The organism is Chryseomicrobium aureum, assembly GCF_016909155.1.
In the GTDB taxonomy this organism is placed as follows: Bacteria; Bacillota; Bacilli; order Bacillales_A; family Planococcaceae; genus Chryseomicrobium; species Chryseomicrobium aureum.
Genome location: NZ_JAFBFG010000012.1, coordinates 1 through 57,671 on the forward strand (window position 1 = coordinate 1; position 57,671 = coordinate 57,671).

Sequence of the window (57,671 nt, forward strand, 5' to 3'; positions counted from 1 at the left end):
CCGCATATTTGAAATTACCCATAAAAAATGGTCATCACTCAATCGCGATGACCATTTTTTATATTATCGGCCGAGTTTTGTCCCAGCCTCTTTTTTATTTATATTTATCATCGGTTATATAACTGAATGCCTTTTTGTATTGGCCTTTGTTTTTGTAATAGCGGACGAGCATGTCGGAGAATAACAAATGCACAGTCTTCTCTGTGGGTGTTGCAGATGTATAAGGAAGTAAGACATTTTCTAAATACTTCATGCTTTCCTCTATCTGCCCATCTAATTCTAATAGATAGTAATTCGCATAGATTCTGAAGTTTTCAAATCCAAATCTCTCTGAAACTTCTAGAAGTCTTGTAAATGTAGCTTTAGCATCATCCTTCTTCTTCAACTCTAACTCCGTTAATCCTAAGTTAAACAGGCAATTTCCAAATTGAAGATCTTCTTTTCCATAATGATTCACTGCCATATTAAAGTAAGCTAATGCCATCGAATAATTGCCCATCTTATAATATAAATCCCCCATATTGTGATAAATATGTGGAATCAGCTCTTGCTGGTTAAGCAATTGCGCATTACGGAGTAGATGTTCATAATACTCTGCTGCATCTTCATAAATCTTTGCATGTGCACAATTAATAGCTAAAGACATCTGAGCATGAAGAATCCTTTTGTAATTGTACTGCTGACTTAAATAGTCCAAAGCCTTTTTCCCATAATAAATAGCTCTACTTGGCTCTTCTAAATAGGTTTTCACAATACTTAAATGATAGTAGACCTCCCCCTCAAAACCAAACAATGTTGGTGTACTCTGAATTACATGGTCTAGTCTATCATTTGCCGAAGCTAGTTCCCCTTTTAACATCTCATGCAGACCCAACAAGTACTCATATAGAAGTTCTTCTAGTGGTGTAAACTCTTTACGTTTTTTCTTTAATGCTTTATGAATTTGCGGAATCTTATCGTATTCATACTTTGCAATGTGGAAACGGTTTTTAAGTAATAAAGCCATTACGTGATGTGGCGTATAGGAAATAAAATCTGCGTAAGCCGTTATTTCCGAATATACAAATTCGGCTTTATCATAATCTGTGTATATCAAGTGTTTAGTTAATAGATTTAGAAGGTTTTTTATGTGATTTAACTTTTGGTTAATCATTTGTTTAGAATAACCAATTCGTTTTAATAATGTATCTAACTCTTTATCTGATAAGTCTTCATCACTTGTTAATTTTGAATATAAGGAGGAAGCGGGATCATAGTAAAGAGACTGTTCTTCCAGTTGATCAGTTATAAATAATTTATAGTTCATGTCTATGCCTACTTTACCTTTTTGTCTAATGATAGTAGAAAATAGTCATCTACACAAAGGAATATTTTCCAATTAGATATTCAATTAGACGAAAAACAATAAAAAAAAGAGGCCTAGGCCTCTTTAGAATCAATCAATTGGTGGCAAAATTGGGATAGTCGGTGCTCTGCCTGCCCCGAGAGGTGAAGCAAAATCTGGTGCTGCCAATACAGTAATTTCTGTACTTACACTGAAGAAAAGTGCAAATGCTAAGATGGCGGTAAAAACAAGACGTCTTTTCATATGAATCCCCCTAATTTTTAATCTAATAATTGAACTGCTTTGTCATATTGACCTTTTTCCTTAAAATAATCTGCTAATAGTTGTGAAAAATAATAGTGCGATTCGTGAAGATCAGGTTGCTTTTTAGTGTAAGGTAAGACTTTATTTTCAAGGTATAACATTGCCTGATCCGTCTGCTCTTGAATAAAGAGAGAATAGAAATTAGAAAACAGATGATAATGTGTTATTTTTGAAGCCAGAGCGATATCATTTAATTTTTGAAAACTCATGTGACTCTCTTCTAATTTACCCGCCTCATATTCGGATATTGCTTTATTGTAAAGGCAAAGCATATACAACTCTGACTCTTCTGGTAATAGCCTCATTGCTTGATTAAAATAATCCACAGACTCATCATACTTTACTTCAGTATGATACAAATCGCCCATATTATGATATATCTGTGGCAACAAGTGGTTCATGCGCAAAACACGAGTATTCCGTATTAAATGACGATATATTTCTTCTGCTTCATTAAACATCTTCGCCCTTGAATAATTTACTGCTAATAGCATTTGAGTATTTACAATTCTTACAAAATTAAAATCCTCTTTAAATTGTTGTAAAGCATTTTTACCATAGAATATAGAAGGACTATATTGATTCAAACCCGACTTTATTAAAGAATAGCTGTAATTAATTTCACCAATATATTCTGGAGTTAAAACTGCTTGTTCAATTAGCTGAGCAAATTGTATGTCTGCTTCTTCCACTTTCCCCCTTAATAATAAAGCTAATGCACTAATATAAGAATGTAAATAGCGCTCTTGTTGGGAAAAGTTTTGCTTGTGTGAATGTAACCATTTTAACTGTTTATCTGTGGAATCCGGATCATTCATAAATATAAAATAGCGGGTTTTGTATAATTCATACAAATAAAGATGCTCAGTAAATGGAATCAAATCTTCTTTATTTTTAAGAGTAGCATAGGATTTAGCTGCCTCTTCTCGCTCTACATAATACATCTGATCTGTAAACTGCTTCAACAGCTCTTTAATCTCCACTTCCAACTTCTCAACATCCTGCAAGTCTATACTTAGGCGCTCTAAGAGTAAGCGAATTGTCTCTTCGTTGGCTTCTTTGCTGTTGTTCTCAATCTTACTCAAATGAGGAACGGAACAAATCCCATCTGCAAGGGTTTGTTGCGTAAGACCTTGCTTTGTACGATGGAACTTAATTAAGGATCCTATCTTCATTTTTCCTCGACCTCCCCTCGGCTCTCCTTTATTTTAGAACAAATTTTCGGAATTAACAAAACAAATAATGGAATGTATAGACAGGGAAATAGTAGAAAATGTTGGGAAAAGAGAACAAATATTCGCTCTAAAGTTTTCCCAATAAACAAAATATTCTGCCCATGCTATAGTCATATCAGCACCACACCCAGCTCTTTGCAAAGAAGATCGGGAACAGCTTGTGCGAAATCGTGAAGTAGAATGCTTAGCGCTATCATTCCACTGAATCGCTCGCACGAAACCTTTTGAACGTATCCCTTGGTACTGAGTCTACTAATGAAGGGAGTGAGTGGTTGGACACTCGCTCGTTAAAAGTAGCCAACATGCAGAATCAAAGCGATACCAAAAAAGGGAGTCCTACATAATGAGGACGAAAAAATTAGACAATGGTGGAGGAGAAGAGACGTATGAAGATGAACAAAGCAAAAGCAATCGTGATGAGTGGATTACTGGCATTATCCATGGCTGGCTCGATGACGAGTGTAGCAGCAGCTGAAGTAAACGTGAATGCAAACGGTGGCGAAAAGATTCGTGTTCTTATTGAAGCATCAGCTTCTAGTGGCGGCGTATCAACAATGAGTCAATCGAAAGCACAATTGAATTCCGCTAAAGCAACTTACGGGAAACGTTGGGAGTTTGCTAATGGCAACTCATTCTCTACTGAGATGACGGAAAAACAATTTGCTGCATTGCAAAAGAACAAGAACCTTAAAGTGACGAAAGTTGATCAAGTGACTGTAGCAGCTGACATGCGCGCAGCGAAAAAGCCAGGTACTGTTCAGGCAACAGCGCAAACACCTACACAACAAGTCCCTTGGGGAATCAAGTCAATCTACAATAACAACAACTTAGCCTCTACAAGCGGTGGCGGTGGTATTAACATCGCAGTTCTCGATACAGGTGTAAATGTTAACCACATCGACCTTGTGAACACTGTGGAGCAATGTAAAGATTTCACGACGGCTGCTGGTTTAACGAATGGTCAATGTAACGATGCTAATGGACACGGTACGCACGTTGCAGGTTCTGCATTAGCAGACGGCGGTAGTGACAAACTTGGACTTTACGGAGTTGCTCCAGATTCAGACCTGTGGGCATACAAAGTATTAGGTGATAATGGTTCAGGGTACTCAGATGACATCGCAGCAGCGATTCGCCATGCAGCGGATCAAGCAACAGCTACTCGTACAAAAACTGTTATCAACATGTCTTTAGGTTCTTCTGCTAACAACAGCTTAATCTCTAGCGCTGTTGACTATGCATATGGAAAAGGTGTTCTAGTAGTTGCAGCAGCTGGGAACTCTGGTCCTGCAGCAGGTTCAATCGGTTATCCTGGAGCTCTTCGCAACGCAATCGCTGTTGCAGCTCTTGAAAACCGTGTAGAAAACGGAACGCTTCGCGTAGCAGACTTCTCTTCTCGTGGGTTCACAGCAACAGATGGGGACTATGTAATTGGTGTTGGTGATGTTGAAATCTCTGCTCCAGGTGCAGCAATCTACTCTACTTGGAACAATGGTGGCTACAACACTATCAGTGGTACATCTATGGCGTCTCCTCACGTGGCAGGTCTTGCAGCAAAAGTTTGGGCACAAAACCCAACTTGGACGGCAGCTACATTACGTACAAACTTACAAAACCGTGCAAGAGCAAATGATATCTTAGGTGGCCGTGGTGCTGCAGTCGGCGATGACTATGCATCAGGTTTCGGGTACGCTCGCGTTCAATAATAATCTACATGTAAAAACCCCGTCTTCAGACGGGGTTTTTAGTATGTATGAAGTGTATAAAAGCCAACAACACTGAAATTTCGACTCCTCTGTTTCTCTAACATGGCTACTGAAGCTTTAACGCAGATTTTTTCTCCATTTAGAAACTCCACTTGAGTTTTCGATTCCGTTAGTTTTGTGAAGGTCATGAAGTGATTGAATAACCATACACAATCCAGATGATTCGGAGAGCACGTTGGGAATGCCGCCACACCTGGTGTTGCTATTAAAACCGGTACTTTCTTCGTATAACGCCGATTACTTAAAGCGCGCGTCGCTTCTTCCCTTCCTTTGTAAGACGCTCCATTGCGAATACATAATTCTTCTAACACTTGAAATGCTGTTAATTCTGAATAGTGCACACCGTCTTTGGTGAAAATAATTGATTTGAAAGGGTGTATATACCATCCTGCCACAGCATAGATCGATCGACTATCCACTCCAGATAATCTCCACTGTTCACCTATCTTCATTTACTTCTCCTTCTTAAGTCCGACTAATTTCAGTATAGCGTTCCATTTTTAGCCAGTAAATACTTTTATCTGAATTTTCCTCATTTTATGAAAGTTTCGTTTTGCAAATTTGTAGTTTTGTGGTGTAAACGACTACGTTTGCTATCCCAAACGTTCACTTGCTCTGTTCGCACGTACGAGAGGAACTCTGTAAAGTAAGACTCACCTAGGAAAACCCTACTTGTACAAGTACTAAAGGACAAAAAACATGCCCTCTTTTGAAGAAATTGCTGAAGCCTACCAACCGATGATTAGTTCGATCTTACGTAAAACGTTCATCTATAAAGATCATGAAACCTTTCGTCAAGTCGCTATGATTGCACTTTGGAAAGCATCAATGAACTATGAAGAGTCAAAAGGATCGTTTGCAGGGTACGCTTATCGCTGCATGTATGGAAGTGTGCTCGATGAGTTAAAAAAATCATTTAAGGATGTTCCAATGGAAGACTCTTACTTTATTTCTATAGAGGCAGAAGCGGTTTCGGAACAGATAAAATTAGTAATCAATAGTTTACCACTCCCTTATCAACAAGTGCTCTACTTAAGTTATTTTCACGGTTTGACAGCCGAAGAAATAGCAACTGCAATCGGTTTATCTACTGCTGGCGTAAAAAAGAGAAAGAAAAAGGCTTTGTCTCAATTACGGGAATTGTATTTCAATCACTCTTAGACTCTAATCGAGACGATAAAAAATCACAGTCACCTTTATTGTAGGAGACTGTGATTTGGGGGTCTTATTTAAATTGGAGGACCATGATACCACGACGTAGTAGAACATAGCCTTCTTTTTCAAGCTGCTTCAAAATTTGAGAAGCGAAGTAGAGAGTCAAACCCGCACGTTCTGCAATTTCACTTTTTGATGCTTCAACCACGCGTTCTTGATTCATCAATTCAAAAACGGCTTGAACGACTGCGTGGACTCGGTTTGGTGCATGGCTTGAAAAAACCATAGATTCTTCCTTTAATGTTTCGAGAAAACGTTTTTTTAGTCCAGATACATATGACTGATCCATCGGTCGTGTTGCAAGAATACTTGTACTGTTCATGATGCATTCCTCCTCAGCTCTATTCTTCTATAACTAAGTATAGCAACCGAGTTTTTAAATAGATAGGACTTGGGGGTTGGGAAAGTTTACGAATTTAATTTCATTTCCATCCAACTATTGACCCAAGAAGCTACTTCATTCAGTCTAGTAGTTGCTTCTTCTATTGTCGATTTGTGTACGCCAATGTAGTACTTTATCTTTGGTTCCGTACCACTAGGGCGTAAACAAACCCAAGTTCCATCAGATAAAACAAATTTTAGGACATTAGCTTTTGGTAGACTTAATTGTTTTAGACCTATACGGGACTTTTGAACTTGGGAAAGATAATCTTCTATATAGAGAACTTCGCTATTTACTAGCTCAAAAGGTTCTTCCTGACGTACGGTTTCAAGTGCTTTACTAATTTTTTCAGCACCTGTTGCCCCTTTCACTGTCACTGAAATCAATTTTTCTTTAAATACGCCATAGGTTTCATATAACTCTTCCAAGCCATCTAAAAGTGTCATTCCACGTTCTAAGTAGGAACTTGCCATTTCCGTTAAGATAAATACTAATTGGATAGCATCTTTGTCCCGTGCAAATGTTTTTGCAAGATAGCCATAGCTTTCTTCATATCCAAATACAAACTGATAGGATGGATCGTGTTCATTTTCTCGAACTTTCTCCCCAATAAACTTGAATCCAGTAAGAACATCTTCTACAGTCATGCCAAAACTCTCACCGATGGCACGTCCCATTTCCGAAGTTACAATTGTTTTGTAGATATAACCATGTTCGGGTAGAGTCCCGGCTTTTTGGTGTTGGGAAAGAATGAAGTGTAGTGCCAGTGCTCCGGTCTCATTTCCATTCAATAATTTATAGGATCCTTGATGCCAAACTGCAAGTCCTACTCGGTCACCATCTGGATCGACAGCGATTAGAAGGTCAGATTGGTGGTGCTTTCCGTATTGAATCGCAAGTTCAAATGCACTTTCATCTTCTGGATTTGCGGATGTTAACGTAGGGAATTCTCCGTCCGGCTTCATCTGCTCCTCTACATAGGCAAAGTTGGATACCTGTAGGTTGTCTACAATTTTTCGTACAGTAGATCCTGAAGCCCCGTGAAGAGGTGTAAATAGTGTGCGCAATGAAGTTGACTGAAGCTTTTCTTTATTGAATAGCACGGTTTCAACTTTTGAACAATACCGTGTATCTAGCTCGTCGCCAATCTTCGTTACATTCTTATTTGCATAAGTAGGGGCATCCAAACTTTCTGGTGCACCAATTTGCTGTATAGATGCTACAACTTTTTCTGCATCTTCAAGATTTAACTGTGCCCCGTCTGGCCCGTAGATCTTCAAACCATTATATTCAGGTGGGTTGTGACTTGCTGTAATCATCATTCCCATCGAGCACCCTAATTCACGTACAGAGAAAGACAGTTGAGGCGTTGTTCTCGGCTCAGCGTACAAATAGACTTCAATCTTACAGTCACTTAGTACAGCCGCAACCTCTGCTGCAAATTCAGGAGATTTTCTTCGATTGTCATAGGCAATCACAAATCCTTTTTCGCTCTCTTCTGGAGCAAGCGACTGAATATAAGCAGCGATTCCGTGAGCAACACGGCGAACGGTTAAGATATTCAACCGATTCGTCCCTGCACCAATCACTCCCCGCATCCCTCCTGTTCCAAATTCTAATTCTTGATAAAATGCATCGAATTTTTGTTCGTCGGACATTCCGAGTAGTTCTAAGCGTAACTCCTCATCTAATGCCTCCGACTCAAGCCAGCGATTATATAGTTCGTTCATTGGTAGTCCTCCTAGTTTTCTGTAGCTACTTGTAGACATATGCGGATAGAAGATACTAGGTCGTCATGAGACCAACTCGGCACTCTTCCATGCTCAATTGCCAATTCGTGTGAAGCTGGAATGTGGATAAATCCAGATTGCATTGTGGGTGCTTGCTGCTCTGCGTAACGACGTCCTGCATACATGATGTTGTTGCACAAATAGGTACCTGCAGTATTTGAAATCTCTGCTGGGTATCCAGCTGCCGTTAGGGCTTGAATCATTTGACGAATGGGAAGTGTTGAGAAGAATGCTTCTTGTCCGTTCGGGTCAATAGGTTCGTCTTGGGGCGCGTGCCCTTCGTTGTCGGCATCTCCATCTTTACTATTGATGGCAATGCGCTCTGGAGTTATTTTCGTTCGGCCTCCCGCAAGTCCTAAAGAGATATGTATATCTGGTTTCAATTCATTTAAAAGTTCAATCAGTACGTCTTCGGACCGATTGAAATCTACAGGAAGTATACGCCCACAAATTTTGTGGCCATTTATCTCCTCTCCTTGTAACTCTTCTACTATCTTCATCGTCGGATTAAGTGAGAAAGATAAGAATGGCTCGAAGCCTGTTAATAGTAGTGTTTTCACCTGTTTTCCCCCTCGTTTATGTCTTCTACAGTATACCTCAAAATAAGGTGATTTTTGATAGGCAAAAGTGAAAAAGTAGGAGTATACTTCAAGTAGGAGGTGGAGAAAATGCACGATTGGCAAAAGAAATTGTCGGAGTGGCAGCAGGCAGGAATACTGGATCAAACGGCTGTAAATGCAATTCTTCAGTACGAAGAAAAACAACCGGTCAAACGCAAGATCCCTTTATTACTTTCTATCGGTCTCATCTTTCTAACGCTTGCGGTCTTTAGCTTTATAGCAGCAAACTGGAGTGTGATTCCAGACATTTTAAAAACCGTTACAATTCTTCTCTTCATGTGGATTGCGTATGTACTTGCTTACTTTTCTGAAAAGAAGCAGATTGGTCAGCCTTTGATTTTCTATTTAACAGGGTACGCATTCTTTATTGCAGCCGTTTTAGTGACTCTTCAAACATTTCATTTATCTACTTCAAATTCCATTCTACCTTGGCTAGCCTATTTAGCAGCTTTAGCTCATCTCTATTTAGTGAAACATCCATTGTTTTCTGTCGCTAGTTTTATAGCGGGGACACTACTCTTATTCTCGTTCATGCCTGATGTAGGCTGGGTTGAATGGCTCGTATTCATTGCCATCACTGCAACGTATTTCTATGTGACGAATCGACCAGAAGCTATTGCGTTTAGTTATCTTCATTTGTTTGGGGCAGGTCTAGTTCTTTGGATACTCGTTGAGTATGAGAGTGCACTTTGGCCGCTTTGGACACTTTTTGTATTAGCTGCGCTAGTTTTTGTTCTACCAGACAAAAAACTAGTTATCCGTCCATTGATTCAAGTCATTGCAGCGATTACTGGAATTGGATATCTCATTGCGAGAGCTGAAACTGATTTTTCATTGGTCGATTTGAGTTGGTTAGAATCCGGTGCTCTAGCAGTAGTTGCCCTTCTATTTGGATTCTTCGCATGGCAGAAGGACCGACAAATTGTATGGGTAGCAGCACTTGGCGTGATTGGTTTACTTCTCTTTGATGAGACGGCAATCGGCTTAACGATTTTGGCCGAACTACTCGGTTTTGGCTATTTATTCTTCGCACAGCGCGAGGGCCGATCGTTAAAAAGCGGATTCTTGTTCTTTATTTTGATCCAATTTGTCATTTACTTCATTTATGCATGGCAACGACTTGATATGGCATTGTTCTTCTTACTGGGCGCGATTTTATTGTTTGTTCTTGCAGGAATCGGCTGGTGGTTGAACCGCCGGAAAGAAGGTGCTGCACAATGAAAAAGTTCAGTTTACCACTTATTCAAACACTTGCAGTAGGCGCTATTCTACTCAGCTATTATGCAACGACTTGGTTTGGTGATGAGTTTGTATTACGTGCTGAACCGTATGACCCTTGGGATCCGTTCTATGGAGAATATGTTCTTCTTCAATATCCGGACATTAATGATGCAGTTCGGGATGCAGGCTTTCAAGATGGAGATCGAGTTCACTTTTCATTGACTGAAGGAGAAGATGGGTATGCTACGATAGATCGAATAGAGGCAGAGAATTTCTTCGGAGCGCTTGATGGCACCTATTGGGGGAATAGGGTGTCCGTAGAGAATTTGGAACAGTTTTATGTAGAACAGGGACAAGGTCTGGTGCTAGAAGAGGCTGTTGATTTGAAAGCCACTATTTATGTCAGTCCGTGGGGAACTATTCGTCCGGTGGATTTAGAACCGCGGGAGGAGTAGCTTTAGATGTGAAACTGACTGATTGCAAACCAGAATGTACTTTAAATAGCCTGATTCATCTTCCGATGATTGCTTTCAAGAACAAATTAAGAACGAAAAGGACTGGGGCCGCTCAATTCGAGCGGCCCCAGCGCGATTCTTCTTAGTTTCCCCTTACACAATCTTCTCCAGCTGAATCCGTCTAATTGAAGTGCTTTCTTGCAGGAAGTTGTTCCTTCCATATTTGGCTGAGTCGGCTCCGCCTCTAGCTGTTTACAAAACTAGACTATCTTGCTCTTACTAACTTAGTATCAAACGAGCTGTGCTAATGCAAGGCTCGATTCAGCATCTTAACAAACATAGTTGAGGACAGCGAGTACTATGAAAACTATTTGAGTTTCGATAAAAGCTTTAAAATCAAACTGAGCATGTGTTCATTAGGCAACATTCTTGATGTGATTAAAGTTGGGTGGAGTGGAGGGGCTGACTCCGAAGGGATCAAAAGCGGAACGTGAGACCCCACAGGCGTGATCTTGGGCCGAGGAGGCTCACGACGCGCCCTCGGAAAGCAGTCCCGCAATGGAACTCAACTGCTTAAAACGCACATAAAAGTGACAAGTAATAGACAAAAAATACCACAAGCGCTAAGCTCATGGTATTGATTATGAAAAACAAATAAATTTTTAAAGCGATAGGTCTTGCGGCTTTTCGCCTTTTTTATTCATTAAACGTGCAGACTCAGGAGTAACCTTTAAAATCACGAGATTTGGATCATTCGGACCGTCAAACCAAGTTTTCATCCCGTCATTCCAAATTTTCTCTTTCAAACTATCATCTTCAGATATCGAAATGCGACCTAAAATCTCCAAATACGCATCTCCAAAACCTTCCCCATCATAACCGATTAAAATATGTGTATAAGGATTAGATTCAAGCTCATCTACTTTTTCAGAACCTTTACTTGTAGGTGTATACAATGTAAATTCTTCATTATAAAAAGTCATATAACGACTATGTGGCTTTCCTTCACTAACCGTTGCCATTGTTCCTAAGCGACTTTCCTCTAAAATTCGTAATGCCGTTTGTTTTGCCTCCATCATCCACCACTCCCTTTACTCGAATTAGTAAAAGTATTCCCTTCTCTAAAGGAAATAAACGCCCGGTTAGTAGGCGGTAAACATCTGCACCCAATAGGTTCCATAGTCTCCGCCGCCTTCTGTATATCCAAACCCGATATGAGTGAATAAAGGACTGACGATGTTTTCATAATGGCCTGGACTGTTCATCCATCCTTCATGTACTTCCTCTACTGAACGTTGCCCCGCCGCAATGTTTTCCCCAGACGCACGCCACTTAATTCCGAATTGGGTCAACATATCGCTAGGTCCGCCATAAGTGGGCGATACATGATCAAAATAATTCGAGGTAAGCAAATCCTGTGCTTTAAGCTGTGCCACTTTTGCTACACTCGGATCATAGAGTAGAGGCTCCACACCAACTTCTGCTCGTGCTGCGTTTACTTTATCAAGCAGCGATTGTTCGTACGTGGAAAGATCGACAGGCTCCACACTTGATGGGAGAACAATTTTCACCTTTTCTGTTTCGGACAAATCAAATTCAAGAGGAATTACGACACACCCTGCCAAAAAGAGAACTAGTATGGTATACAAGACACTACTTGCAAATGGTCTCATCTTCTTCCCCCTAACTTTTAAAAACTTACTTGACTCCAGCGTAAAATCTCAGTACTCTTAATATGTGTTAACCGAAATAAATAATAGGTTAACTCATTTTATATAAAGGTGGATGAGCAACATGAGAAATGAACAGTTAAAGATGATGATTGTTAGTGCATTATTTGCAGCAATCATTGCGGTATTCGCACAGATTTCAATTCCGCTTCCGTTCTCACCTGTCCCAATTACAGGCCAGACATTAGCAATTGGACTAGCAGCAACAATACTAGGAAGCCGCTACGGAACTTTATCCGTAGGAATCTATTTATTGCTTGGAGCAGTTGGTGCGCCAGTATTCGCAGGGATGAGTGGCGGCTTAGGTTCTCTTGTAGGTCCAACTGGTGGTTATTTAGTTGGATTTTTACCAACAGCATTTATAATTGGCTGGTATCTTGAGAAAACAAGTTTTTCCGTAAAACAAGCAATCATTGCCAACCTAATTGGGATGATTGTCACGTTAGCCTTCGGAACAGCATGGCTCAAGGTTGCTGCAGACTTAACTTGGACAGCAGCCATTGCAGGCGGAGTTACACCATTTATTCCACTAGGTATAGTAAAAGCAGTACTTGCAGCAATAGGAGGTATTGCTGTTCGTAAACGTTTAGAAAGCGCTCGATTGCTTTCGATTCAAACAAATTAATGCTTCATTCGGTCCGGAGATTTGAATTTCCGGACCAATTTATTTGCTGAATACAGCAGTAGCATAGCTGTAGCGGCTCCTAAGCTATCTATTGCTACGTCCTTCGCTTGTCCTCCTCGTCCATCTACAAATAGCTGATGAAACTCATCCGTTACTGCATAAAGAGTAGCAAATCCCCATGCGTACAAATATCTTTTTTTAGAACGATCAAGTGCTAGCCATAAAATAAGAGCGAGTCCAAAGTATGCTACAAAGTGTGTTGACTTTCGAAGCAGATAATTAATTGTTTCCATAGAATACGAATCTTGTCGTGTTAGACTTTGAATTGTTTCTATAATCATTTGTGTAATGCCCGTACTTAACTCATTTGATACATCAGCTGGTTGATGGGAAAAATAAAAAATACCACTCATATAAATTACTACGATAGACCACCAAAACTTTTTTGACACAATGTTCCTCATTTCTTCTGTTGCTTTTCCTTTACTTTCTTTTCTCTCTTCGCATCAAGGTATTTGATGAAATTTAGATAACTAAATAAAAAGGCTAAAAATACAGTTACGTTTCTTGCTGTTTCACCTGCCGACATTAAAACATCTAGTCGATCAAGTTCTTCATTACTCTTTCCATTGTATCCCATCTCAACAATCGTATACAAAACAATCGCACTTAGAAAAACACTGACGCCACCAGCAAGAACACTGATTAAAATAGACAACATGCCCTCTGGTAATTTAGGTAAGACTTTCTTCGTTGTAAAATAACCTACTGCCACGAGTGAGATTGGTACTGTGAAAAAAATAAATAAGAAAGGAATAGTCACGGAAACAGCTGCAAGTAATAAGAGAACTACTAGTAGAGAAATCTTGGTACGCTTAGAAATTTTCACAAAATCTATCCTATCTAATTAGTATTTTGAATCACTCTTATTATACTTATCAAAAAGTTACATTCCTAGTTTCTTTCTATGGCATAATAGACTTTAACTAGAGTCGGAGGTGAGGCAGTGCGAATCCATCGAATTTTCCATGAGCTTGAGTCTGATTTTTTATCGCTCATGACCCAAGCATTTGATCAAATAGATGACTTATTGTTTGTGATGCGGTTCACTGGCAAAGACTATGAATACATTTATGCAAATAGAGCGGCTAAAGATACAGTGAATTTGCCTGATTTGTCTAACCCGGTCTACTTACATGATGTTGTTTCTGAAAGTGCTTACAAACGCCTGTTTTCTTATTATGAAGAAGCAAGGATCACTCAAGAGAAAGTCCTTTTCACTGCACCTATCGAACATAGGGGACAACAAATCATTGGTGAGAGCTTGCTTACTCCTGTGTATATGAAAGAGCACAACCTTCACTTTATTCTTGCAATTGTACGTGACATCACAAGCCATGAGCAAGCATTGCAGAATTTAAAAATAGCCCAAAAAGAACTAGAAGAAGAAAGACTGCGATTGGAATCGTTGATCGAATACAATAATGAAGCGATCTTCCAAGTAGATGATAATGGAAAAATCGTGAAATGTAATCCTGAAGCAAAACGCTTTTTAAAGGGAACATCAGATGAAATACAATCCACTTACCTATCTGACTGGTTTACAACAAACTTTTTTTCAGAATGGTTCACTACTGATCCAAAACCTATGAAAAATTCACAACATGAGCTCTGGATTACACTACGGAATCAAATCGAGCGGCACTACATCAAAGTGAAATTTATACCTATTCTTATTGCAACCACTCGCCAAGGCTGGTATGTGTTAGTGCGTGACGCAACAGTTGAAACAACTATTCAAGATGAGTTGCAACGAATGGCGTTTATCGATCATCTTTCCGGCCTCCCGAATCGTCGCGCTTTTGATGACCGTCTTGACTATTTACTTGAACAAGCAGGCCAAACCGGAGACTATGTTGCCGTGTTCTTATTAGATGGATACAAATTCAAGCGCATCAATGATGAATTTGGCCATGACACGGGAGATGCTGTTATTCGTGAAACCGCACATCGACTGGAACAAGTTGTTCGAGATCAGGATATGGTAGCACGCTTCGGAGGCGACGAATTTGCGATTATTGTGCCTCATATAAAAGAGTTAGATATAATCAATAACTTGGCATCTCGTATTCTCTCTCAATTTGAACAGCCCTTTTATTATCGAGGAAAAGAAATTTCAATAAGAGTAGGAATTGGCTGCTCCCACTTTCCAGGGACCGCTAAAAATAAAAATCAACTTTTAAACGAAGCCGATTATGCACTTTATGAAATCAAAGAAGGTCCAGGGATTGGATTCAGGCTCTACAAGTAAGAATGAATAACGTATAAAACTTGGCTAAATGCCAAGTTTTTTAATTCTCTTATAAATTACATCTCCACCTTTTGAATCAAGATAAATAAAAAACTGTTTAATTTCGTTATACTTTCTTCGCAGGTGATTTTTTGTCAATAAGCTATCTGAATTAAGATTGAAAAATTTAATTTATTCTTAATATTTGTAACACTTATGTAACGATAAATTATAGTTAGTTTATGGTAAATTTTTAATTGTTACGCAATTCAAACTACTAACAGGGGGAAATTTAGTGAATCAGAAAAAAACTATCGTTATCGCTATGGCTACAGCATTAGCATTAAGCACAGCTTCATTCGGAGCTCCTTCTTCACAAGCTTCCACTGAACTATCTAAACACATTTCAAGCTTTTCTCAACAAAAGCCTCAATTGCCTACAAATTTGCTTCTTCAAGTACCACAAGATGAAAATGAAGTTGTTCGAGTAATTGTAGAAATGGAGGAAGCTCCTGGAATTGAAGAGGCCACTAAACTAGGTAAACGATACAAAGACCTGTCGGAAACTGAACAAACTGCCATAGAAACTAAAATTAAAGGTAAACAAAATAAAGTTAAAGAAAATGCTAAGAAGAAAGTAAAAGGAATTCAGTTTAAACAAGAATTTACAACCGCTTTCAATGGCTTCTCTGCTGAAGTTACAGCTAAAGAATTAGAAAACTTAGCAGATGTTGAAGGTGTCAAAGCAGTTTATGAAGCCCTTGAATATACACGTCCTGTTGAAACGCCGGAAATGACAAGTTCTAAAGAGCTCGTTCAAGCACAGCTGGCATGGGAACAGTACAACTTTAAAGGTGAAGGTATGGTCATTGGTGTTATTGACTCAGGAATTGACCCTTCACATAGAGACTTTGTTCTCTCAGAAGATACGAATGAAGAATTAGAATCTAAGGAGATTTCAAAGTTAGTTCGCCAGGGAAAAATTGAAGCTGGAAAATACTTCAGTGATAAAATTCCATTTGGCTATAACTATATGGATGATAATACAGAAGTTCGCGACCTAGGCCCTGGAGCAAGTATGCATGGACAACATGTTTCTGGAACAGTCGGAGCAAATGGTGATGAATCCAATGGAGGAATTAAAGGCGTTGCACCAGAATCCCAGATTCTCGCTTTAAAAGTATTTGGTAACGACCCTGAATTTCCTTCAACATTCGGTGATATTTATGTAAAAGCAATTGATGATGCAATAAAGTTAGGTGCAGATGTAATAAATATGTCACTTGGATCTACTGCTGGATACCAAAATGGCGATAGTCCAGAGCAACAGGCAGTTTCTCGTGCTCAAAAGAACGGAATGATTGTATCGATTTCTGCTGGAAATTCGGACATGTTTGGTTCAGGAACTTGGTATCCTTCTACTGAAAACCAAGATTATGGACTAACTGGATCTCCTTCCGTTTCGAAAGATTCGTTCGGAGTAGCTTCGTTTGAGAATTCAGTTCTAGCTGCTAAAGGTTTTAGTTATCAGGTGAATGGTGCGGATGCTGGAGAGGCACTTTATTTATTGGCAAACGATGTAGAACCTAAAGCAGATACTGAGTTTGAATTAGTTGATGCAGGTTTCGGTTTACCTGAGGATTTCAATGGAAAAGACCTCTCAGGCAAATATGCACTTGTATCACGTGGTCAAATTTCATTTGTTGAAAAAGGTTTGAATGCACTGAACGCCGGAGCAGCAGGTGTAATTGTTTACAATAATGCTGCCGGTACAATTAACATGGCGTCAGACCCTTCTATCACAATTCCGTATATGTCTGCTCTACAAACAGATGGATTGGCGATGAAAAATGAACTGACTGCTGGTAATAAAGTATCTGTAACTTTTGATGGTAGAATCGTTAACACTGCTAACCCAGAAGCAGGTAAAATGAGTTCATTTACATCATGGGGGCCTACACCAAACTTAGACTTTAAACCAGAAATCACTGCTCCTGGTGGAAATATTTATTCTACATTAAATAACGATACGTATGGTTTAATGTCAGGTACTTCTATGGCTGCTCCTCATGTAGCAGGTGGTTCGGCCTTAGTATTAGAGAGAGTTGATCGCGAATTTAAAGCAAAAGGTGCAAAACGATCATTACTTGCTAAAAACTTGTTGATGAACACAGCAAAGCCTATCGAATTGACTCCAGGTGAATACGTTTCGCCTCGTCGCCAAGGTGCTGGGATTATGCAACTAGCGAATGCTTTAGAAACAGATGTGCTAGTAACTAATAAAGAAACAGGTGAAGCAAAGGTTGCTTTAAAAGAAATTGAAAATGGCAAATTTGAATTCACTTTGAATGTTGAAAACTTTGGAAAAACTGAAAAAACATATAACGTGGGATTACAGCTGCAATCTGATGCACCAGTAAACGTTGGCGGCGGTAAATTTGTAACTATTTCAAATGACTCTAGATACGGCTCTTATGTATTTACAGAAGGAACTGAAAACTCTGAAGAAGATTCTTACGAGTATAAAGCAAACTTCGAAAATTCAATTACACTAAAAGGAAAAGAGTCGAAGGAACTGAAATTTGTTGTTGACGCTTCCTACTCCCAATGGTTAAAAGATTACTTCACAAATGGCTATTTTATTGATGGATTTGTAACACTTACAGATGCAACCCCAACTGAAGAAGATGAAGTCCTACAGCCTCTTGTAGTTCCATTCTTCGGATTTAACGGGTCATGGGATGATGCACCTATCTTCGATAATGATTTATGGGAAGAAGAAGACACGTTCTGGGGCTTCCAAGGCCTTTATACGCCAACTGCGAATGGTTTATCACCTTTATTAGGTAAGTCATCAGCTGAGGATAGTGTAGATCCTAACTCATTTGCTTTCTCTCCAAATGGGGATGGGCGACAAGATACAGTACAGCCGATTTTGTCGTTAATGAGAAATGCAAAGGAATTCCAAGTAAATGTGGTGGACGCTACGGGTCAAGTAGTAAGAACGCTACGTAACGATTATGATTTAAGAAAGAATTACATCGCGTCAAATCCTTATGTATTTAATTCGGGATACTCGTGGGATGGCAAACTGAATGGAACTATTGCACAAGATGGTCAATACAAAATTCAGTTGAAAGCAAAAGTTGATTTCAAGGATGCTCAGTGGCAAGTTAAAGAATATAGTCTTTACTTGGATACAACATCTCCAGAATTATACACAGATTATGACGGTGATACGCAATTAGTAAATCTCGATATTCGAGAAGAAGGTTCTGGCTTTGATCGACTGGAAGTAGTGGTTGATGGTAAGGTGGCAAAAACAATCTATTCTACTATTGAAACAATTGATTTGAATGAATTTGAAGGTTCATCAGTACAACTAGTGGTTTGGGATGTTGCTGGTAATTCAAGTTCAAGTCAAATTGTTGGAGAATCAGTAGACAACAGTGATTCTACAACTCCATCCACACCGGTAGAACCAGATTCAACGCAAGATGAGACATGGAAATCTAGTTATGATGCACCGGTTGTATCAATTAAATCACCTGGTTTCTTCTCCGTAAGCAGTCAAAAAAATGTTGTGGTAACAGGTCAAGTAACAGACAACTCTAAAGTAGTGTCCGTCAAGGTAAACGGTCAAATTGCGAGTTTTGATGGTCTGAATTATTCAGCGCCTCTATCGTTTAAAGACGGTGTACATGTTCTACGGGTAGAAGCTTTAGATGATGAAGGTAATGAAACTTCTGTTCAACGACAAATTTTCGTTGACACGACTCCTGCTACAATTTCTACAAAAACGAAGAAGTTTGTAGCTGCTTCTAATGCAACAAGTTTCGAGTTACCAGTAACGGTCAAAGACAATTTTGATGAAATTCGTTTATATCTCAATGATAGTGAGATTTATTACAATGCTCAATCAGAGCCTTATGGCATGACTCCTTTCTCTCGTACTACAACTTTATCCGTTCCATTAACAGGTGCATCTACAACTGCAACCATTAAAGCAGTTGATTTGGCTGGGAACGAAACTGAGTTTAAGGTCACTATTGATAAATCTTCTAAAGGTAAGAAATAAACTCAATAAAAAAAGCCGCCAGCGCTGGCGGCTTTTTCTAATTATTCTTTTCTTGTTAAAACTTCAAGCGCATAAATCACAGCAGTGATTGTATGGAATGCCCATCCAACGAATGGAATCCAAGCGATTACGCTCGTGACCATTCCAAATATCGCCCCAAGTTTTGCTCCATTGTTTTTAAGCGCTAAAACTAATACAACAGCGTGAATGACAAAGCCAAGTCCAAGAGCACTATACCCTGTTGAAACTACTATCGTTCCTCCAAGAATAGGAATCGCTAAAATCACTTGAAAAATCAATGCAATGATCTTTGCAACGCGTAAATTACTCATAATGTTCGCTCCTTTAAGTATGATGACTAACTATACGGTTGATAAATGAAATGGTTTCATTTAGTGTCCATCAATTTAACTAGTTCTTTAAACGTAGTTATCTTTTCATCATAGTCTTCAGGTGTTCCAAACCCGTAACTTGCAAAGATAAATGGAATTCCTGCGTGGCGAGCTGCGTCGAGATCACCTTGTGTATCTCCTACATAAACTGCTTGATCAATTGAATTCCGTTCCATTACGAGGAGTATATTTTCCCCTTTAGACAAGCCTGTTCGACCAGGATTTTCATAGTCTTTAAAATAAGATTCTAAGCCATGTGCTTCGTAAAATGCTTCAATGTAGCCGTCTTCACAGTTCGAGACAATATAGAGGTCATGTTGTTTGGCTAGTAGTTTTAAAGTTGCTTCTAAATGATCAAATAGCTTTCCACCCTTTTGGCGAATCAGTTTCTGATCAACTACCGCACAAGCATCCATTAACTGTTTGCGGCGTTCAAGTGTTTCATCTGGAAATAACTTCTCCGCAATGACGGGTATTTGCAAGCCCATTAAATTCCCGATGTCTTCTTTCGTAAATCCAGAATGGTCTGGGATATGGTGTTGGATGGCTTCCGTCCAGGCTTCTGCGATCGTCTGACGAGAATCCCACAGCGTACCGTCTAAATCAAAAATAATGCTTTTCATTGTGCACCTCCCTGCTGCTTCTCTTTTGCGAGTTTCCGATTCCGTTTCATTGACTTTGTAATATATCCGCCTTTAAAGTTACGAGGCTCATACGAGACGATAAATGCATTAGGTTCATACTCACTGACGATTCGAATAAATTCTTGCTCTCTGTCACGTCTAGCCGTACAGTCTAGGCGGTAACGTCGTGCTTCATTCATCCCCTCCACTTCAGATGTTGAAACACTAAACCCTTCACTGCGAAGTCGATCAATCATTTCTTCATTCTTGTTCATCACATTTACTTCCAATGAAACAAATCCTATTGCAAGTCGTTGCTCGAGGGTTTGGCCTAAATAAATCCCTATACCGAAACCTAGTGCATAAGAAACCATATTCATATAGTTTGAAAGATCACTAAATACGATTCCAAGAGCTACTACATAGATAATTCCTTCTAATATTCCAAAGCTAGCTGCTTTTGCTTTCATTCCCTTAACCATCATGATAGTTCGTAATGTAAGTATTGGAACATAGATCAGCTGTGCGATAAAGATAATCACAGCATCCACCATTTAACCACTTCCTTAATCGGTTTTGATTTGTCTAGTCTACCAGTACATCTTCACCCCATGCAAGAACTTAGGAATATACTCCCTATTTTTGGATTGCAAGTTTACGTATTGAGTAGCGGTGGAACTGTAGGAGTGGCAGCACATTTTCACATTCCTAAAAAACAAGGAGGCAATTCATTTATGGAAAATCGTTATTACAGAACGTTTGACAATGAGCAAGACCTTCAAAATGAAATGGATAGATTACGTGCAGAGGGATATACGGATGAAGACATGTATGTTATGTCAAAACGCGAGGACCGGATGAGTATTTATAGAGGTCACAATGACCATGAAGGCCATGAAAAAGAAGGTCTATGGGAGAAATTCAAAGAATTTGTTACCGGAGACGATGAGTCAAATGAACATTTTAATCGCATGAGTTTTGAGGAAAGTGAACGAAAACAATATTATGATGATGTTAACAATGGAAAGCATTTGCTTTATGCGGACCGGGAATACGGTAGACGCCCGCTCTAAAGCACTAAAAGCTGCCTTAACTAAATGCATACAAAAAGAGCGCTGGTTGGACAGCGCTCTTTTCTATGCCAGACAATGGTTGGCACTAAGTAGTACGTTTTAGAATTAAAATAGTTTCACAAGAATAGAAATTAATTTAATCCAAATACCATCTCTGCCCACTGTGGGTTATCGATGAACGGATTGCGATTTTCTTGTGCTTCAAATATACGATTGTTGCGTTCGATCTCAACAGCATCTACTGGATCAAGTTTGTGCCACTCAAGTAAAACAGAAAGCTTCCCATGGTATGGAGCTGAACCATTATTTACTTTTTCATTCAGCTCTAAATCCACACGATCTGTTTCATCATAGCGAGTCGCCATGTAGAATAACATACGCGCCACATCCCCTTTTACTCGTGTAGGTGGCTCGAATGAATCGCCATCTCGCTTACAATCTGGACAGTTAGTAACAGGAGTACCGCCCCAATCAAAGTCAAGATTTCCACGTGAACTGTTTACTTGAACATCAGTTGCACGTAAGTGATGGATATCTGTTCCAGGACCATTGCTAGTCCCAAAGTTACCATGAGACTTTGCCCAAACGTGTTCACGATTCCAGTCACCAACATTTCCTCCATTACGGTCTTTTGAACGTGAAACGCCAGAATAGAATAAAGAAACGTTGTTTGTGTTGTTTGGATCCTCGTCTGTATATTTTAAAGCTGTCCAGACTTGGGAATACGATAATACGATTTGCTCGTCAATAATGTCGTGAAGCGCGTCTTTCAGCGCTTCACCTGTTAGATTTGCAAGCCCCGTGTAATACCCATCAACCGAATCGTAGCTCACTGGATCGACTGGGTCAACTGGATCTGTTGGTTGTTCAGGTTCTTCTGGTTGAGCTGGCGTATTCATCGTATCAATAAAGGTGATGTTCTGTTCCGAAGCACCTTTAGTATATGAAATCTTTCCAACATTAAATGCATTTCTTAACTCAATTTTTTCTTTACCTGAAATCACGATTTCTTTAATAACGGTTCCTTCTAAATCATATTGAGCATTTGATTTGTTAGGATTCAATAGAACTGTACGATCCTCTAGCCCACTTCCTGTAATACCTGCAACCTGCGATTTGACTTCAATCCCGTTATTAATACGCACATTTTCTCCGATAGTCACATGTGTGTTCGGAGTAGCGACCACAAGCTTACCTGTCTTCGTATTTTCATAACGAAGGTAGCGATCATAAACTAGTGGTGGAACCGGTGGGATTACTTCCTTCGTAAAGTCTACTTGAATAAGAACTGGGTCATGGTCAGAAGCTCGTCCATGCTCTTCCATTTTATTTGCATTGATATGCAAAATATCAACGACTGTTTTTTCAAGTAAGTTTTTCGTTACTAGGATGTGATCAAGAACTTGATTGTTTCCTTGGTAGTAGTACGTGAAACGGTCTTCTACCGGTACTTGTTCAATCATGTTGACTAAAATATCACCTTTAAGTGCTGCAAGTGCTGGAGTGAATTCAAAGTCATTCATATCCCCTGCCACTACTACGTTTAGGTCAGGATTTTTGTCGAGCCCTTTTTGGATGAAGCTATTAATCATTTTGGCAAGTTCGATACGTTCAGGTTCAGAGCCCAATACCGGTGGTTGATTTTTACCAAACAAGCCTTGGTCCCCGCCCTTAGAGTTTAAGTGAGCTGTAATCACTACAACTTTCTCACCATTGAACATAAATTCAGCAGCAAGGGGTTTACGTGTGTTCGGTTGTGGAAGATCTAAAATACGACCTGGATTCAATGTTAAAGAGCCAGAATCTGTCCACTGCGTTGCCTGGGTTGAAGTTCCTTTCGTACCTGGAACTAGTTCTACACGATCTGCATTGTATAAGTATCCAACACGAATGTTTCCGCCCGGTTGCCCACCATCTTGATTGTGAACAGGTGCAATATCTGTATACGAATACTCTGGACCACCAGCAGCTTTAATCGCTGCAATTAAACGCTCATAGGACTGAGATGCATCTGGATTTCCTGAATCTACAGAACCATCGTTATCTTGTACTTCTACAAGTCCGATAATATCTGGAGATTTCATTTTGTCCACGAACGATTTCGCAATGCGTTCAACTTTTTCGTCCGATGTTTGAGAAGCGTTTGCTGAGAAGTTTTCTACATTATAAGTAGCAACTGTCAGTTTTTCATCCGCTACTTCAATGGAAGTTGTTTCATCTGGATGTGTACCTTCAATTAATTCTGGTAATTGCTCGACAGATGTAAAGACTTTATAGTTCCCAAATCCATAGCCCACAACACCAACAGGAGCTGTTGCAAAACGATCTCCTGATTTTGCAACATACGATTCATTGTCAATATCAAAGATGACACGTTCTGGATTGTAATCGTCTGCTGAAATAGTGATTCCACCAAGCAGGTTCAACTCGTTATTTGTCGCTTCAGTGTTCACGACAATTACTTCACCAAACTTCTGTGGTCCAACGATATGAGCGTTTGGAACAGATACGCGCATTCCCTCTAATGACTCCCAGAAATCAATCCCATCTTCATCTGGATCAAACGAAGTTAAGTTATCGTTATCAATAATTTTTGTAGGTGGCATACGATCAACGCCGATACGAATTGGTTCAGGTAGTTCTGCTGTTCCAATTTTTGATACTGTAGAATTCCCGATACGTGTAATTGGTAGGTCTGTCTGACGGTTATCGGAATACCCTTCATAGAAATTTTCTTGAACAGTTCCACTTACAGTGATTAGATCACCTACTTTGTAAGTAGAAGCTGCATTTGGTAAGTTGACCGCAATCCCCTCTGCAGTTGCAGGGTTATCGTCAGGGTCCACAGTTTGAATAAAGAAGTTCGCTGAGTTATAGAAGTGAGTGATAACGCCCGTCACTCCTGCCACACCAGCACCAGTGTATGGAGAATAGTGATCTTCTCCTTGAATTTCTTCAATTGTTACATTTTCAGTCTTTAAAACAGTAAATTTAAATGAGAATACTTCTGATGTTTCAGAAGATGTCACTGCAATCGCCTTGATTGTAGTAGTTTCTTCAAGAACGATAGGACCTTCATAAACTGTACTCTCTGTCGTTGGTGTAGAACCATCAAGAGTATAGTAAATTGTTGCATTTTCCCACTCTGTTAGAAGTTCAATGGCTTGACCCTCATTTACTGCACCCGGGAAAACATTTGTAAATACAGCAGGTTTTGTAGAAAGTTCAAAGCTTGATGCACCTGTTGTTTTCAATTGGAATGTCGTATTGAACGTACCTGCAATCCCGTAAATGTCCAAAATGTCTCCATTTGAATATTGACGAATAAAGTCTTCATATGTGTAGCCATTTCGGTTGTCATTGCGCACTACTACAGATGAACCATCTTCTGTAGTTGCTGTGAATTCGATTGTTCCAAATCCAGGATCACGTAAATTTGAGACAACAGCTTCTTCAAGAAGTAAACGTTCCCCTTGCGTAGAAGCATTTACACCTGAAGCTGGTACAACCTGCACTTCTGGTAATGGATTGTTTGTATCTAGCTTAGTAATCGTGGGGTTCGTGATTTGTAATTCATTTTGGAAAGCATCAAGAGTTCCTTGGATTTGAATACGGTCACCCTGCTTCACACCAGTATCAGTAGTTGTATAAACATAGATACCTGCAGTAGCATCTTGAATATAGAAGCCATTGTTACCGAACTTCGCAATGTCCGTTGTTACAATTCCTTCTGTAACTACAGAAGATTTTAAAGTCGCAGCTCGTACTTCTGCTACAGTCTGGCTTTGAATCAGAGTATAGCTATACGTTTGAATAGCACTAGTTTCCAAACCATCTTTTTTTGCAATAGCTTTAATTGTAGTTGCTCCATTGATTTCAATAGGCATTGTGTAGACTTGCGTTGCTTGATTTGAGTCAGAAGGGTCAGACCCATCTACTGTGTAATAAATCGTAGCATCTTTTGTAGTTGTGGCAAGCGTGACTTGTGTACCTGTAACCACAGCGCCAGCACCTGGAGTAGCCGTTACATTTGCCACTTTTGTTTCAGCCGGTGGCGGTGTACCCTCTCCACCTTCCATTACATGTGAACCTAAGAACGTAAATGTATCAATTGGATGACTATCCCACTCTACTGATGGATCAAACGCATTTGACGCATCTTTATCACCAGTCGTGATTGAAGATTTGCGGACCAATGTTTGATTGACAGTTGACACACCATTGACTGACCAACTTGTTGATGGTTGGAATCCAATTTGACCGAATGAATCAATTATTTCACCATTTTTCTTAAGAAGTACTGTATCATCTCCATTAAAATTAGTAGTTCCTGACACTTTATCTCCTAGAGCCTTTAATCCTTGAACTGCGCTAGTATGAAATAAAACATAAACATCTCCACTTCCTAAAGTCCCTGATAGATTTTCTACGCTTTGTGCAGATGCATTACCGTTCGAGTATAATTCCACAACGTAACCATCTAAATTAACATTTGCTCCAGTCCCATTATAAATTTCAAGAGCTTTATTATTACTGCTACCCTCAATGTATTCTGAGAAAAATAAGTCATCCGCTAATATCGAACCTTCTAATTTACTTTCAGCTTGAGCGTTAGGTATGTATGGTATTACTAATGAAACTACTAAAGCAAACGCCAAAATCAACTTACTGATTGCATGATTGAAAATCTTCAAAATTTTCATCCTTTCAAATTTTTGTTTACTTACTTTTTTAGCATATCTGAATATTGTAAAGAAAACGTTATTGTTTTGTAAACGCTTTCACTTTTTAACAAAAATAGGTCTGACGTATAGGTTAAATTAAATGCAATTTCAATTTCACATTTTCTCTCTTACAATTAATTAGTCCTAAAGTTTCATTTTAATGAAATAGCAATTAAGATATACACCTCTATTATTCGAAGGACAAAAGAGTTTAAAGGGGGCAAAAAATCCTACAACTAAATTTATCAGTTACAGGATTCATTTGCTATTCTTTTTTAGTAGGGTTATTATCCTTTAAAGCCTCTAAAGGGGTGCGCTTTTTCTTTCTCGCACGCAATTTCAAATAAATTGTAGGAGACTCATAGTCATCTGAGGCTTCAATGTCTCTATTAGATGCTCGCATGAACGACCATCCGAGTAAGAACATAATAAAAATCAGAGGGAATCCCCCTACTATACTGGCCGTTTGTAATGTATCAAGCCCACCAAGGAAGAGGAGTGAAAGTGGTAAGATGCACAATGTGAATGCCCAGAATAGTCGATTCCACAGTAAAGGCTCTCCATCAACAGATTTTTGAACGACAGAAGCAAGTATATACGACGAGGAGTCAAACGTTGTGGCTAAGAATATAATGGAGAGCACTGTAAATACTAACACCATTAAGTAAGAGAAAGGCAATTGTGACACTACTGCAATAATCGTAGCAGCAGGACCATTGGTTTCCATAAAGCTAATGACATCAAATTGACCCGTGAGTTGTAAATGCAGACCGTAGTTCCCAAAGATTCCAAAGAACAGGACACACCCAAGAGTTCCGTAGATCATTGTTCCAAAAATCATTGAACGAATTGTTCTTCCTCTAGAAATACGAGCAATAAATAATCCAACGAACGGAGCATACACAAGCCACCAAGCCCAGTAAAACACTGTCCACGCTTCCGGGAATCCACTTTCAGTAAATCCACCTAAATTCCCAAATGGCTCTGCCCATGTTGCCATTCTAAAGAAGTTATCTAAAATTAACCCAACTCCATTAAAAGTAGTCTCCACTATAAAACGTGTAGGACCGAAGAATAATACAACCGCAAGTAGGAATAGTGCTAACCAGATATTTAAATCACTTAACACTTTTATCCCTTTTTTCAAACCTGAGGCTGAGCTAATAGCAAATATAATTGTACATAACAACATAATAAGTGCTTGAGTAAGAAGGTTTACAGGAATGCCAGTCAAATAATTAACCCCTTCAGCAATCATCGGAGTTCCAAGAGCTAGTGTAGTACCTGCGCCCCCTAGTAAGCCGAATATAAATAAAATATCAATGATTTTACCAAGTGGACCGTCGACCCACTTTCCTAACACTGGTCGTACTGCTTCACTTACTTTAAGAACACTCTTTTTTCGTACATAATAGAAGTAAGCAATTGGAAGTGCAGGAAGTGTGTAAATAGCCCAGGCAATCGGTCCCCAATGGAACATTCCATAAGCCGTTGCCCAAGGGATAGCTTCTGGAGATTCTGGCTCTAAACCAAATGGAGGTCCCTGATAGTAATAGACCCACTCAATCACAGACCAATATAAAATACTTGATCCAATACCGGCAGCAAATAACATCGCAGCCCAGGAAAACGTATTGAATTCTGGTTCTTCCCCTTCTTCTCCTAATTTAATATGTCCATTTTTACTGAATGCAACAAAAATTAAAAAGAAGAATGCACCTAATCCCATCGCAAGATACAAGATTCCAAAATTTGTTGTCATATATTCGTTTGCTAGACCAACAATTACTCTACCTGATTCAGGAAAGAACACGAGTGGCAATGTGACTGCCATCAAAAGTAAAAATGCACCTATAAATGTTGGCCAATCAATTATCTTTGATTTCATCTGTTTTCTCCTTTCAGTTTAGTAGTACAAGTGTACCAGAGATTTTCATGAAAATTATTTTTTAAATCAAGTTAATTCATTTTATTATTCTATTTATTCAAAAAATAAGTATTTTTACTATTCCGTGATATGATACTTCCATGAAAAACAAATGTGTTTTTAGGGAGGACGTAAGCATATGAAAATCAAGTTTGGTTTGTTACCTCGAATTATACTGGCAATAGTATTAGGAGTAGTACTAGGTTCATTTGTTCCTGAAAACGTTGTGAAGTTTTTCGCTACATTTAACGGGCTCTTTGGTGGGTTCTTAGGCTTTGCAATCCCACTTATCATTATTGGGTTTATCGTTCCTGGGATTGCTCATCTAGGCAAAGGGGCTGGGAAACTTTTAGGTGTTACGACAACTACAGCATATGTTTCAACAATCATAGCTGGAACATTGGCGTTTACTGTAGGAAGTTTATTGTTACCTGGCTTCGTCGAAAACACAACTGCAGGAAATGTAGTAAATCCAGGAGAAGCACTGCTTGGCGGTTTTTTTGAACTTGAAATCCCTCCAATTATGGGTGTCATGAGTGCACTAATTTTTGCATTTGTCTTAGGTATCGGAATTTCAGCTACAAACAGTACAAACTTGCGTACAATTATGGATGAATTCCAACGCATTATTGAAAAATTAATCACGTACGTGATCATTCCACTATTACCGATTCATATTTTAGGAATTTTCATGAACATGACGTATGGTGGTCAAGTCCAATCGATTTTGTCGGTTTTCGCCAAAGTCTTCATACTGATCATTGCACTTCATATCACCATGCTTCTACTTCAATATACGACTGCAGGAGTCGCGAGCGGAAAGAATCCATTGCGTTTGATTCGCACGATGTTACCTGCCTACTTCACTGCTCTTGGTACACAATCATCAGCTGCGACAATACCAGTAACTTTGCAGTCAGCTAAGAAAACAGGGGTTAACGAAAAAATTGCGGAATTTGCTGTACCGTTATTTGCAACAATCCATTTATCAGGTAGTATGATCACTCTTGTAAGTTGTTCTATGGGAGTAATCCTGTTAACTGGTGGAGCACCTAGTTTGTCAGAAATGGGGCCATTCATCTTGTTACTTGGCGTAATGATGATTGCTGCGCCGGGTGTCCCAGGTGGCGCTGTAATGGCTGCAGCGGGTCTACTTGAAACAATGCTTGGGTTTGACCCAACGATGGTTTCTCTTATGATTGCATTGTATTTAGCGCAAGATAGCTTTGGTACGGCTACGAATGTTACAGGGGACGGGGCTTTGACTGTTCTTGTGGATAAGTTTTCTGGAGCAAAATCTTAGATGTGTAGAACGCTACTCTAAAGTTGAAATCTCTACAGCTTGAACACCATTTCCTGGGGGACTTTCACCGAGCCTCCTCACATCGACTTTGTCTTGTTGCGGGGTCTCGGCAAAACTCCGATAGCCCGGGAAATGGCGTCCTAGCTTCCGAGTTCTGAAGATGCAACTCTGATATATGGTGACAGGCACCATCTGGGAACCACTGGTAAATGGTGACAGGCACCGACTGGTAAAATACTCATTAAGACAAACCAAAACCAGTAGTTTCTCTGATATTTAGTCAGAGAAACTACTGGTTTTTTAGCTTCGTTGGTGGAAATCTTGTTCGACTTGTTTCTTCCATTCCCTCGTAATCTTTTTGCCCGATCGAACAGAAGACACGGCTTCATTTATAGAAGCAAAGTTCAACTCAGTTCCTTTCGCATCGGCATGGTAGTTGACAGCATAGTCACGATGAATTCCAAACTGTTGAGCAGTGGCAACTGCATCGATGTTCGCTCCTAAAAACAAGAACTCCCATCCTAATGCCGTTTGAGCTGAAATGAGTTGTTGAACAGACTTCGTCGTATACTCTTTACTAGCATTTTCCATACCGTCTGTTGTGATTACAACTAACACCTTCACATCTTCATTTTTTTGAATGGTCTTCATCTTCTGAATTCCATAACCGATAGCATCAAGCAATGCCGTCGTTCCTCGTACGTAGTATTCTTTCTCTGTCAAAGCCCGCACTTCATGAATACTCGTCCGGTCGTGTACCCATTCTAGGTGATGATCAAAAAGTAAGGTGCTAATCCGAACATCGCCTTCAACTTCTCGTTGCTTTGTGATTAGACTGTTGTAACCGCCAACAGTATCCTTCTCTAACCCACTCATTGAACCGCTGCGATCAAGAATAAAGAGTACTTCTGTTTTCATTTTTAGTTCCTCCTCTAGATATAATCTATCTAGAGTCTACCAACAGAAGACATTCTCATGGTCGCTTCAAAAGCGACATCATGACGCTCCCAACAGTGGCTGATGATACGTAAAGAGAACTTCGTTGATTGTATAAATATCATAGTTCTGATTGCGAATAAAGTATTCAATAATCAAATCAAATTTTGTACTTTTTGATAAGGAGTACCCTGCGGCTGCTAAAAGCTCTTGTGTCTCTTCAAGGGACAATTCTAAAGCAATAGCTAAAGAGAGCGCGGTAGACTTTTTAGGCTGATACTCACGTTTGGAACGAATCTTTGAAAAAAGTCGTCGATCGATATTTGCCTTTCGGTAGACATACGGATCGGATAATCCTCTCTCATCAATCAACCGGATTAGTTTATCAGAAAATGTCTCATCAGTAGTAGCTAAGAAGTCGTCAAGTGTCGACCTTTTCGTTGATTCAAAAGTAGGTAGTTCTTGAAATGAAAACGCTTCGTCCACTTGCATTTTATTGCGTTCCCGCCCATATTTCTTTTCTAATCGGTGCACAGAATGTTCATCAATGAATTCTTCAATCGATTGTTTTAACTGTTGACTCACTTGGACAGAATTTTGATCAAAGAGAACAAGAAATACTGTAATATCCTTTTTTTCAACAAATGCTTGAATAGTTTTTTTGGCGATTAAAAACGCTTTTTCTTTGGGAAATCCATAGACTCCTGCCGAAATCAACGGAAATGCAACGCTCTTTAATTGATGATCACAAGCTAGCTCTAAAGCGTTTTCATAACAGCTCTGTAAAAGTTCTTCTTCTTTTTGTAATCCCCCATTCCATTTAGGTCCTACAGTATGAATAATAAATGCAGCGGGTAATCCAAATCCTGGTGTTACGACTGCTTGCCCTGTCTGAATGGGAGCAAGAAGAGTACAAGCTTCTTTTAACTTTGCTCTTCCCGCCTTATCAAAGATTGCACCACACACTCCGCCACCTTCTAGAAGTTCCTTGTTTGCGGCGTTTACTACTGCATCTACCTTCAATGTTGTAATATCATCACGTATAAGTATGTATGGCATATTGAACCTCCGTCCTATTTTCTCTATCATATCCTAATTTTTACATGCATTCTACTTAGTAAATAATAGTAGAAATTTGTCAGTCAACAGGCGTATAATAATGAATGTACGTATATAAATCATGAAGTATGTTCCCCGTTCAGTTGGAGAACCTGCTTTTTTTAATAGGCGAAAGCGCTTAATTAAACTCAAGGATGTGGAACGCAATCATGAACAGTCAGGATAAACAAATGGATGTTATTTTGATCGGTGCCGGTGTAATGAGTGCCACACTCGGTGCTTTACTAAAAGAATTAGTCCCTCATTGGAACATTAAAGTATTTGAAAAATTAGATGCGGCGGGTATAGAAAGTTCGAACGAATGGAACAACGCAGGTACAGGACATGCAGCTCTTTGCGAATTGAACTACACACCGCAAGCAAAAGATGGCTCCATTGATATTACAAAAGCAATTAAAGTAAATGAACAGTTCCAATTATCTCGTCAGTTTTGGTCTTTCTTAGTGGAAAAAGGATTACTCAAAAAGCCAGAAGATTTTATCATGCCGATTCCACACATGAGTATGGTGCAAGGTGAAGCGGATGTTGATTTTCTTCATAAACGATTCGAAGCTTTAAAAACGAACCCTTTATTTGAAGGAATGGAATTTTCAAAAGACCCGAAAAAACTTGCCGAGTGGATTCCAGTTATCATGAACAATCGCACAGATGGTCAGCCGATTGCTGCAACGAAAATCGACACTGGAACAGACGTAAACTTCGGTGCATTGACACGTATGTTGTTTGACTATTTACAACAGCAAGATGTGGAAGTGAACTACAAACATCGTGTCGACAATTTGACGCGTTTAGAAGATCGTCGCTGGGAATTAAAGGTGACGAATCACGAGACGAAAGAATGGGAATACCACCAAGCAGACTTCGTATTTATCGGGGCGGGTGGCGGAAGCCTTCACCTTTTACAAAAATCAGGTATTCACGAATCCAAAAACATTGGAGGATTCCCTGTCAGCGGGTTGTTCCTCGTTTGTAATAACCCCGAAATTGTAGAAAAGCATCATGCGAAAGTGTATGGAAAAGCAAAAGTCGGCGCTCCTCCAATGTCTGTGCCTCACTTGGATACACGCTATATCGATGGCAAGAAATCTTTATTGTTTGGTCCATTCGCAGGCTTCTCACCGAAATTTTTGAAGACAGGTTCAAACTTAGATTTAATCAAGTCTGTTACGCCAAATAACGTGTTTACGATGCTTGCAGCTGGCGCAAAAGAAATGTCTTTAACAAAGTATTTAATTGAACAAGTCATGCTGTCTCACGACAAACGTGTAGAAGAATTACGTGAGTTCATCCCAGATGCAAAAGCAGAGGACTGGGGAACTGTCGTTGCAGGTCAACGTGTACAGGTCATTAAAGATACAGAGGTCGGCGGCAAAGGAACACTTCAGTTTGGAACAGAAGTTGTGAGCGCAACGGATGGCTCAGTAGCTGCTTTACTCGGGGCTTCTCCGGGAGCTTCAACTGCTGTACATGTCATGTTGGAAGTATTGGAACGTTGTTTCCCAGAGTTTATTGAAGAATGGCAACCACGTGTGAAAGAAATGGTTCCTTCTTATGGAGTTTCTCTCTCAGACAACCGTGAATTGTTCTTTGATTTGTTGAATTCGACTGCGCGTACTCTGAAATTGACTGAGATGCATTTAGAGAAACAACAACAAGAAACTGTTGCAGTTGCAGCAACTCCTGAGAACGCATAAATTTAGAGAATAGTAGTAATGGATTCAATCTCTGGCGATGCGGTAGTGAGTTCCAGGGGGAGCATACCGGAGCCTCCTCTTGGCATACGAGAAGCTCGCACTTCTCGCCTCCACTGCGGGGTCTCCGCCATACTCTGATTCCCCAGGAACTCACTACCTCCTCTTGTCGATTAATAAAGTCGGCAAGTAATGAATATAGAACTCGCCCGCTGTCCTAAACAGTGTATAGGGTGACAGGCACCATCTGGGAGACACTGGTAAATGGTGACAGGCACCTATAAAAATTACAAATAAAAACAGTAGTTCACTTAGCCTATAATAAGTGAACTACTGTTTTTTTATTGATAAATGACATCTGCTAGTCGCATATTATTTGGATCGTACGCCTCAAATACTGTTTTTTCCTCTTCTACTGCCATGCGTATATTACACGCTGACTGATAAATCGGGTCTGATGCAAAATCAGTTGATAAAGCACTTTCACCAGTTCGGGTGTACGCATAATAAGTTCCATTCGATTTCCGGTAGACAAAAGTTGAAGTGTCTTTGTAGAGAAGTACGTTCTTTAGGTTGGACACATTTAAATCATAAGCTGCTTGTGAAATCGACGGGTCTGGTAACAGACATACGGTCGAGCCATTCATAAAATCGACACGCTGACTATCATTATTTGGATTGACTATTTGTTCCTCGGTAGAACCTTTTGTAATAATAATTCGGTTGGCAATGATATGAGAACTATCAATCTCTGTTTGAGAGTTTGAATTGAATTCTAAATCTAGTGTTGTTGTAATTAAATTTGAGTTTTTTACTTGGAAATGCTTTTCAAAAGATAAAGAAGCTCCGGAGAGAACATTTACATTTAACAAACTTCCCTCTGATCCGAATTGTTGATGGTTGAATGTCCCACCTTGTTGAAAGTAGTAAAAATGCTCTCCTTCAAAATTATAAGTTTGACCATTTGCCGTATTGATTGGGTTGGTTACTACAATCGTATCATTATTTGGTAAAGAGGCATATTGTGCAAATGTATAAGACGTGATAAAGGATTCTGTCTTGTCTCCTTGCCACATTAGTTGTTCCGGTAACTCTATAAATAACTCTATCGGCTCACTGACATCCGTCTCGGTAAATCCGACCACTTTCAAAGATAGCGTGGAATCCTCTACATTCAAATTTGAACGCTCAATAAGCCGGTACCCTCTGGTCTGTTGATCTACAATTGTCGTATAGCCCGCCACAATGGATGGTGGTGTTGAAGCAGTTTCCATATAGACAGTGTTGGCATAATAAGCAGCTAACTCCGCATTTTGTGTGGTGGCAAGTGCAGTCATATTAGTTGTTAAATCTGTGTAACTTGTCGAAGTTTTTTTCACTTGATCCATCTTAGTAGCTGTGTCAGCAATCAATTGATTCACATCACGGATGATTTCTTCTTTATAAAACTCTGCTCCCATTTCTGCGAGCGCCGTTGTTACAATGTTTGAATCTGTTTTCTCAACCTGCACTTTTTGTGAAACAGCAATACGCGTGAAAGAGAACATGAAAAGCATGAGCATCATTACAAGACCTAATGTGATTAAAAGTGTATACCCTTTTTCATTTGTTAGATGCGTTCTCAAACTTTTCACATCCTTTCATTAGTATTGAAATATAGTAATTTTGAATCAATTATCTACTTATTTTGTCATTTATCTTAGTTTACACTACGAACACTGTTCCGTCATCATTCTAAATCCGCAAATGTTTGCTGAAGAATATAATATGATTCTTTTAAACGCTCATTTGAAGTTGGTACATTCCAACTCTCCCATGAATAACGGCGAAGACCACTATCTTCTGATACGAGCACAGATGCTTCCCCTTCTCCCATCACGAGACCAATTCCAATTGATTCGATAAACTCACTTGCCTCTTCACCGTCTTTGAACACATCCCCAATTACTTCTAAGCGACTTGGATCTCTAAATTGAAGTAGCAGCCATGGAATTCTAATTTCTACTGAATTGTCTCCAAACTCATAATCCGCAAGTGAGTTATAATCCGCTGAATTAGGATTACCATTGCCCCGTGTCAACTTTCCAGTCTCATAAAATTCAAATGGTAGTACTTCATCTAGTTCTGGATAATACAACTTTTTGTTTAGAACATAATAGATTGGTGTAAATTTTCCTGTATTCTTTCTTCCGTTGGACACAGGCTCAATCATTTTTTGGTCGTTGCCATATAAATAATGATAATAATCGTAGTACGTATCAGCTACTAAACGGCTTTCTTCACCATTCATATCCACAATGAAATCAATTCCATCTTCAAAAGATAGCGCGTCTATTCCCGTATTTCCTTGATCTGGAATTGTATCTAGAACAATACGTGCACGTTCCGTATCCTGAAGTCCTTCAATTTTTAAATACAGATTCGCTTCATCATGCGTGACTTTTAGAGATGCAGACGAATCTCCAATAAAGTCGTCTACTTCTGTCCAATCCTCGAAACTCCCATCTACTTGTACTCTCATAGAATCAAAGCTCAACAATCCAAAGTTTTGTTCGTTTGTCTGGCGATTTGACCAGTATGGGCGTCGTTCGCGATTATCATATTCTTGGGTATTCCATGTTCGTTTGAACCATTCATCTTGCCAACTGAACACTAAACCACCTAAATAATCTTCCGCTATTATTGTTCGGAACAGCTTTGAGACATAGTCTCCTTGCTGCTGTTCTGTCACGTTCCCTTGGTTCCATCCATACGGGTTGATATGCGTTCCGCCACGAGAAGCTGGAATTCCAAACTCCGCAATTAAAACCGGCATGTCGTGTGCCGCACGTAAATCATTTAAATAGCCTGCATAACTATTTTTCTCTCCATCTTGATCGACATATTCTAAGTACTCCTTATCAACGTTCAAGAAGTCTGGATAGTACGGATAAACGTGGTACGATGCGAACTGACCGATTGGTTCCATTTCATTTTTCAAGCGAATTACATTCGGATTCACACTTACTAGATCCTCGTCGATATTTGGTTCGGATGGGTGATCCAGTAAATCCGTTGTAACCCAGTTTGTAAAGCTAATCGGGCGGAGTTCATTATAATTGTCTGCCTCATAGGTTAAAATGCCATCCATATGCATCGCTAACCAGTGTTCAAAAGGAGACGCATTTTCTGTTTTTACAAATTGACCATCGTAATCTTTAAGATGATCATTTTCTTCATTCGTTCCAACAACCATTTCCGGATACCATTCTATCCCGATAATCCAGCCGACTACATACTCCGATATATCCGCTTCGTAAGTACCGGAAGCGTGACCTACTTGGGGAAGAATTCGGGCATTCCCATGTATCACATCGACAATGTCTTGATATTCTTTAATAAATCGTTTATTGGTTTCCTCATTGAATGCATTTTGTGTTTCCTCTAACAACTCTTCTTCCGTCCATGCGCCGTGAAATACATAAAGCGGGACGTCATGCTCTTCATTATAGCGTTTCAATGCACGATAAAAACCTGGAGGATGGACCGTATACACTCGAATCGTGTTAGCATTCATTTCACCGATTTGTTGGAACCAACGATAATATTCTTCCTCTGTAATCGCTGCTTCCCCTGGAAAGAATCCTGGTTTGCCCATTCCAATATTTACGCCTTTAACGGACATCTCTTGCCAGTCCCCGTCTACTTGCACTTCAAACTGGTCACCCGAAATTCTTGAGTGATTCACCAATTCTTCATTCTTTCGGACTGGTACACCAGACAACTCTTTTGCGGATGCAACTATGTCCGTTAATTGCGATGCAAATGTGGACCAGTAAAACCCGTCCCCACGATTTGCATAAAAGAAATTGTAAACAGAAGACAAACCAAAGATTTGGTAAAGTGCTGGTGGCGATTCTAGAGATTGATAATCCGCTGCCATGTAGACAGACTGAATCTCTGGATGCTCGCGTTGCACGATTGCTGGCACTAGTCCTTCTGTCAATTCAACAGGCAATTGTTGGTGAATAGATTCTGGGAGCGCAAACCAAAATGAAACGTCCTCTTCAATCGGAGAAGTCACAATCTGAATCCAACCGCGATAATCACTTTCTACCCAATCATTCGAATCACCATGCTGATAGACTTCTTCCGATTCAATTACAACGGTCTGTTCTATTTGTTCATTTGTAAATATATATCCACTACCTTCATACTCCCAACTACCTTCCACTAATTCTCTAGTCAAGTCTGGAATATCAGGATTACTTGCTGACAAATCCTCGAAGTAGCGCATAATCCAACCTGTAAACCGAACCCCTGTGAAGTCTTCTATTTCTCGTGTAAGCAACTCGTCTTGTACACCTAGCCAATCAATCGGTTGTACTAGAAGCAATTTATTTAGTTGTTCTGAGGTAGTCGCTTCTCTCCAACGCTGTTCGTTGACTGCTCCTGAAACTAGGTCTAATTCAATAGAGGCCTCGTCTGGATTAGCATATTTCTTATGTTTAAAATACCAATCTATTCCTTGATGATTTTCTATATCATCCTTCACTTGGTCAGAAGCTGTGACTGATGAATTCGGTGTTGCCACCCAAAGCAAATAGGGCAGGCCAAATACGCCTGCCACTACAAGTACAACTAAGATAAATCGATCCACGAGGTCATCTCCTTTTTCTGGAAACCAGTACGTTCCATTTTGCCCCACTCGCGTTTTCTAAAGATTATCCGAATAAGCCCTTCCAATCTCCATAAAAGCGTCAATGGGCGGTACCAGAAGATTTCAGTTAAAGCCATGATTAACAGGCGATAAATATCTCGGATACGTGGGTAGCGATTTACACTCCAAGCTTCCATTAATACAGATCCCATTGAGAATACACTTCCATAAAGTATCAGTAATAATGCTAGCAAGATTGCAATTTCGATGTATACATCACCTGCAAATAAAGCAAATATTAAATAAATGTATCCTCCAATCTCAATAATCGGGCCTAGAAATTCAATCAACCAGAAATAGGGCATCGATACCATGCCAACAGCTCCGTACTTTGGATTGAAGGTCATTCGTTTATGGCGCCATAAACTCTCAGTTAATCCTTGATGCCACCTTCTTCGTTGCTTTCGAAGTACGGAAAGTTTAGAAGGAACTTCTGTCCAGCAAACCGGATCCGGAACAAATTCAATTCGTTTCTTTTCTTTACTTTCAGCAAGTACTCGGTGCAAACGAACAACCAGTTCCATATCTTCTCCTATTGTGTTCTTCGCATAACCTCCTGCTTTAATAACCCAGGACTTTGAGAACACGGAGAAGGCGCCAGAAATAATGAGCACTAAATTATAGCGACTTAGAGCAATCCGTCCCATTAAAAATGCGCGTAAATATTCGACTGCTTGCATGACAACAAGTAAGTTGTTTGGTAGAGCAGGGCTTGAGATAGCACCGTGCTCCACATAAAGGCCGTTTGCAATACGCACATTCCCACCAGCAGCTATTACTTTTCCATTCGATGCAACAATCGGCTTCATAATACGCAATAACGAACGATCTTCTAATATTGAATCCCCATCAATGGAGCAGATATACGGAAATCTGGAAACATTGATACCTGCATTTAGAGCATCTGCTTTTCCACCGTTCAGCTTGTCGACCAAAAGTAAGTTAGGGTGAATCGTAGATTGATAGATTGCAACAATCTCTTCATTCTCCAACTGTTTGCGCACGACCTTGTTCAGCTTTTCCATTGCAAAATAAGAAATCATCGTTTCTTTTGTGAGGTCTGTAGACCCGTCATTTATTACTATGACTTCAAATTGAGGGTAGCGAAGGCTGAGTAATGACCGAACACTATCTACCACACCTTTTTCTTCGTTAAATGCTGGAACTAAAATTGATACAGGCTTTGAGTAATAACTAGAAAGAAAATCGTCATCAAGCTCTTCTTTATCCAATTGGTATTCTTTACGCAGCTTTAATAAAGAGAGGAGTAACATAAGCGTATATATGATAATGACACCGATCATGTAAAAAATCAGAAAGCGTCCAAAAAATACTAAAATAGCTTCCCAAATGGCCATTACGCAAACACTCCCCTCATAAGCTGTTCTTCAATGATTTCAATCGCAAAACGATCCTGCGTGCTATCTTTGTATGCAAGCAATAGCTCAGTCCCATTTTTTTGCTTAGCTACTGAGCGAGCAGCTGTAGAACGAACCCACCAACTCGAATCTTCAAGTAAAGGCAATAAGTAACCTTTACTCTCATGTAGTGGGAAAGTTCCAATCAGCCGAGCAGCAAGCATGCGTTCTTCCCAATAGTCCGACTCGAGAAATGGCAAAATTGAAGAGTAGTCTTTATAAAAACCAATCATTTCAATAGCCTTTAAAATACGAATACGAATTTCGGACTCTTCTTCCAGTTGAAGCTGGCTCATTAAAAATTCTTGATATTCCACATAATTCTTCTCTCCAATAACATCGATTAAAGAAAGCTTTGCCGGTCGAGAGAGAAAACTATAATTCTGAACCAAGTCTTGCAGTTGACTATTTTCAAGTTTTAAAAGAAGTGCTCGATTTTGATGTTCCGAAAATTGATGTTCATCGTCTTTGATAATATGCAAAGCTGTTGTCTTACATGTCATAATTTTTAATAATGATAGATAATAATCTTCTTCTACAGTGGCTACTTTCTTAGACTCCCAGCGCTTCAGATGACTTTCGGCTAATGCGACTAACTGAAAATCAATGGTTCGATAAAGTCCGTTCATCCGATGACTCCACTCGGGGCTCCGTAACATTTTTCTGTAGTACCCCTCTAAATAAGTGTTTGCAAATAAGTAAATCTTTTGCCGAGTCCCTTCTACATACACACTATTTAAAAAATTGATAAGTAACTTTTCTGTAGCATTTGTTTCATGCGGTCCATCTGGGATTAATTGCTCATCCCAGTCCCCCCCATAAAACAAGTAATTCATCCATATATGTTTAGTACGGTCGATATAGTTCTTTTCGTTTGCTAATTTCCGCTTCTCTAAAAGTCTTAAAACCGTTAAATACACACTGAATAGAAGCAATAGTGTTAAAAGGACGAGAATAATCCATAATAGCGTTATACTTGAAACTGTCATTCGAACCACAGCCTCTCAATTGTTCTTCTGAAGAGAGCTTCAAACAAGCGAAGATTAAATGGCTTATGAATCACTTCATCAATCCCCATTTGATAGGCATTGATTAGATTTTCTTCAGAGACACGGTCCGTCAACATAAAGATATGAAATTTTTGATGACTTGCTTGATTTCTTAGGAAATGTACGACTTCAATACCGTTCTTCTTCGGTAATACATCGTCTAAAACGACCAAATGATGATTAGCACTTGTGTACCACTCTGAGGATTCGAATTCTAAACCGTCTTCAAATAAATGAACATCTACTAAGAAATTTTTAAAGTCCATAGTCGAAATTGATCGGTGCAATACTTCTTGTACTATTTTGTCGTTTACAATAAGACTAACTTTAATCGTGCGCTTCTCCGTAATTGTCCACGGTCCTTCAATGTAATTCACTAGAGCTTCATCAAAATTTGAACTTTTCATTATTTTGACAACTTCCATTAAACTCATTTTGGAGTCTCGAACTTCTGTGTATAAAACTTTATAGGCATGGACATCTTCTAATGAAAAATGAGATTTCAGCCGTTTTAAAAATGCTTTTACTTCTTTCTTTCCACTGTTTGGTAAAACTGCCCACCAACCTTCTTTTTCCGGATCATGAAAAACTAAGTCAGAGTTACGAATAAATTTTAAGACTTCCTCATTTTCGACTTTCGCTTCTTCTGTCAGCGGTTTTATAAAAACAACGGCAATAGGGGCTTTCGACCTTTCCAACGCACCTTGGATGAGTGAGAATATGGACTCTGCTTCATCTACCCAATACAATTTTCTCCCCACCATCATCGCCCTCTTTCTTCCAATTCGATTATTACTCATACAATAGCACCTTTTCCATAATTTGAATAGTACTATTTGCATTATTTTAAATTAAATCTTGGTTTTTTTATAAAATAATTTAACTAACATAGTAAAATAGTATTTATATGAATTCATTCTATGCATGACTAAAGATATTTAGCGTTTATACTTGACTCTTTTCGGGAAAATAGATACCATTGCATGAAATCTGAATCAATTGAATACAAAGGGAGGAATGTACGATGCATAGAACGCATACATTGTATGATTTGCAACACGAAAAAAGTACGGCCCCTTCTTCACTGTTTTCGACTAATGCACATTTACTTTGGTTTAAATCAATTGAGCATCAGCAGTTGTGTCACTTATCAACTCAGGATCTTTGTGAGTTGATTTCACTTGGCATCTTACCTGAATTTACATTATTTGAATCTCTCCACCGTCTATATGAAGATCCTATGGCTGGTACTTTAGAAGATGGCGAGCTACTACAAACAGTTGCTTACAATTTCACTGAAGAATTTTGGAAGAACCACCCAAAAAGCAATCATCAGATGACTGAGTTTTTGACGATGCTCTCGACTTTTAAAGTCGCCGAAAATTATCACTGGAAAAGCGAAATTGAAAAGAAGAATTATTTCTATGCTTTAGAAACATTGTCGAATCAATTAAAGTAGAAAGAGACCTCATCTGAGGTCTCTTTCTACTTTATAGGAACGAATCCACTTTATTAAATTCTCCACTTCTCTCTCAGTAGTTAAATACCCGAATGAAATTCGCACAAATTGCCGCGCAACATCTTCTTCGTAGCCTAGAGCGCTTAGCGTAGACATCGCCTCTCCGTGCCCCACTTTGCATGCACTTCCGGTTGAGATGGAAATTCCGTGTCTGTTTGCTTCTAACATGGTATGTTGTCCGTCCACGCCAAAGCCTAACAATCCCACTATAAAAGGTGATTTAGTTGTCCCTTGCCCAACATATTCCACAGTCTCAGGCAGAGCATTAACCACTCTCATATGGAGCTTTTGCACATTTGCATAGAGATCATGTTGTTCCTTTAGCGAGATAAATGCCGCTTCTGTTGTAGCTACTATAGAAGGAATATCCACTGTGCCTGCTCGAAATCCAAATTGATGCGTTGTGCCGGGATATACAGAGCTCCAATGAAAGTCTGGATTGATCAAACAAACGCCGCACCCTTTGGGTCCCCCGAACTTATGGCCCGAAATAACAAAACTCGCAACGTCCTGTTGCCAACCAGTCAATGTACATTTTCCGAACCCTTGCACCGCATCACAATGAACGGGTATCGATTTTCCCTTAACAAGTGACAGTATCTCTTCTATAGGTTGTAGAATTCCTGTTTCGGAATTCACCCACTGACATACTACTAAAATCACCTCGTCACTAAGCATGTCATTCGTTTTTTGCAAATCCACAACACCGCGTTCAGTTAAAGGCAACCATTCTAAAGCAAAGCCCTCACTCTTCAATTCATGAACAACCGTTAAAATGCTCGCATGTTCAAGCGGACTTACTAAAATCGTTCCTTGCTTCCCTTTTACGAGTGACCGAATAGCCAACTGATTTCCTTCTGTAGCTGATCCCGTGAAGAAAACACTATCAGGGCTTACCTGTAAATGATCAGCCCATATATGCTTGCATTTCTGGAGCACTCGTTGTGCTGCACTTCCGACGTCATGAAGACTTTGAGTATTGCCATAAAATTTTCGCGCTGCTTCTACATAACTTGTAAGTGCTTCTTCTCGCATAGGGGCTGTCGCAGCATAATCAAAATAGTTCAACTTTTTCACAACCTTCGATTCGAACTTGTCTTTCATTTTGCCTGGGTTCATAATAGGTGTCAAGACACTTGTAAAGTAGGTGTAAATTTTATGGTTGATGTTTGTATAGTTGGTGGCGGTTTAGCGGGGCTTATGCTAGCAAAAAACCTTTCATCTACACTAAATGTTGTGATTATCTCGGATTCGTTTACGAAAGGAAATAGTTGGCTTGCGCAAGGTGGTATCGCCGCTCCGCTCGGCGAGAGTGATGCACCTTCTTTCCATCTTCAAGATACGCTTCTTGTCGGCTCAAAACATGTGGATGGTTTGGCTGCAAAGGAAATTATTGAAGACGGTGAACGTTTAGTCCGAAGTCTACTTAATGAAGGATTTCCAGTTGACCTCACTTCAGATGGAGATCTGGCGCTAGGTAAAGAAGCCGCGCATTCCCATCATCGAGTGCTTCATGCAGGAGGAGATCGGACCGGGAAGTTTTGGATGAAGAAAGCTACTACCGCTACACAGTCTGTTAAAAGAATGATAGCTTCGGCCCACTCACTTGTTATGGAAGATGGAACTTGCAAGGGTGTTCGCATCGTCACGGAGCAGCATCAAGTAAAAACTCTATACGCCACTACAGTTGTATTGGCTACCGGTGGAATCGGTGAACTTTTTGGAGTTACGTCGAATTCTTCCGCAGCTAAAGGTACGGGGTTATCACTTGCCTATCATGCAGGTGCTCGACTGACCGATTTAGAATTCATTCAATTTCACCCTACTATCGCAGTAGACAAGCAAGGAACTAAAGGATTGGTAACTGAAGCATTACGAGGAGCAGGCGCAATTTTCACTGATCAAGAAGGCACTCCTCTTGCCATCAATCCCCTTGGACCTCGTGATGTGACCGCTCGCTTGATTGATTATCACTGGCGAAACCAACTTCCGGTTTTTCTAGATCGAAAACAGGTGGAGAAATTTTCGGAGCGCTTTCCAACTGCGAAGCAAGTTTTTAAAGACCAACAGCGCATAGCTGTTCGTCCTGGTGTCCACTTCCATATGGGAGGTATTCAAACGGATCTAGGTGGACGTACTAGTATTCCTGGACTGTACGCTTTGGGAGAAGTGGCTTGTACAGGTTTACATGGAGGCAATCGTTTAGCGAGCAATTCGCTGCTCGAGTGTATTGTGATGGGCTATAGAGTAGCTAAGGATATTCAATCAACTAGCGCACCCATGACTGGAATAAGAGTGAGCAAACTCCCAGAGCCACCCACAGAAATACGAAACAAAGATTTTTCTCAAGAGTCTTTAGTGCATTACTGTGGAATTTTGCGAGACGAATCAAGTGAGACATATGCCAACTCACTCCCACTTCAACAATGGGACTTAGCCAATGTGCCCGTTCACACCATTGATTTACTACATCGCTATACTACGAGCTCTTTACTTGCTCAGTCTATATCCCTGCGTAAAGAAAGTCGGGGCGCCCATTTTCGAATAGACTTCCCATCTACACAAGACGAATGGAACCACAAGGTTATTGTTCACGAAGGAAATCAGAAGTGGATTGAAACGAGAAATTCTAGTCAGTTGAAAGAGAGGGTCTACTATGAATCGATTCATCATTGAAGAAAGGCTACGCCAATTTTTTATTGAAGATATAGGAGAAGATGATCTATCTAGCCGTGTTTTTGACAGTGTACATCACTCTACTGCTTTTGTCCGCGCAAAAGAAGAGGGAATTGCCTGTGGATTGTTTATTTTTGAAATAGGATTTGGTCTGCTGGATCAAAACGTGAAGGTCACTCTACATAAAAAAGAGGGAGAACCCTTCCATAGTGGCGATAGTTTAGTAGAGCTAACTGGACCCACTCACTCCTTGTTGTCTGGGGAGCGTGTATTGTTGAATTTGGTGCAGCGCATGTGTTCAGTGGCAACCTTTACAAGTCACTGTGCAGAACAACTTGCCGGAACACCTGCCCAACTTGTCGATACTCGGAAAACGACTGCAGGGCTACGTATATTTGAAAAGTATGCCGTCCGGGTTGGTGGTGGGAAAAATCATCGTAATGGTTTATACGATGCAGTAATGTTAAAAGATAACCATATTGCGGCTTGTGGATCGATTACACTTGCGGTGCAAAAAGCACGTCAATTCGTAGGTCCTCTTGTGAAAGTAGAAGTGGAGATTGAAACTAAGGAACAGTTGATAGAGGCAATTGAAGCAGAACCCGATGTTATTATGATTGACAACCAATCCCCTGAAACAATCAAACAGTGGGTACAACTCGTTCCAGAAACTATTTTAACAGAAGCATCCGGTGGAATTACTATTGAGACACTACGTGCATATGGCGAAACCGGTGTTGACTTGATTTCAATGGGCGCACTCACGCATAGCGTAAAACAACTGGATTTAAGTCTAAATGTCACTTCATCACATAAGGAGGTAATGAAATGAGTATTTTATCGCTTCTTACAGAGACCAGCTCACTCCCTGCGCAGTATACAACACTCTCTACTGAAGAATTAAAGAAGCGCGCACGTGCTGCCCGTGAAAAACTTCAAGATCGTGTCTATATTCTCGGGCACCATTATCAAAAAGATGAAGTCATTCAATTTGCTGATGCTACAGGTGATTCTTTGCAGTTATCACAAATCGCTGCTGAGCAAACTGCAGAAACCATTATTTTCTGCGGTGTTCACTTCATGGCAGAAACTGCAGATATCTTAACATCTCCGGACCAAAATGTAATCTTACCGGATATGCGTGCGGGTTGTTCAATGGCGGACATGGCAACAATTTCTCAAACCGAACGTGCTTGGACACACTTACAGGAGCTGTTTGACGATACAATATTGCCACTCACCTATGTCAATTCGACTGCTGCGATTAAATCGTTTGTTGGGAAGTATGGCGGAGCTACTGTCACCTCCTCTAATGCCCACAAGATGGTGAAATGGGCATTTACTCAGAAACAACGATTACTTTTTTTACCCGATCAACATCTAGGTCGCAATACAGCAGCTGACCTAGGAATCCCACTCGAGCACATGGCCATCTGGGATCCAATTGCAAATCGTTTAGAAGCTTTATGTGCACTAGAAGATGTTCAAGTCATCTTGTGGAAAGGCCATTGTTCGGTGCATATGAATTTTTTACCGAAGCATGTGGAAAACTTGCGCAAAAATGAACCAGACCGAAGAATTCTCGTACACCCTGAGTGTACGCATGAAGTAGTAACAGCATCTGATGATAACGGATCTACGAGTTATATTATTGACCAAATCAATCAAGCGCCGGATGGTTCTAAATGGGCGATTGGAACTGAGATGAATTTAGTCAATCGCTTGATTGCAGATAACCCCCATTTGGATATCGTGTCACTCAACCCATTTATGTGCCCGTGTTTGACAATGAATAGAATCGACCTTCCTCATCTTACGTGGGTGTTGGAGGAGCTAGTTGAAGGCAATGTGGTCAATCCAATTAAGGTTGACGCAGAAACAGCCGAATATTCGAAGATTGCACTTGAGCGGATGTGGAAACATTTAGATGTGTAGAACGCCGCTCTAGAAACTCCGAGGAAATCAGACGTGCCCGGGAAGGCGCTCTTCAGCCTTTGCGGGTGCGGCTGATTCCGGAGTGTGTTTCTGGCGTTCGGAACTCGATTCCATTTAGATGTGTAGAACGCCGCTCTAGAAACTCCGACTTTAAGATGTATTCTATTCTCGGTGCCTGTCACCCATCCTGAGCGGTCGTTCATCGGATAAATGCTTGATTTATTCTACACTAACCACAATTTATTCTACCGAAAGTGACTTTTCTTCTACCGAAGTCATATTATGGAAACTATTTATTCCCGGTGCCTGTCACCATTTACCAGCAGTTCCCATATGGTGCCTGTCACCCGAGACAGCTGGTTCTAAATGGGCAATCGGTACGGAGATGAATCTCGTGAACCGCTTGATTGCCGACAATCCACATCTCGACATTGTGTCACTGAATCCGTTTATGTGTCCGTGTCTGACGATGAACCGAATTGACTTGCCTCACTTAACGTGGGTATTAGAAGAATTGGTGGAAGGGCGTATAGTGAATCCTATTAAAGCGGATCAAGACACGCAACATAACGCCAAACTAGCACTGGAGCGAATGTGGCATCATCTTGGCTAATTGAAAAAACTCGCGTCCTTTTTGGGAACGCGAGTTTTTGTATTGTAGAAGAAACTCCGGAATATGCAGAAGAAAACCCTAAACTTGTCGAAGAACGACCGCTCAGTCCTCCCCCTACCTACCTCAACTTTACTTTTCCATAAAGAACAACGACAAACCGCCTGGTCCAACATGTGTTGCAACGGCCACGCCCATCTGCATAATATAAATATCGCCAGTAAATGTCGTTTCCGACCGCAATTTGTCTTGCAAATCAAGGGCTACTTGACGGACCGTCGTATACCCTATTAACACGAAGTTTGTTTGCTCCGTGTCAATTCGCTTTGAAAACTCTTCGATATAATGTTTGAAAACACGGTTGCGTCCCCGTTCTTTGGCAACGACCGCACCTTTTCCATCTTTCATGGACATGATTGGCTTAATATTCAGCAGTTTGCCTATAACTGCGCTCGCTCCTGAGATCCGACCACTACGAATCAAATGACTCAGATCATCTACAGAAAGATAATGTTTCACTTTTGTTTTATGAGTCTCTACGAAGTGGACAATATCTTCAAATGAGTAGCCATTGTCTCTCATCTGAGCGCTCTTCATGAGCAACCAACCACTTCCATGGCTCATAGACTTAGAGTCTAGAATATGGATTTTCACATCCGATTCAGGATGCTCCTCTAAAAATTGTGATTTCCCTAATTCTCCAGATTGATACGAAGTGCTTGTTCCACTAGACATACAGATACATAAAATTTCTTTGTGTCCGTCATTTACTGCTTTTTGAAACACGTCAGCATACAGTCTTGGACTTGGTGCACCCGTAGACGCCTGCTCGCTTCCCGCTTGTAGTTTTTGAAAATAACTGTCTGTCGTAATATCAATCCGGTCTTGATAATCTGTTCCTTCTATGGTTACTGTTAAAGGGATAAGATCAATAGAATAAGATGTCAGCACATCTTGAGAAATATCACATGTAGAGTCAGCTAGTAATTTCATCATAGTTAGGTACCACCTTTTTTTGCAGTTCTAATCAGTGTAAGCGATTTCGTTAGTAGTTGTTAGTGACATCTGTCATGAATAATGAAGGAGTTATATTAAATTATGAAGAACACTACTTTACAGTTTCGAATCATGAAGTATATGCTTGCTCTCACCATCACTGTAGTTATCCTTGTTATTACAGCATCCTACTTCGTCATGGCCCATAGTGTGAAACAAGAAATTGGAGAACGCGCGTTAAATATTGCAGAAACCACAGCCCAACACCCAGACGTCATTCGAGCTTTGCAACTACCCGAATCCACCCCTGAAATTCAACAACTTGCTCTCGACATCCAACAAGAGGTCAAGGCCCAGTATGTCGTCATTGGAGATGAAAATGAGATCCGCTACGCGCATCCTATTAAAGAGCGAATCGGCCAGAAGATGGTCGGTGAAGATAACGACAAGGCACTTCTAGAAGGGCAATCTTATATTTCTGAAGCCACTGGAACACTCGGTAGAGCTATACGAGGAAAAGCACCTGTTATTGATGACAAAGGGACCATCATCGGAGTAGTTTCCGTGGGGTTTTTACAAGACACGGTCTTTCAGACTAATCTTCAGTACGCCAAATATTTGGTCTTAATATTTGCGATTGCAGCTCTTGTAGCAATGGGAATTTCACAATTTTTGACTCGTCGCATCAAACATCAATTGCTTGATTATGAACCAGAAGAAATTGTGTCCTTGTTAACTCAGAGGAATGCTCTTCTTGCATCGATTCGAGAGGCCATCATCGTTACAGACACATCTGGCCAAATTGTCTTGAGTAATCCAGCGGCCGATGCCTTCTTTCCTGGAAAGACTTCGATTCAAGGTCTAGAAATCCAAGAAGTCATTCCTAATACAAGACTTCTCGATATTATGAAATCTGGACAAACGGAACTCGATAAAGTCATGGTGGTTGGTGGCAATGAGACACTGGTCAACCGAATTCCTATAGTACGAAACGGAGAAGTAACTGGAGCGATTGCTAGCTTCCGCAAAATAGAGGATATTGATACGATTGCAGAAGAACTTGCACAAACCAAGCAGTATTCAGAGTCTTTACGCGCACAGACACATGAACATCAAAACTTCTTGTATATGATTTCAGGATTACTCCAGCTTCAAGAATATGAGGAAGCAGTTGACCTTATCCACCAACAACAGACAGAAAATGCATCATTGATCACATTCATTTCTCGTCACATCCAAGAACCTTACATCAGTGCTATGGTAATTGGATTTTATAACCGTGCGAGAGAACTTAAGGTTGACTTAGAATTAGATGAAGACAGTGACTGCGGCGTGCTCCCTTCGTCAATTGAAAAGCATCTCCTCCTTCCGGTTATCAGTAACTTAGTATCCAATGCGTTTGAAGCGGTTGAAAAACTCCCTCTCAAAGACCGTAAAGTACGAATATATGTGAAAGATACAGAGAAAGAATTGGTTGTAGAGATAGAAGATTCAGGGGAAGGAATCGATGTAGCTAGACTTCCCGAACTATTAAAAGGGAAACAATCTACAAAAGATGCGAAGACACGTGGCTACGGCTTAGCGATTGTGCAGGAAAATGTAGCTTTATTAAACGCCACCCTCTCTTTAGAAAACGGAGATCTTGGTGGTGCACTATTTGTACTTGCCATTCCAAAGGAGGATGTACCTGATGACACGTCCCATTGAAGTGCTGATTGTGGAAGATGATCCACGAATTGCACGGATTCATGAAAAGTTTGTAGCTTCAGTCGATGGCTTTACTGCAGTAGGAATCGCTCACACTGTTGAAGAAGCGAAGATGTGGATGGATGAGTTGCAACCGCAACTCGTTTTAGTCGATGTTTATTTACCTGATGACCTAGGAACTCAGTTTGTAGATTATGTGAAGCAGTTGTACCCCTATACTGATGTAATTTTGATAACAGCTGCAACTGAAGTAGATGTAGTTCGCAAAGCTTACGCTGCTGGCATAGAAGATTATCTACTGAAACCCGTCACCATGCAGTCGTTCACCGATAGTTTAACCAGCTATAAAGAAAAAAAGCAGTTGCTAACCTCGACAACGGAATTTACGGAATCTCAAATCCGACAGTTGTTTAAGAAGACCTCACAACCCGATATGGAAGCCGCTCCTAAAGGTATTGATCGCCTGACTCGTGAAAAAGTGTCTAGCGTCATCTCAAAACATCCTGACGGCATTACGGCAGAACGATTAGGTGCGGAACTAGGCATGAGCCGCTCTACTGCAAGGCGCTATTTAGAGCACTTAGTGACTGAAAACACTCTTCTTGTCGAACAAGTCTATGGCTCTGTCGGCCGACCAGAACGTCGTTATTTCTTAAAATAGACCTCTCCCCTTTCCTTCCTCATGTGAAGGAGAGGGGTTTTTTCATGAACAAAATTGAACAAAATGCACAAAACGATAAAAATGGAGAGTATGTTTCAAATATATTCAATTTTCTAAAAATCATTTACTCTTACCTAAAGCAAATGAAAGCGCTTTACAAAAAGGGGGAAATGACAATGAAACTTGGAAAAAAACTTGCAACACTAGCGGCGAGTGCCGCACTACTTGTCAGCTTAGCAGCCTGTTCAAATGGGGAGAACGCAGCTTCTGGCAAAGAACCAGCTGACTATCCTAAGAATAATTTAACAATTGTTGCGCCTTCTGGTGCAGGTGGCGGATGGGATCTAACAGCTCGTGCCATCAGTAAAGTCATGAACGAAACGAAACTGATCGATAAAGCCATCACAGTTGAAAACCAACCGGGTGGCGGAGGTGCCGTCTTCATGGCAACGTACGCTACAAAAGAAGCGGAAAACGACCACATGTTAATGGTGAAATCACCACCTATTTTAATCAACAACTTAAAAGCTGAAGGAAACAGCCCTTATGGCTATAAAGATACAACACCACTAGCTCAGTTAACTAAAGATTTCGGAGCCATCGTTGTAAAGGAAGATTCACCTTACGAGACATTGACTGACCTACTCGATGCTATTAAAGAAGATCCAACATCCATCACTTTAGCAGGTGGTTCTGCTCCAGGTTCTATGGACCATTTACTAACCATCTTACCTGCCTATGAATATGGCATTGATCCAAAATCTGCAAAGTATGTTTCTTATGATGGTGGCGGCGAAGCGATGGCAGCCCTACTTGGATCGAATGCAGATGCTATTGGGACAGATGTATCAACTGTCACTTCGTATGTGAAGAGCGGTGACGTTCGTGTCCTAGCTGTCACATCTCCTGAAAAATTGGATCTTGAAGGACTTGAAGATGTTCCAACACTTTATGACTTAGGAATTGATGCAGAATTCACAATCTGGCGTGGGTTGTTCGGACCGAAGAACATGTCGGAAACCGCTAAAGCCTATTGGGAAGAAAAACTGGATGAAATGGTGAAAAGCGAAGAATGGAAAGCCGAGCTTGAGCGCAACGGCTGGGCTGATGAATACCGTGCTGGAGAAGACTTCACTGCTTTCTTAGAAGAGCAAGAACAAGTCATCACTGAAATTTTAACAGCATTAGATATGCAGAAATAAGACACGGTGCGGGCATGAAAATGCTCGCACCCGTCATTTATGGAGGTATTACGCTATGACGCTACGTTTTGACCGAATAGCAAGCATCGTATTTTTTATCATCGGTGTTCTGTTCTTTACAGAAGCCCTTAAAATCTCGGACAGTGCTTACGGGTCTTCAGTTGGACCAAAAATCTTCCCTATGGGATTGGGTGCTTCACTCATAGTTTTAAGTGCACTACTTATAGTTCAAAGTTTTAAAGCAAAATCTGTCAAAACAGCTGGAGACGAATCTGACTCTCCTCAATACAAACGTTTCTTGATCATTTTAGGGGCAGCCATTGGCTACGTCCTTTTATTAGAACCGCTTGGCTATGTAATCACAACATTTGTCTTTTTAGTTATTGCATTTCAAACGCTGGAGCGTGGTAAATGGCTCCCCTCTTTACTAATAGCAGCGGCTTTTTCAGGAATCATTTATTACGGCTATGTAAACATTTTAGGTGGATCTTTACCAGGATTCCCGATTTAGGACGGTGATACAAGATGGGAACAATTGATTATTTACTCAACGGATTTTTAGTTGCTTTTCAGTGGCACAATATTCTTTTTGCACTTCTCGGTGTAATAATCGGAACAGCTGTTGGCGTCCTCCCTGGTATTGGACCGATGAGTGGTGTGGCACTACTCATCCCTATCACAGCTACTCTAACATCTGGTCTACCAGTCGAAATGGCAGCTACAAGCTCGATCATTCTGCTTGCAGGTGTGTACTACGGAGCCATGTATGGAGGATCTACTACATCTATCTTACTAAATACACCCGGTGAATCGTCTTCTGTTGTGACAACATTAGATGGGTATCAGATGGCTCGCCAGGGGCGTGCTGGTGCAGCACTTGCGATTTCAGCTATTGGTTCATTCGTTGCTGGTATTGTGTCATTGATTGGACTGGTGCTTCTTGCACAGCCCCTTTCAAAAATCGCAATTGACTTTGGTCCAGCTGATTACTTTTCCCTGATGCTATTAGGTTTGGCTGCTGTAAGTGGACTCGCAGGGAAATCTGTGACGAAAGCTTTGATTATGACGGTGGTCGGTCTAATGCTTGGAACGATTGGAATCGATGCAGTCTCTGGTATCGCTCGTTTTACATACGACTCCCCTATCCTTTTTAGTGGAATTGAGTTCTTAACGATAGCTGTAGGGCTCTTTGCACTTGGTGAAGTATTTAAGACGATCTTTGAAAAAGAGACTCACGATGAACCTGTAGCTAAGATCACGCGAATTCTCCCAACAAAATCAGACTTGAAACAAAGTGCGGGACCAATCGGACGTTCTTCAATTTTAGGATTTTTCCTTGGTGTTCTCCCTGGCGCAGGAGCGACGCTCGCTTCCTTCTTCTCTTATATTTCCGAGAAGAAATTAAGTAAGGATCCGGACTCATTTGGTAAAGGAAATATCGCTGGAGTTGCCGGTCCAGAATCAGCCAACAATGCCGCTTCTGGCGGGGCCATGATTCCTCTCTTGACACTAGGGATTCCGGGTTCAGGTACAACAGCCATCTTGATGGGTGCATTCATTATGTACAACATTCAGCCAGGCCCATTGTTATTTGAAGAACACCCTCAAGTCGCTTGGGGCTTGATTGCAAGTATGTTCCTAGGGAACTTGATGCTATTGATCTTGAACATGCCGATGGTGCGAATTTTCGCGAAAATCATTGAAACACCGAAAAAGTATCTGTTACCTTTAATCATTGCGATTTCTGTATTCGGTGTCTATGCCGTACAGTACACTACGTTTGACCTGCTGCTACTTATTGGCTGTGGTGTCTTTGGTTACTTACTGGCGAAACATGATTATCCGCTAGCTCCATTAGTGCTTGCATTAGTACTAGGACCAATGATTGAAAACAATATGCGTCGTGCTTTGACAATTTCAAATGGAGATTTTAGTATCTTCATTACAAATCCGTTATCTTTAACTTTCTTGATTGTTACATTGCTATGGCTAGTAGTTCCATTGATCCTACGTATGCGAGGAAAAAACGTAATTATTAGCGAAGAAGCTTAATTTTTATCCAGTCACATTTTGTGATTGGATTTTTTTACATTTGTTTGAAAAAAACTCATGCTTGTAATTCGTGAATATGGCATCTTTATGATACGAATAATAATCGAAGGAGGGGCAAAAATGGGGCAAACGATTGCCGTATTGCATATTGATCGGTCCAAAAAGCTACTCAGTCCTCTCCTAGATCGGTCTTCACTATTTTCACACCTAACAGAAGATGAAGAATCTATCATTTGGGATAAAAGTAACACATCAGATTTCAGTCCGTTTCAACTTGTTCTTCACCATGGGTTATACGAAATTGTGATGGGTACTACACCGAGCGGAAACCATTTTGCTGTGTTTACGGCACACGAAGAAAAAGCTCTTCGTTCTTTATTTGAGATTGAATCTACAATGCGAAACCAACAGATGAAATTATTTGAGCTCGCGAAATCAAGAACAATCACTAAAGAATCGTTAAAAGAAACAATAGAGAGTGCTTGTGAGACCATCGCTCAATTAATTCAAGTGGAGCGAGTTGGTATTTGGTTATTCAATACCTCTCAATCGATTCTTGAAGCACAAAATATTTACGACGCGCGTTATGCGGAACATCTAGTCGGAGACAAAGTCGATGACATCCACTACCCTACTTATTTTGAAGCGGTTCAAAGTGCGCGGTCATTAGCTATTCATGATGTAGCGACGGACCCTAGAGTTGCCGAGATGTACCCATCTTACTTTGAAGGGATGGGGGGCATTCTCGGTGCCTGTCACCATTTACCAGCAGTTCCCATATGGTGCCTGTCACCCATCCTGAGCGGTCGTTCATCGGATAAATGCTTGATTTATTCTACACTAACCACAATTTATTCTACCGAAAGTGACTTTTCTTCTACCGAAGTCATATTATGGAAACTATTTATTCTCGGTGCCTGTCACCATTTACCAGCAGTTCCCATATGGTGCCTGTCACCCGAAACAAACCCCTCACTACCCGCAAAAAAAAGACTGCAACGACTCAAAAAGAATCGTAGCAGTCCATTTTTATAATTTACTTCTCCATAAAGAACATCGAAAGCCCACCAGGACCTACATGCGTTGCGACCGCAACACCCATTTGCATAATATAAATATCGCCAGAGAACGTCGTTTCGGCTTGAATTTTTGTCTGTAAGTCAAGCGCTACTTGGCGATCCGTCGTATAGCCAATTAACAAAAATGTTGTGTTCGTAGAATCATTTCGTTTCGAAAACTCATCCACATAATGCTTCAGTACTCGATTTCGGCCACGCTCTTTTGCAACCACTGCACCTTTGCCTTGCTTCATTGACATGATTGGCTTAATGTTTAACAACTTTCCAATAAGTGCACTCGCGCCTGAAATGCGCCCACTTCGAATCAAATGACTCAAGTCGTCCACTGATAAGAAATGCTTTACTTTAGTTTTATGTGATTCTACAAATGTCACGATGTCTTCAAAAGAATGACCTTCTTTTTCTAGCTCTGAACTTTTCATGACAAGCCAACCACTTCCATGACTCATCGATTTTGAATCGACCACGTGAATCTTTACTTCCGATTCAGGATTCTCTTCAAAAAACTGAGTACGGCCGAGTTCACCAGATTGATACGAAGCACTCGTACCACTCGACATACAGATACATAGAATTTCTGAATGTCCGTCTCGTATCGCTTTCTCAAAGAATTCGACATATAGCGATGGGCTCGGAGCACCTGTAGATGCTGCTTCGCTACCCGCTTGAAGCTTTTCAAAATATTGATCTGTTGTAATGTCTAATCGATCTTTATAATCCGTACCCTCTATCGTTACAGTTAAAGGAATAATATCAATCTCATAAGCTGTGATGACGTCTTGTGATAAATCACACGTCGAATCTGCCATTAATTTCATAAAAATAAGTTGCCACCTTTACGTATTTCCTATTAGTGTAAGCGATTTCGTGTTTCATTATTAGTGACAACTGTCATATAAACTTGATGTAGTTGTGAATTATTTGTGATTTTTAGCATTTAGTAAAGTTTCTAAACTATTCATACTGTTAAAAAACGTCGAACATGGTATCTTTATGATAATCACTTGAAACGGAGGAGGGGTATTCATGGGGCAAACCATTGCAGTTATTCTTATCGACCCTAGCACCCTCGATTTTCATCCACTAATCGATACTACGAATATCATTTCATTACTTACCAATGAGCAAAAAGAACAGTTCATGGAAAAGCATAAAACAAATGAAAATTCATCGTTCACCTTTTCAATTCAAGAAATAGCCTATGAAGTAGAAATTACTAAAACACCCTCTGGGGATTTATTTGCGGTTCTTAAGTCTCTACAAGAGAAATCCTTAAAGTCTCTTCTTGAACTTGAATCGACAATGCGTGAACAACAAATGAAGTTGTTCGAACTCGCACAATCACGGACCATCACTAAAGAATTATTACGTGAGACTATTGAGCATGCCTGTCAGACGATAGCAGAACTTATCCAAGTTGAGCGTGAGAGATGTACCCCCAATACTTCCAGGCCATGGGGGGGTATACAGTCCATGTTAGACGCCCCCATTATGATGAGTACGGGTATAGGCGGGGTGTTATGCTGCGAGACATTGTCGAAAAGGCATTGGTCAGAGTTAGATCAAACTTTAGTGGGCACACTTGCTGATATGGTTGCTTTTTTATATGAACGTATTTACCGAATCGAGACCGAAGAACGAATGAAACATCTAGCTTACGTAGACCAAACTACGGGACTCATGAATCAAAATGGATTTGAACAGACGGTTGCTTCTATCCTTACAAATTCTGAAGATGGAAAGTTTATTTATTTAGTGATCGATCAGTTTGTGACTATTCAAGAAGTATTGGGATTTGATGGTGGCGATCAGGTGCTTCAACAGATTGCCGATCGATTGACTGCACTCTTCCCAAACCCGTCCCATGTAGCTAGATTGGCGATGGACCACTTCGTACTATTTGTTCCAAGTTTCCTTGCTACGCCTTTAGACGACCTGTTAATCCAATTGAAAAAACCTTATATCATCAAAGGTCAAGAAGTGTATGTTTCGTACAGTTATGGAAGTGCGACCTATCCAATTCATGGGACTAGCGTAAAAGAGTGTTTGCAAAATGCGCAAATTGCACTTAGCTATGGAAAAAAGTTAAGCACTCAAAGTATTTCCTCTTTATATAATCCATTTATGAAAGAGGCCAGCCAAATTCTGTTCGATACTGAATTTAACCTTAGAAAAGGGTTGGATATGCAACAGTTCAGTTTGTATTACCAACCGCAAGTGAATGCACGCACTGGAGAAGTTGAAGGCTTTGAAGCGTTAATACGTTGGCAGCATCCCGAAAAAGGAATTATTCCTCCTATCGACTTTATCCAGCATGCAGAATCGACCGGCCTTATCTTACCGATTGGTGAATGGGTCATTGACCGCGTATTTTACCAACTAGAACAGTGGAGAGACCAAGGAATTGACCAATGTAGCATTTCAATTAATGTTTCACCACGACATTTTTTACACGAAAAACTGATTCCTCATTTAGAACTTTGTTTACTCAAATATAACGTGAAATCTTCTGACGTCATTATTGAGATAACAGAAAATGTTGCGATGGGCGATTATTTAGCTGCGCAAAGTCGGATAGCCGAACTCCATGCTCTAGGATTTAAAATTAGTATCGATGACTTTGGTACAGGATTTTCTGCGTTTATCTACTTGCAGCATTTTACTATCGATGAGATCAAAATTGATCGGCAATTTATTTTAGATATCGAGAGCAATAAAAAAAGCTTAGGTATTGTGAAATCCATCCTAGACTTGGCGAACCTTTTAGACTTACGTGTTGTAGTCGAAGGAGTCGAAACAGAAAATCAACTGCATCTTCTTTCTCAGCTCGGATGTGAAACGATTCAAGGCTATCTATATAGTCGCCCATTAGATACCAACCAATTGAAAACTTGGTTACATGAAAGAAGCGCCCACTAGTTGTGAGCGCTTCTTTTACAAACCATTTATCAATACAAGTTATTTTCTATAATAAAGTATAAGTATAGGTAGTAGCAGTAAAGCCATACTCATACCTACAATACCAAGATGTGCATAACTTGTGAGTCCCACTATAATTCCAGAAACTAGGCTCCCTAGCGTTCCAGCAATTGCCACAAGCACATCAATCGTCCCCTGATACTTTGCCCGCACCTCTATACTCGTCGAGTCGATGAGAAGGGATGTCCCAGCAATCAAGCCAAAGTTCCAACCAAGACCTAACAAAACAAGAGGAATCACCATCTC

At 40.2% G+C, this 57,671-nt stretch carries 48 protein-coding genes and 1 pseudogene (1 of these 49 running past the window's edge); 22 read left to right on the forward strand and 27 right to left on the reverse strand.

Going from position 1 to position 57,671, the window contains the following annotated elements; genetic code table 11:
* Positions 1-94: 94 nt before the first annotated feature.
* From JOD03_RS09135 to JOD03_RS09145, 3 genes are all read right to left on the reverse strand, one after another.
* Positions 95-1,306 (reverse strand): tetratricopeptide repeat protein, encoded by a 1,212-nt coding sequence (locus JOD03_RS09135; protein WP_204590531.1) that lies wholly within the window; start codon positions 1,304-1,306, stop codon positions 95-97.
* A 129-nt stretch (positions 1,307-1,435) separates the two neighbouring features.
* Positions 1,436-1,588 carry a hypothetical protein gene (locus tag JOD03_RS09140; RefSeq protein ID WP_204590532.1) on the reverse strand — a complete coding sequence of 51 codons (153 nt, stop codon included), beginning with the start codon at positions 1,586-1,588 and terminating at the stop codon, positions 1,436-1,438.
* A 17-nt stretch (positions 1,589-1,605) separates the two neighbouring features.
* Positions 1,606-2,823: a helix-turn-helix domain-containing protein gene (locus JOD03_RS09145; RefSeq protein ID WP_204590533.1), complete on the reverse strand. Its 1,218-nt coding sequence runs from the start codon at positions 2,821-2,823 to the stop codon at positions 1,606-1,608.
* Positions 2,824-3,275: 452 nt separating this feature from the next.
* Here JOD03_RS09145 and JOD03_RS09150 point away from each other — a divergent pair, with 452 nt between their 5' ends.
* Positions 3,276-4,589, forward strand: coding sequence for a S8 family peptidase (locus tag JOD03_RS09150; RefSeq protein ID WP_204590587.1), 1,314 nt, complete (start codon positions 3,276-3,278; stop codon positions 4,587-4,589).
* A gap of 38 nt (positions 4,590-4,627) precedes the next feature.
* On the opposite strand, the gene JOD03_RS09155 is transcribed toward JOD03_RS09150, so the two are convergent.
* Positions 4,628-5,101, reverse strand: a complete 474-nt coding sequence (locus JOD03_RS09155; RefSeq protein ID WP_204590534.1) for a competence protein ComK — start codon at positions 5,099-5,101, stop codon at positions 4,628-4,630.
* A gap of 247 nt (positions 5,102-5,348) precedes the next feature.
* On the opposite strand from JOD03_RS09155, the gene JOD03_RS09160 reads away from it, so the two are divergent.
* Positions 5,349-5,810 carry a sigma-70 family RNA polymerase sigma factor gene (locus tag JOD03_RS09160; RefSeq protein WP_204590535.1) on the forward strand — a complete coding sequence of 154 codons (462 nt, stop codon included), beginning with the start codon at positions 5,349-5,351 and terminating at the stop codon, positions 5,808-5,810.
* A gap of 64 nt (positions 5,811-5,874) precedes the next feature.
* Here the strand turns inward: JOD03_RS09160 and JOD03_RS09165 are convergent, their stop codons facing one another.
* The 3 genes from JOD03_RS09165 to pcp all read right to left on the reverse strand — a co-directional run bounded on the left by JOD03_RS09165 (position 5,875) and on the right by pcp (position 8,596).
* Positions 5,875-6,186, reverse strand: a complete 312-nt coding sequence (locus tag JOD03_RS09165) for a helix-turn-helix domain-containing protein (RefSeq protein WP_204590536.1) — start codon at positions 6,184-6,186, stop codon at positions 5,875-5,877.
* 86 nt (positions 6,187-6,272) lie between these two features.
* Positions 6,273-7,976 carry a phospho-sugar mutase gene (locus JOD03_RS09170; RefSeq protein WP_204590537.1) on the reverse strand — a complete coding sequence of 568 codons (1,704 nt, stop codon included), beginning with the start codon at positions 7,974-7,976 and terminating at the stop codon, positions 6,273-6,275.
* Positions 7,977-7,987: 11 nt separating this feature from the next.
* A complete protein-coding gene (gene pcp, locus JOD03_RS09175; protein WP_204590538.1) occupies positions 7,988-8,596 on the reverse strand; it encodes a pyroglutamyl-peptidase I in 609 nt (202 codons plus the stop codon).
* 108 nt (positions 8,597-8,704) lie between these two features.
* Here pcp and JOD03_RS09180 point away from each other — a divergent pair, with 108 nt between their 5' ends.
* Positions 8,705-9,877 carry a DUF2157 domain-containing protein gene (locus JOD03_RS09180; RefSeq protein WP_204590539.1) on the forward strand — a complete coding sequence of 391 codons (1,173 nt, stop codon included), beginning with the start codon at positions 8,705-8,707 and terminating at the stop codon, positions 9,875-9,877.
* Complete coding sequence (locus tag JOD03_RS09185; protein ID WP_204590540.1) at positions 9,874-10,332, forward strand: GDYXXLXY domain-containing protein; 459 nt, start codon at positions 9,874-9,876, stop codon at positions 10,330-10,332. The genes JOD03_RS09180 and JOD03_RS09185 overlap by 4 nt, the downstream gene beginning before the upstream one ends.
* A gap of 662 nt (positions 10,333-10,994) precedes the next feature.
* Here the strand turns inward: JOD03_RS09185 and JOD03_RS09190 are convergent.
* A complete protein-coding gene (locus JOD03_RS09190) occupies positions 10,995-11,408 on the reverse strand; it encodes a pyridoxamine 5'-phosphate oxidase family protein (protein ID WP_204590541.1) in 414 nt (137 codons plus the stop codon).
* A 66-nt stretch (positions 11,409-11,474) separates the two neighbouring features.
* Complete coding sequence (locus JOD03_RS09195) at positions 11,475-12,005, reverse strand: CAP domain-containing protein (protein WP_204590542.1); 531 nt, start codon at positions 12,003-12,005, stop codon at positions 11,475-11,477.
* 121 nt (positions 12,006-12,126) lie between these two features.
* Between JOD03_RS09195 and JOD03_RS09200 the strand changes: the two genes are divergently transcribed.
* Entirely contained in the window at positions 12,127-12,687 is a 561-nt protein-coding gene (locus JOD03_RS09200; protein ID WP_204590543.1) for a biotin transporter BioY, read from the forward strand.
* Here JOD03_RS09200 and JOD03_RS09205 read toward each other — a convergent pair.
* Entirely contained in the window at positions 12,684-13,139 is a 456-nt protein-coding gene (locus tag JOD03_RS09205; RefSeq protein WP_204590544.1) for a VanZ family protein, read from the reverse strand. The two genes, JOD03_RS09200 and JOD03_RS09205, sit on opposite strands and share 4 nt — an antisense overlap.
* A gap of 8 nt (positions 13,140-13,147) precedes the next feature.
* Entirely contained in the window at positions 13,148-13,576 is a 429-nt protein-coding gene (locus JOD03_RS09210; protein WP_204590545.1) for a hypothetical protein, read from the reverse strand.
* A 117-nt stretch (positions 13,577-13,693) separates the two neighbouring features.
* On the opposite strand from JOD03_RS09210, the gene JOD03_RS09215 reads away from it, so the two are divergent.
* Both JOD03_RS09215 and JOD03_RS09220 read left to right on the forward strand, forming a co-directional pair.
* Positions 13,694-14,998, forward strand: coding sequence for a diguanylate cyclase domain-containing protein (locus JOD03_RS09215; protein WP_204590546.1), 1,305 nt, complete (start codon positions 13,694-13,696; stop codon positions 14,996-14,998).
* A 274-nt stretch (positions 14,999-15,272) separates the two neighbouring features.
* The gene (locus JOD03_RS09220) at positions 15,273-19,055 is read left to right on the forward strand and encodes a S8 family serine peptidase (protein ID WP_338032459.1); all 3,783 of its coding nucleotides are present in this window, start codon (positions 15,273-15,275) and stop codon (positions 19,053-19,055) included.
* Positions 19,056-19,096: 41 nt separating this feature from the next.
* On the opposite strand, the gene JOD03_RS09225 is transcribed toward JOD03_RS09220, so the two are convergent.
* The 3 genes from JOD03_RS09225 to JOD03_RS09235 are packed head-to-tail and all read right to left on the reverse strand — an operon-like array spanning position 19,097 to position 20,624.
* Positions 19,097-19,387 carry a hypothetical protein gene (locus tag JOD03_RS09225; protein ID WP_204590547.1) on the reverse strand — a complete coding sequence of 97 codons (291 nt, stop codon included), beginning with the start codon at positions 19,385-19,387 and terminating at the stop codon, positions 19,097-19,099.
* Between the two features lie 56 nt (positions 19,388-19,443).
* Positions 19,444-20,070 carry an HAD family hydrolase gene (locus tag JOD03_RS09230; RefSeq protein WP_204590548.1) on the reverse strand — a complete coding sequence of 209 codons (627 nt, stop codon included), beginning with the start codon at positions 20,068-20,070 and terminating at the stop codon, positions 19,444-19,446.
* A complete protein-coding gene (locus JOD03_RS09235; RefSeq protein WP_204590549.1) occupies positions 20,067-20,624 on the reverse strand; it encodes a DUF2179 domain-containing protein in 558 nt (185 codons plus the stop codon). Before JOD03_RS09235 ends, JOD03_RS09230 begins: the two co-directional genes overlap by 4 nt.
* A 180-nt stretch (positions 20,625-20,804) precedes the next feature.
* Between JOD03_RS09235 and JOD03_RS09240 the strand changes: the two genes are divergently transcribed.
* The gene (locus JOD03_RS09240) at positions 20,805-21,143 is read left to right on the forward strand and encodes a YflT domain-containing protein (protein ID WP_204590550.1); all 339 of its coding nucleotides are present in this window, start codon (positions 20,805-20,807) and stop codon (positions 21,141-21,143) included.
* 131 nt (positions 21,144-21,274) lie between these two features.
* On the opposite strand, the gene JOD03_RS09245 is transcribed toward JOD03_RS09240, so the two are convergent.
* Together JOD03_RS09245 and JOD03_RS09250 are read right to left on the reverse strand one after the other, a co-directional pair.
* Positions 21,275-25,837, reverse strand: coding sequence for an endonuclease (locus JOD03_RS09245; protein WP_204590551.1), 4,563 nt, complete (start codon positions 25,835-25,837; stop codon positions 21,275-21,277).
* Between the two features lie 295 nt (positions 25,838-26,132).
* On the reverse strand, positions 26,133-27,755 hold the full coding sequence (locus JOD03_RS09250) for a BCCT family transporter (protein ID WP_204590552.1): 1,623 nt from the start codon (positions 27,753-27,755) through the stop codon (positions 26,133-26,135).
* A gap of 178 nt (positions 27,756-27,933) precedes the next feature.
* Here JOD03_RS09250 and JOD03_RS09255 point away from each other — a divergent pair, with 178 nt between their 5' ends.
* Positions 27,934-29,097, forward strand: coding sequence for a dicarboxylate/amino acid:cation symporter (locus JOD03_RS09255; protein WP_204590553.1), 1,164 nt, complete (start codon positions 27,934-27,936; stop codon positions 29,095-29,097).
* A gap of 300 nt (positions 29,098-29,397) precedes the next feature.
* Here JOD03_RS09255 and JOD03_RS09260 read toward each other — a convergent pair whose 3' ends face one another.
* Both JOD03_RS09260 and JOD03_RS09265 read right to left on the reverse strand, forming a co-directional pair.
* Positions 29,398-30,015, reverse strand: a complete 618-nt coding sequence (locus tag JOD03_RS09260) for a vWA domain-containing protein (RefSeq protein WP_204590554.1) — start codon at positions 30,013-30,015, stop codon at positions 29,398-29,400.
* A 78-nt stretch (positions 30,016-30,093) separates the two neighbouring features.
* On the reverse strand, positions 30,094-31,092 hold the full coding sequence (locus JOD03_RS09265; RefSeq protein WP_204590555.1) for a macro domain-containing protein: 999 nt from the start codon (positions 31,090-31,092) through the stop codon (positions 30,094-30,096).
* 209 nt (positions 31,093-31,301) lie between these two features.
* Between JOD03_RS09265 and JOD03_RS09270 the strand changes: the two genes are divergently transcribed.
* Positions 31,302-32,846, forward strand: coding sequence for a malate:quinone oxidoreductase (locus tag JOD03_RS09270; protein ID WP_204590556.1), 1,545 nt, complete (start codon positions 31,302-31,304; stop codon positions 32,844-32,846).
* Between the two features lie 338 nt (positions 32,847-33,184).
* On the opposite strand, the gene JOD03_RS09275 is transcribed toward JOD03_RS09270, so the two are convergent.
* The 5 genes from JOD03_RS09275 to JOD03_RS09295 all read right to left on the reverse strand — a co-directional run bounded on the left by JOD03_RS09275 (position 33,185) and on the right by JOD03_RS09295 (position 40,809).
* Positions 33,185-34,468 (reverse strand): hypothetical protein, encoded by a 1,284-nt coding sequence (locus JOD03_RS09275; RefSeq protein WP_204590557.1) that lies wholly within the window; start codon positions 34,466-34,468, stop codon positions 33,185-33,187.
* A gap of 104 nt (positions 34,469-34,572) precedes the next feature.
* On the reverse strand, positions 34,573-37,482 hold the full coding sequence (locus tag JOD03_RS09280) for a hypothetical protein (protein WP_204590558.1): 2,910 nt from the start codon (positions 37,480-37,482) through the stop codon (positions 34,573-34,575).
* Positions 37,464-38,900 (reverse strand): glycosyltransferase family 2 protein, encoded by a 1,437-nt coding sequence (locus tag JOD03_RS09285; protein WP_204590559.1) that lies wholly within the window; start codon positions 38,898-38,900, stop codon positions 37,464-37,466. Before JOD03_RS09285 ends, JOD03_RS09280 begins: the two co-directional genes overlap by 19 nt.
* Entirely contained in the window at positions 38,900-39,949 is a 1,050-nt protein-coding gene (locus tag JOD03_RS09290; RefSeq protein WP_204590560.1) for a HEAT repeat domain-containing protein, read from the reverse strand. The genes JOD03_RS09285 and JOD03_RS09290 overlap by 1 nt, the downstream gene beginning before the upstream one ends.
* Positions 39,946-40,809, reverse strand: coding sequence for a response regulator (locus tag JOD03_RS09295; RefSeq protein WP_204590561.1), 864 nt, complete (start codon positions 40,807-40,809; stop codon positions 39,946-39,948). Before JOD03_RS09295 ends, JOD03_RS09290 begins: the two co-directional genes overlap by 4 nt.
* 224 nt (positions 40,810-41,033) lie before the next feature.
* On the opposite strand from JOD03_RS09295, the gene JOD03_RS09300 reads away from it, so the two are divergent.
* Positions 41,034-41,468 carry a contact-dependent growth inhibition system immunity protein gene (locus JOD03_RS09300; RefSeq protein ID WP_204590562.1) on the forward strand — a complete coding sequence of 145 codons (435 nt, stop codon included), beginning with the start codon at positions 41,034-41,036 and terminating at the stop codon, positions 41,466-41,468.
* 9 nt (positions 41,469-41,477) lie between these two features.
* Here the strand turns inward: JOD03_RS09300 and JOD03_RS09305 are convergent, their stop codons facing one another.
* Positions 41,478-42,605 (reverse strand): IscS subfamily cysteine desulfurase, encoded by a 1,128-nt coding sequence (locus JOD03_RS09305; RefSeq protein WP_420837248.1) that lies wholly within the window; start codon positions 42,603-42,605, stop codon positions 41,478-41,480.
* A gap of 81 nt (positions 42,606-42,686) precedes the next feature.
* Here JOD03_RS09305 and JOD03_RS09310 point away from each other — a divergent pair, with 81 nt between their 5' ends.
* The 4 genes and pseudogenes from JOD03_RS09310 to nadA (JOD03_RS09325) form a co-directional block, all read left to right on the forward strand.
* The gene (locus JOD03_RS09310; protein ID WP_204590564.1) at positions 42,687-44,204 is read left to right on the forward strand and encodes an L-aspartate oxidase; all 1,518 of its coding nucleotides are present in this window, start codon (positions 42,687-42,689) and stop codon (positions 44,202-44,204) included.
* Positions 44,185-45,036, forward strand: coding sequence for a carboxylating nicotinate-nucleotide diphosphorylase (gene nadC / locus JOD03_RS09315; protein ID WP_204590565.1), 852 nt, complete (start codon positions 44,185-44,187; stop codon positions 45,034-45,036). Before JOD03_RS09310 ends, nadC begins: the two co-directional genes overlap by 20 nt.
* The gene (gene nadA, locus JOD03_RS09320) at positions 45,033-46,139 is read left to right on the forward strand and encodes a quinolinate synthase NadA (RefSeq protein WP_204590566.1); all 1,107 of its coding nucleotides are present in this window, start codon (positions 45,033-45,035) and stop codon (positions 46,137-46,139) included. Before nadC ends, nadA (JOD03_RS09320) begins: the two co-directional genes overlap by 4 nt.
* A 358-nt stretch (positions 46,140-46,497) precedes the next feature.
* Positions 46,498-46,752: pseudogene (nadA, locus tag JOD03_RS09325) on the forward strand (quinolinate synthase NadA); the annotation flags it as partial.
* Between the two features lie 129 nt (positions 46,753-46,881).
* Here nadA (JOD03_RS09325) and JOD03_RS09330 read toward each other — a convergent pair.
* Positions 46,882-47,745 (reverse strand): DegV family protein, encoded by an 864-nt coding sequence (locus JOD03_RS09330; protein ID WP_204590567.1) that lies wholly within the window; start codon positions 47,743-47,745, stop codon positions 46,882-46,884.
* A 102-nt stretch (positions 47,746-47,847) separates the two neighbouring features.
* Between JOD03_RS09330 and JOD03_RS09335 the strand changes: the two genes are divergently transcribed.
* The 6 genes from JOD03_RS09335 (at position 47,848) to JOD03_RS09360 (ending at position 54,402) form a co-directional block, all read left to right on the forward strand.
* On the forward strand, positions 47,848-49,452 hold the full coding sequence (locus tag JOD03_RS09335; RefSeq protein WP_204590568.1) for an ATP-binding protein: 1,605 nt from the start codon (positions 47,848-47,850) through the stop codon (positions 49,450-49,452).
* Positions 49,436-50,113: a response regulator gene (locus JOD03_RS09340; RefSeq protein WP_204590569.1), complete on the forward strand. Its 678-nt coding sequence runs from the start codon at positions 49,436-49,438 to the stop codon at positions 50,111-50,113. Before JOD03_RS09335 ends, JOD03_RS09340 begins: the two co-directional genes overlap by 17 nt.
* Before the next feature lie 170 nt (positions 50,114-50,283).
* Positions 50,284-51,315: a tripartite tricarboxylate transporter substrate binding protein gene (locus JOD03_RS09345; protein ID WP_094942552.1), complete on the forward strand. Its 1,032-nt coding sequence runs from the start codon at positions 50,284-50,286 to the stop codon at positions 51,313-51,315.
* A 55-nt stretch (positions 51,316-51,370) separates the two neighbouring features.
* Positions 51,371-51,826, forward strand: coding sequence for a tripartite tricarboxylate transporter TctB family protein (locus JOD03_RS09350; RefSeq protein WP_204590571.1), 456 nt, complete (start codon positions 51,371-51,373; stop codon positions 51,824-51,826).
* 14 nt (positions 51,827-51,840) lie between these two features.
* Positions 51,841-53,367, forward strand: coding sequence for a tripartite tricarboxylate transporter permease (locus tag JOD03_RS09355; RefSeq protein WP_204590572.1), 1,527 nt, complete (start codon positions 51,841-51,843; stop codon positions 53,365-53,367).
* A 120-nt stretch (positions 53,368-53,487) separates the two neighbouring features.
* Positions 53,488-54,402, forward strand: a complete 915-nt coding sequence (locus JOD03_RS09360; protein WP_204590573.1) for a GAF domain-containing protein — start codon at positions 53,488-53,490, stop codon at positions 54,400-54,402.
* 1 nt (position 54,403) lies between these two features.
* On the opposite strand, the gene JOD03_RS09365 is transcribed toward JOD03_RS09360, so the two are convergent.
* Positions 54,404-55,264, reverse strand: coding sequence for a DegV family protein (locus JOD03_RS09365; RefSeq protein ID WP_204590574.1), 861 nt, complete (start codon positions 55,262-55,264; stop codon positions 54,404-54,406).
* 208 nt (positions 55,265-55,472) lie between these two features.
* On the opposite strand from JOD03_RS09365, the gene JOD03_RS09370 reads away from it, so the two are divergent.
* Entirely contained in the window at positions 55,473-57,365 is a 1,893-nt protein-coding gene (locus JOD03_RS09370) for a sensor domain-containing phosphodiesterase (protein ID WP_204590575.1), read from the forward strand.
* Between the two features lie 39 nt (positions 57,366-57,404).
* Here the strand turns inward: JOD03_RS09370 and JOD03_RS09375 are convergent, their stop codons facing one another.
* Positions 57,405-57,671: the 3' portion of an MFS transporter gene (locus JOD03_RS09375; RefSeq protein WP_204590576.1), read on the reverse strand. The gene runs 933 nt beyond the window's last position; 267 of the gene's 1,200 nt are visible here — the last part of the coding sequence; its start codon lies off the right edge, out of view; it ends in the stop codon at positions 57,405-57,407.

Excerpts from the sequence above, each read along its gene's own strand:
- JOD03_RS09135 (WP_204590531.1), bottom strand. The coding sequence starts at position 1,306 with ATGAACTATAAATTATTTATAACTGATCAACTGGAAGAACAGTCTCTT.
- JOD03_RS09140 (WP_204590532.1), bottom strand. The coding sequence starts at position 1,588 with ATGAAAAGACGTCTTGTTTTTACCGCCATCTTAGCATTTGCACTTTTC.
- JOD03_RS09145 (WP_204590533.1), bottom strand. The coding sequence starts at position 2,823 with ATGAAGATAGGATCCTTAATTAAGTTCCATCGTACAAAGCAAGGTCTT.
- JOD03_RS09150 (WP_204590587.1), top strand. The coding sequence starts at position 3,276 with ATGAACAAAGCAAAAGCAATCGTGATGAGTGGATTACTGGCATTATCC.
- JOD03_RS09155 (WP_204590534.1), bottom strand. The coding sequence starts at position 5,101 with ATGAAGATAGGTGAACAGTGGAGATTATCTGGAGTGGATAGTCGATCG.
- JOD03_RS09160 (WP_204590535.1), top strand. The coding sequence starts at position 5,349 with ATGCCCTCTTTTGAAGAAATTGCTGAAGCCTACCAACCGATGATTAGT.
- JOD03_RS09165 (WP_204590536.1), bottom strand. The coding sequence starts at position 6,186 with ATGAACAGTACAAGTATTCTTGCAACACGACCGATGGATCAGTCATAT.
- JOD03_RS09170 (WP_204590537.1), bottom strand. The coding sequence starts at position 7,976 with ATGAACGAACTATATAATCGCTGGCTTGAGTCGGAGGCATTAGATGAG.
- JOD03_RS09180 (WP_204590539.1), top strand. The coding sequence starts at position 8,705 with ATGCACGATTGGCAAAAGAAATTGTCGGAGTGGCAGCAGGCAGGAATA.
- JOD03_RS09185 (WP_204590540.1), top strand. The coding sequence starts at position 9,874 with ATGAAAAAGTTCAGTTTACCACTTATTCAAACACTTGCAGTAGGCGCT.
- JOD03_RS09190 (WP_204590541.1), bottom strand. The coding sequence starts at position 11,408 with ATGGAGGCAAAACAAACGGCATTACGAATTTTAGAGGAAAGTCGCTTA.
- JOD03_RS09195 (WP_204590542.1), bottom strand. The coding sequence starts at position 12,005 with ATGAGACCATTTGCAAGTAGTGTCTTGTATACCATACTAGTTCTCTTT.
- JOD03_RS09200 (WP_204590543.1), top strand. The coding sequence starts at position 12,127 with ATGAGAAATGAACAGTTAAAGATGATGATTGTTAGTGCATTATTTGCA.
- JOD03_RS09225 (WP_204590547.1), bottom strand. The coding sequence starts at position 19,387 with ATGAGTAATTTACGCGTTGCAAAGATCATTGCATTGATTTTTCAAGTG.
- JOD03_RS09230 (WP_204590548.1), bottom strand. The coding sequence starts at position 20,070 with ATGAAAAGCATTATTTTTGATTTAGACGGTACGCTGTGGGATTCTCGT.
- JOD03_RS09235 (WP_204590549.1), bottom strand. The coding sequence starts at position 20,624 with ATGGTGGATGCTGTGATTATCTTTATCGCACAGCTGATCTATGTTCCA.
- JOD03_RS09240 (WP_204590550.1), top strand. The coding sequence starts at position 20,805 with ATGGAAAATCGTTATTACAGAACGTTTGACAATGAGCAAGACCTTCAA.
- JOD03_RS09250 (WP_204590552.1), bottom strand. The coding sequence starts at position 27,755 with ATGAAATCAAAGATAATTGATTGGCCAACATTTATAGGTGCATTTTTA.
- JOD03_RS09255 (WP_204590553.1), top strand. The coding sequence starts at position 27,934 with ATGAAAATCAAGTTTGGTTTGTTACCTCGAATTATACTGGCAATAGTA.
- JOD03_RS09260 (WP_204590554.1), bottom strand. The coding sequence starts at position 30,015 with ATGAAAACAGAAGTACTCTTTATTCTTGATCGCAGCGGTTCAATGAGT.
- JOD03_RS09265 (WP_204590555.1), bottom strand. The coding sequence starts at position 31,092 with ATGCCATACATACTTATACGTGATGATATTACAACATTGAAGGTAGAT.
- JOD03_RS09270 (WP_204590556.1), top strand. The coding sequence starts at position 31,302 with ATGAACAGTCAGGATAAACAAATGGATGTTATTTTGATCGGTGCCGGT.
- JOD03_RS09285 (WP_204590559.1), bottom strand. The coding sequence starts at position 38,900 with ATGGCCATTTGGGAAGCTATTTTAGTATTTTTTGGACGCTTTCTGATT.
- JOD03_RS09290 (WP_204590560.1), bottom strand. The coding sequence starts at position 39,949 with ATGACAGTTTCAAGTATAACGCTATTATGGATTATTCTCGTCCTTTTA.
- JOD03_RS09295 (WP_204590561.1), bottom strand. The coding sequence starts at position 40,809 with ATGAGTAATAATCGAATTGGAAGAAAGAGGGCGATGATGGTGGGGAGA.
- JOD03_RS09300 (WP_204590562.1), top strand. The coding sequence starts at position 41,034 with ATGCATAGAACGCATACATTGTATGATTTGCAACACGAAAAAAGTACG.
- JOD03_RS09310 (WP_204590564.1), top strand. The coding sequence starts at position 42,687 with ATGGTTGATGTTTGTATAGTTGGTGGCGGTTTAGCGGGGCTTATGCTA.
- nadC (WP_204590565.1), top strand. The coding sequence starts at position 44,185 with ATGAATCGATTCATCATTGAAGAAAGGCTACGCCAATTTTTTATTGAA.
- nadA (WP_204590566.1), top strand. The coding sequence starts at position 45,033 with ATGAGTATTTTATCGCTTCTTACAGAGACCAGCTCACTCCCTGCGCAG.
- JOD03_RS09330 (WP_204590567.1), bottom strand. The coding sequence starts at position 47,745 with ATGATGAAATTACTAGCTGACTCTACATGTGATATTTCTCAAGATGTG.
- JOD03_RS09335 (WP_204590568.1), top strand. The coding sequence starts at position 47,848 with ATGAAGAACACTACTTTACAGTTTCGAATCATGAAGTATATGCTTGCT.
- JOD03_RS09340 (WP_204590569.1), top strand. The coding sequence starts at position 49,436 with ATGACACGTCCCATTGAAGTGCTGATTGTGGAAGATGATCCACGAATT.
- JOD03_RS09345 (WP_094942552.1), top strand. The coding sequence starts at position 50,284 with ATGACAATGAAACTTGGAAAAAAACTTGCAACACTAGCGGCGAGTGCC.
- JOD03_RS09350 (WP_204590571.1), top strand. The coding sequence starts at position 51,371 with ATGACGCTACGTTTTGACCGAATAGCAAGCATCGTATTTTTTATCATC.
- JOD03_RS09355 (WP_204590572.1), top strand. The coding sequence starts at position 51,841 with ATGGGAACAATTGATTATTTACTCAACGGATTTTTAGTTGCTTTTCAG.
- JOD03_RS09360 (WP_204590573.1), top strand. The coding sequence starts at position 53,488 with ATGGGGCAAACGATTGCCGTATTGCATATTGATCGGTCCAAAAAGCTA.
- JOD03_RS09365 (WP_204590574.1), bottom strand. The coding sequence starts at position 55,264 with ATGAAATTAATGGCAGATTCGACGTGTGATTTATCACAAGACGTCATC.
- JOD03_RS09370 (WP_204590575.1), top strand. The coding sequence starts at position 55,473 with ATGGGGCAAACCATTGCAGTTATTCTTATCGACCCTAGCACCCTCGAT.